Source organism: Candidatus Thiodiazotropha sp. AKAK3 (genome assembly GCF_058244645.1).
This window is the reverse complement of sequence record NZ_JBSYOQ010000042.1, coordinates 1-57,671: the sequence shown is the minus strand read 5'-3', so window position 1 is coordinate 57,671 and position 57,671 is coordinate 1. Positions and strand designations below refer to the sequence as shown.

Genomic DNA, 57,671 nt, shown 5'->3' with positions numbered 1-57,671 from the left:
TCATTGCTTTTGGATCCTGCATAAGCTGTTGCATCACACTCATCGCTTCCAAGTGAGCCTGATCCTTCAATTGAAACATCTCCATGCCGTGCTGTTTACTCATCTCTGCAATGTCCTCAAAGGAGTTTGCTATGAATTCTTTGTCACAAGCACCACCCAGTTGTCTGCAGCTCATGCTCTTCATATCTATCTCCTTCATCTAATCCAGATAATTTACTGCTTTACAAATGCCGATTTTCACCAGGATGTTTGTGAAGCAGGCAAAGTGCGGCGTGCCACACCAATAGGCGCTAGATAATCGCAAATTAGCAGACTACTCCCTCTAACACCCTGATTAACAGCATAGCTGGCTTTTGTGGATCTACAGGATGGATATTGTTCAATACTATTTGATAGGGCTTCATGCTGTTTCCCATATCATTGGCTCTGTCGAGCGCACAATACGCTCTACAGGCTATGTTCCAGCTTGGACTGGCTACTGGTCACAACTTCCCTCAACAAGCTGGAGAAGGCGTGTGCAGCAGGGGAAAGCGAAGTGCCTCGTCGGGCAATGACTGCCAGTTCTCGCTCGATCTTCAGGTCTTTAACCGCAATCTCTGCCACATCCTCCAAACTGTCCACGCCAAGTTGACTGACAAAGGCTAGATTGCCCGTGGTTGCCACCATGCGCAGAATGGCTGGGATCGATCGTAGCTCCATAACAACATTCATAGCCACACCGGCATCACGCAGGGTGGCATCAATGATCTGCCGAACCGCTGTATCTGCCTCAAAACCAACAAACGAAGTATCAGCCAGGTCCTTCGCGGTTATACGACCTTTGCGCACCAGGGGGTGACGTCGTGGACCCACCAGGACAATACGGTCAGTCAATAGCGGCCAGACAGTAAGATCTCTGTTCTTAACCGGCATGGTGACCAGTCCCAACTCCAAGCGACCGTTCAATACATCTTCTGCGACCTCATTACTGCCAGCCTCTTTCAGTTGAAACTTAACCGCAGGGTGTGGGCGCTGAAATGCTGCAATTGCCTTGGGCAGAAGGAAGGAGACTGCCGTGGCGCCGCCACCGATGCGTACCGTGCCACCTTCAAGTCCCTGATGAGCCCGCACCTGCTCACGCATATGGTCATAGCGGTCGATCAGGATGCGTGCCTCACTCTCAACCAGGCGACCAATTTCAGTCAACTGAGCGCCTTTGCGACTGCGTGACAACAGTTCTGCACCTAAGTGCTCTTCCAGCTGCTGAAGTCGACGGGAGAGGGCGGGTTGAGTGAGGCCGATATGGTCGGCAGCTTCGGTGATTGAGCCGGTGTCTGCCACTGCAATCAATGAGCGTAGGAGTTGTAGATCCATAATGGTTAGAGATATTAACATGCAAAAAAATTATATAATACATGCGAACAATCAATTATACGTATGTTAAATGGTCTGTTATCTTGCCTGACATATTTCGTACTACCTCAAATAAGCTCAGTACTAGTGTGGTGCGTCATACTAATTGATGATTCTAGAAGCCAGCTCAGGCCAGGAGAGAAGGCGCAATGCGCAGGGAATGGCACGCCCTTTTCAAGCATTGCAACGCACTATCCTGGCCTGAGCTGGCTTCCCTTCGGGCGAGACGCTAAGTGGTCATCCGCGTTGCACCCCAAGGGCACTTCCTTTGGGGCGTTGCGAGCCTTGGATAGGGCCTGCCATTCCCTGCGGCACGCGCCTAGCGGCTGACCACTTAGCGTCTCGCTAGAATCGTCGATTAGTATGACGCACCACACTAGAGTGAGTCGAGTTACTCGCTTATCATCGAACACAGGAGAGTCAGCATGCTCGAAACTTATCGTCACCACGTCGAAGAACGCGCTAAACAGGGTATTCCCCCACTGCCGCTGGATGCTCAGCAGGTCACCGATCTGGTGGAACTGCTCAAAAATCCACCAGCCGGTGAGGAGGAGACCTTACTCGACCTTCTGACCAATCGAGTACCCCCTGGTGTAGATGATGCTGCCTACGTAAAGGCAGGTTTCCTCGCCGCAGTAGCTAATGGCGAGGCTGATAGTCCATTGGTAGATAAGACCAAGGCAGTAGAACTGCTTGGCACCATGTTGGGTGGCTACAACATTCAACCCCTGATCGGTTTGATGGATGATAGTGAGTTGGGTGAGCTGGCTGCGGAACAGTTGAAGTTTACCCTGCTGATGTTTGATGCCTTCCATGATGTAAAGGAGAAGGCGGATGCAGGTAGCGCCACAGCAAAAGCGGTAATGCAATCCTGGGCAGATGCCGAATGGTTCAAACGTAAGCCCGCTGTAGCTGAAGAGATCAAGCTGACTGTTTTCAAAGTTACCGGCGAGACCAATACCGATGACCTCTCTCCAGCCCAGGATGCCTGGTCGCGACCTGATATTCCGTTGCATGCTCTGGCAATGCTTAAAAATGAGCGTGAAGGCATCCATGATGCTATTCCCCAGATCAACGAGCTGAAAGAGAAGGGCCATATGGTGGCCTATGTGGGTGATGTTGTAGGTACTGGCTCCTCACGTAAATCGGCGACCAACTCAGTTCTCTGGACCACCGGCGTTGATATCCCATTCGTACCTAACAAGCGACAGGGTGGCGTAGTACTGGGTGGTAAGATTGCCCCCATCTTCTTTAATACAGTGGAGGACTCTGGCGCACTCCCGATTGAGTGTCCGGTGGAACAGCTCAACATGGGTGACGTCATCGTACTCAAGCCCTATGAAGGTAAAATTGAGACAGAGTCAGGCGAACTGCTTTCAGAGTTCAGCCTCAAGACCGACGTCATACTGGACGAGGTGAAGGCTGGTGGACGTATTCCTCTGATTATCGGTCGCTCACTCACCGAGCGAGCGCGCGAGGCTCTGGGATTGGGCCCGACCGATATATTCCGCCGTCCTAAAGACCCGGAGAACTCCAGTAAAGGATTTACCCTTGCACAAAAGATTGTCGGCAAAGCCTGTGGTGTCGACGGTATCCGTCCTGGTACCTATTGCGAACCCCGCATGAGCACCGTAGGTTCACAGGACACCACCGGCCCCATGACCCGTGACGAGCTGAAAGAGCTGGCTTGCCTCGGTTTCAGTGCCGATCTGGTAATGCAGTCTTTCTGCCACACCGCAGCCTACCCCAAGCCAGTGGACATCAATACTCAACACACCCTACCTGATTTTATCCAGAACCGTGGCGGTGTCTCTCTACGTCCTGGTGACGGCATTATCCACTCCTGGCTTAACCGTATGTTGCTCCCAGACCAGGTGGGTACCGGCGGTGATTCCCACACCAGATTTCCACTGGGTATCTCTTTCCCGGCCGGTTCCGGTCTGGTCGCCTTTGGTGCCGCTTTGGGTGTGATTCCCCTCGATATGCCAGAGTCTGTACAGGTGAAATTTACCGGTGAGATGCAGCCAGGCATCACCTTGCGCGACCTGGTCAATGCCATCCCCTATGCCGCAATCCAGCGGGGTCTGCTGACAGTGGAGAAGCAGGGTAAGAAAAATGTCTATAACGGTCGTATTCTTGAGATTCAGGGGTTGCCTGAGCTGACAGTAGAACAGGCCTTCGAGCTCTCTGACGCTTCGGCTGAGCGTTCAGCCGGCGGCTGTACCATAGAACTCTCTGAAGAGTCTGTGGCTGAATATCTACGTTCAAACATCACTATGCTGCGCTGGATGATGGACAACGGATATGGTGACGCTCGCACTTTGGAACGACGCGCCCGTGCTATGGAAGCGTGGCTGGAGAATCCAACCCTGATGCGTGCTGACGCAGATGCTGAGTATGCTGAGGTCATCGAAATCGATATGTCTCAGATCAAAGAGCCATTGCTTGCCTGTCCGAATGATCCGGACGATGTGAAAACCCTCTCAGATGTCCAGGGCACTAAGATCGACGAGGTCTTCATCGGTTCCTGTATGACCAACATCGGCCACTTCAGGGCAACCGCCAAACTGCTTGAGGCCTCCGGAGAGAGCATTCCAACCCGTCTATGGCTGGCACCCCCCACCAAGATGGACGAAGCTCAACTGATGGAGGAGGGTATCTATAATGTCTACGCCGGGGCTGGTGCACGGACAGAGATGCCAGGCTGTTCACTCTGCATGGGTAACCAGGCAAGAATCGCAGCAGGCTCAACCGCAGTCTCCACCTCAACCAGAAACTTCCCGAACCGTCTTGGTAGTGGTGCAGATGTCTATCTCTCATCTGCCGAACTGGCAGCAGTTGCCGCGATCATGGGTAAGTTGCCAACAATGGAAGAGTACATGGCCTACGCCAGTAAGATCGATTCCATGGCGCCTGAAATCTATAAGTATCTCAGTTTCGATACGATGAGCGATTATGTGGAGTCGGCAAAAAGAGGTCAGGAGATAGCGGTTAAGCTGGCTGTTTGAGCGTAGTCTGTACCGGCACTCTTAGTTCAAGTTTGCCGGTATAAGATAGGCCTGCATTAACTCTATAACCACGGAAAACACTGAACACACGGAAAATAAAGAATAACTTATTCCGTGTGTTTCAGTGCTATCCGTGGTTGATTAGGGTTTTTATTGTCCATGTTTATTGTTTTAACCACAGAAAGCGTGGAATACATGGAAATTAAAGAATAACTTATTCCGTGTGTTTCAGTGTTATCCGTGTTTGATTATGATTTTTATTGTCCATGTTTATTGTTTTAACCACGGAAAACACTGAACACACGGAAAATAAAGAATAACTTATTTCGTGTGTTTCAGTGCTATCCGTGTTTGATTATGATTTTTATTGTCCATGTTTATTGTTTTAACCACGGAAAACACTGAATACACGGAAAATAAAGAAGAAATTATTCCGTGTGTTTCAGTGCTATCCGTGGTTGATTATGATTTTTATTGTCCATGTTTATTGTTTTAACCACGGAAAGCACTGAATACACGGAAAATAAAGAAGAAATTATTCCGTGTGTTTCAGTGTTTTCCGTGGTTCATAAAAAAACTCATTTCCGATTTAGATCGCCATTTTCAAACCAGATGGAACTATAGTTATCCCCGGTAGTAAAAGTGGCAAGATGTTTGACTCGTCCATTGTCGTATCTCAAGGTCAGGTTGTAACCATCGAATTCGTAGCTCCCCATTCGATGACTTGCAGATCCTTTGTTTTTTCTACTACTACCCCCTCCCACGTTCGAACCGATAACAGATGTCGCCGAACCTTCATCATTTGAGATGCTGGTAACCATTGGGCCTCCACCACCTGTTATCTCTCCACCGCCCTGCATCATGCTACTACGGTACTTTTTGAAGCGACCCTGCTTGTCCAGGGTGACGCCCCAAAACGAGGTGCTGGAAAAGTCGAGGCTCGTTGAAGATGAGGTACTTCCCCATGTGCCATCCAGTTTCGTACCCTTGGGAACAGGCTTTGCCACCATTTGAGTACCCCTGGGGAGTTTGAACTGATTCCTGTCAGCAGGCCAGGCAAAACGATACTTTTTACCATCATATTTCCACCAGCCCCAGCGGTCAGGCTCACGACTGCGGGACTGGCCAACATCCAGACTGTTGGGGGCAACAGGAATGCCGTCCATCACCCGTCCATCCTTTGTCAGTAGATAGGCCTCGTGGCGCTGTTGCATAGCGCCATAGCCATAATAGAGATCGAAGGTGTAGATAATGGCTTCTATATCATCTTGTGAAAGGCCATCACCAGGATTGGTAACATATTTGTATCGCTTGGCTTCTGCCTCAGCCGCATTTTCAGCTTCCTCCCGGGCGCTGGGTGAGAGTCGATCTGGCGGGTTTACCCAGGTCAGGCGATATTTGTCATCGTCACTGCGGGCGTAGATTGTCTCTTTTCCTGTACTTCTATGTACGCCATAAACACAGAAATCACTTTTCGGGTAGATAGTACTGTTATAAAAATCGCCGCGAATGTTTAACCTGCCTGTCAGCTGCGAGTAGACGTAGTGACCTTTTTTTTGCTTGCGTTTTTTCTTTTGATAGGCATCAAGAAATTCATATTCTCCGTTTTCATAGAGCATGATCTCATAGCGTGCCTTACTCTTGCCGTTCTTTGTCCTTGAGCCAATATAACGGCCAGGTTTTATTGGGCCACCTGCCTTGATGCTTTTGACCTTCGGCGGGGGGGATTCCATGTCAATGCCTCGCTCTTCTTTTATGGCCGCTGCTTTTTCGAGCTCTACGAGGTTACCCAGAATCTCTGTGGCCTGGTCCAGATAGGCATTATTTTTCTCATTCTGGGTAAGCAGCATGATTCCCAAGCGGACAAATTGACGATCGGCGCTAAACACATGTGCCATCACTAAACCTGTAGTGCCGTCTGGATTGGTGAATGTGCGATGTCCGTGAGCAAAATTGGCAGTATCACGAACCACATGCTCCTCACTCTTCCAGCTGCCTTTGGGTGCTCTGCTGGAGTAGAGTTTGTTACGAAGCCAACCATCCACGCCTTTATTGTTAAGTGGAACAGCTGGGTAGAACTTTATGAGTATATCGATTTCTGAATTTGATTGAGTCGGCCTGAAAATAACGGTTTTTTTCTCTGCATCAACGTTATAGCTCCAACCGGTAGGCGTCTCAGTAGCGAAGCTGAGGCAGGGATGCCAAATGGAAGTTAATACTATCAATAGCAAAGAGAGAGAGTTCGAATATCTCATATTTATCACTGTTTAGAATGGTTGGGTTATAACTGAATCATCACCATCTTCACTGGATTGAGAGAGGGCAATACTATTTTCATAGCCAGTGCATTGTTGCCAGTCAGAAGCAATTGAGTACGAGATATGAAATATATGCAGAATGATCTGTCTACACAGAAATGAAAGGTTTGAGCGATTCAGTGAGGGGAAAAGTAAAAAGTAGGGTGTGATCTCAAAAGAGATCTCTATTTTACTACACCAATGCATGACATCACTCCATGATATCCGGTGGTTTAAGGTGATTTGCCTCAAAGACTGCCAGATAAACAATTTTGTTGCAAGACGAGATAGATAATCTCAATAAAGAGTGTTATTTACATCGTAGTTATGGAAGGTTACCGAAAAGAGGAGGGTAAGAATTGTTGTTTATTTAGGCTTTGATAAAACAGCTGTGCTGGTTTAGAGTTAAGGGTGCCTCTATTAATTGCTTATGCCCTCTGTGTGACCTGAAGCCTGTAGCTGCAAGGCGAGAGCCGAAGCAAAATGGTTGCTCCATTCTCAAGCATCGCAACGCAGCAGATGCATGCTTCAGGCCGTACGCTACGGGTCGTAAATCCAGAGGGTACAAGCAATTAATCGAGGTGCTCTTAAATACAAATTATTTATGTCAATCACTAAGCTTCGGCGTGTATAAGGATGTAATGAATGGAAAGGATTCTGTTGGTACTGCATTTCCTGCAGTGTCCGCCCCTTTGGAAGCTGATTTGGGTGTTGAATTTGGGGCTCTTGCTATCGTTTACCTGCTCTTCAACAGAGTTGCCTGCGGGGTGGCAGCAGCGCTCCGATAATAAGAAGCATGCACAGATCTTCCAGCCGATCGACTCTGTTACCAAAATACTGATTAAACACTACCCAAAAGAACCACTGCATGGGCGTGGAATCGATAACTGGTTAAGTAACAAATTATCCAATAACAAAGCTCCCCAGGGAGAATGGCAAGACCAGGCAGAAATTGTCAGAGATAGCGCAAATTATGCACATGGTGCAAGATCGTTTCTGAGAAAGGATGGTAGTCTGGGTCTGCTGGATGCTGTAGCAGTAACTGTTGATCGAGAACATGCAAGGCTTGCGATCATGATTCGTGATATGAAGAGCGGTGATAATGATCTGCTACAGCAAGGTTACCAAATTCTGACCCGTATTTTTCAAATAGAAAAAGCTGATGCTGTAAACGAAGGCCGCAAAAAAGATATAGAAACCAGACCACCGAAAATTGAAGGCATGAAGATAGGTGGCGCGATCAAGCCAGGACGCTATGTCGGCTCTAAAACCAGGAATAATGAGGTGATATGGCATGTTGAAGTCATATTATATGAAAGTGGTGAATATGAATTTATAAGAGGATACAACAAATCAGGCAGATACCTTTACTCGCAGGCACTGGGTAGGCTCAATATGGTTGATGATTTTTACAACAGTTCATACAAGCCTAATAGAAACTTCTGCGTCTATGGTGTTCATAAACTGAGTAGCAAGCCTATGATCTATGCACGTGAAGATAGCAATCTCTATCGTCTCAGATGGGAAAAACCGGTTGACCGTCTCTCTCCCAGACAGAGAAAACACCTTCATGAGATGGAGAAAGTAGGCACCTATGGCTATAAATATTTGGCAGAGAAGGGTGAAGGCATTAGTAATGATCAGATTGAAACAATTTTATACACCTATGAAGATACCTACCAAATTGGTGGCATGGAAACAGATGAATCGATCTATCTTCTAATGAAAGATGGGCGGGTCAGGGATGGTTTGCCCATTGCACCCTCTAGGATGGACGTGGCGAAATCGCGCAGTCGAGAGCCTAATAGATGGGGCTGGTGGAAGTATGAAGATAATCGTTACAGTTTTTCGTGGAATATAGAACGCAGGAACTACAAAGTGCCTAAAGGTAAACAGATTAAAACTGTGCCTATACCAAAGGGTACCCGCTTAACAGGTGATTGGGGTGCTTCATCCTCTTTTGTAAGTATGGATTTCTCTGATATTTCATTTTGGGGAGTTATGTTAAACAGTGATGGACGCTTCAAAAGATACCGTAGAAATACAAAGCAGGCAGGCGGATCTGTTGGATCGCCATTTGGGTTTGGAGACTTGGTCACAGCATATAACTCAGATGAGTATTCTGCTGTAAATGTAATCGGTGAGAGAGTGGGTGGTGGTTCAAGTACAAGAAGAAAACCCAATAGTAATCGCATCGGTAGTTATGAATTTGATGGATACACGTTGACACTTAAATATGATAGCGGTGTTGTGAAATATCTGCCTACATTTGGTACCTCTGATGAGTTCAGAGGTATTTGGTTTGAAGGTGGTTATTTATATAAAACTGATTGATTGACAGAGGTCGATCAGTGTTGATCAGAGCATATAATCTATTCAGGGAAAGCATTTATGAAAAGGATGATGGTACTTCTGTTAGTGTTTCTGGCTAATTCGATCAGCATGGCAAGTGAGATTCCTGTAGGTTGGAATCGAACCGTCGACAATAAAAAAAACACGATAGTCTTCAAGCCGAAAGATCAAAATATCGATATCATGGTGAAATACTATCCCACCGAGTTACTAGAGGGGCGTAGTGTAGACGCCTGGGTACGCAACAAACTCTTTAACAGTAAGGCTCCCAGAGGAGAGTGGGTAGGAGAAGGAAAAAAAGTTAACAGAAGAAGTTACAATCGAGCATTTGGCTTTCGTGAATTCCGCAAGGCAGATGGTGATAGAGGTATGTTAGGTGTGATAGGTTTCAGTGCGGATTTGCTATATGTGCGACCAGCTATGGTTTTATATGCGAGTAATGTAGATAAAATATACTACGATCAGGCTTTTGAAATATTTCGGAATATAGATGATATTGAGATCGAAAATGCCAAGGCGGAGTGGCGAGGTCTCGATCTTGAAACAGGGACACCAAAGGTTAGGGGTATAAAAAAAGGAGGGCCCATCAAACCAGGTCGATATGTAGGAAAAGAGACGGTTCGTGGTGACGCGCGTTCAACATATAGCATCATGCTTTATGATAATGGTGAGTATGAGTTTCTCAATACCAAGAAGGAGCACATAGGTCACTACGTCTACTCCGAACGTTTTGCAAAACTGTATATCAAAGACCCCTGTTACAACAGTATACAAACTTATAAAAGTTACTGTGTCTATGGTGTCAATGAAAAAACAGGAAAGCCGGTTATTTATGCTTACGATGATCCCTCCGAGTATCGATTGAGCTGGATTGATCCTGTAGATCGGTTATCACCAAGTCAAAGAAAAAAAATTAAAAGTAAAAAAAAGAGGGGGTACCCTTATGTCACAAATCCAGGTGAAGGCCTCCCTGTTGCTCAGATTGAAACCATTCTCTATGTTTATGAAGAGTCTGCAGAGCCGGGAAATCGTCCACTAAATGAAGAGATCTACCTGCTCACAAAAGATGGGCGTGTAATGGATAACCTACCTGTCGCCCCAAATATACTGGACGTGTCGAAATCACGAAACCGGGAACCGGACAGATGGGGTTGGTGGAAGTTCGATGGTCAACGCTATAGTTTTGCCTGGAATGTTGATAAATCACATTATGTTGTGCCCAAAGGCAAACAGAAAAAAACAGAACCGATTCCATTCGGTACCCATTTACAAGGGGTGTGGCTTGCATCATCCACACACAGCGGTTCCGACTTTTCCAGTACTGAATTCAGGGGTGAACGCCTTACCAAGGCAGGGCGATTTGTAAACATCAATAGAAAAGAGGTGAAAGTAAATGGTAAGAAAATTAATAAAGATGATGGGAGAGGAAGTCTGCAACCCGATGATGATCAAAAGGGATTATATGAATTTGACGGTTATAGTTTAACTATAAGATATGATAATGGTGATGAGTGGCGCATTCCCACCTTTACCCTCGACGGTAGATTAAAATATATTTGGTTTCGTGGTGTACTATTAGATCAACAATCATAGGTATACGATGGGCATGACTGCAATATTTGCTGAGTGTCATGATACTCATGTTCTGGATAGTAGATTACCTTTGAATAAGTTTTTTGCTGTAGTAGTGTGACATACTTTAGGTGCATAAGATATTTAAGTATGCTCAGCCTTGCTGAGAGGATATGACTTCTTTTTTACGTGTGCAGAGTGCTGAAGTTTCACAATGTGTCAACCTCAAAATACAATCATCCATGCATCTGCTGCGTTGTTATCCTTAAGAATGGAACAACCATTCTGCTTCGTCTCACACCTGGCAGCTACACGCTTCAGGTCACGCAGAGGGTATAAGCAAAGAGTGAAGTGCCCATAATATATACATCAGTGCATTTCAAAAAACTGCATTCACTGACTAGTCAACTGTAGACCGATTCAGCGTTACGGATCTTCGCAATAGCTAGGTTATTGCGAAGATCCAAAACCATGAATTGACCCATATTGATCAACAACCTGTTCCGCTCAAACTTAACTCAGAGGTCACTTATAGGATAGTATCGTTCGGGTACCTTATCAGTTCGATAGGGCTGATTGTAATTAAACCATCATTTCCGTGGTTCACTCTATCCCTACCGCGGCCGCCATCCAGGTTGTCACAGCCTGGGCCACCTACCAGATAATCCCGGCCCTTATTACCGGAGATGTTATCGTTTCCGTAACCACCACGAAGGTGATCATTTCCCTTGCCACCGGAGATGTTGTCATCTCCAAAGCCGCCATCAACATAGTCATGACCCCTGCCAGCGTGGATATTATCATCACCCTGCATACCATAGATGCGGTCATTGCCTTTGCCACCGTAGATATTGTCATTACCATAGCTACCGAAGATGGTGTCATGACCTCTATCCCCATGGATAGTGTCGTTACCACAGCCGCCATGGATCATGTCGTTACCTTTACCGCCACGGATATTGTCATCACCCCGGCCACCATAGATACGGTCATTGCCTTTGCCGCCGATAATATTGTCGTTGCCGCAGCGACCGAAGATGGTGTCATTGCCTTTATCGCCACGGATGGTGTCATTACCGCAGCCGCCATCGATCATGTCACTACCCTTTCCGCCACGGATATTGTCATCACCGCGACCGCCATAGATTTTATCGTTTCCTTTACCGCCTCTGATTGTGTCATTGCCCGCACCGCCGTAGATGGTATCGTTGCCTTTGCCGCCGATCAGAGTGTCGTTGCCGCAACCACCATAGATTGTGTCGTTACCCTTGCCGCCATCTATAGTGATATTGTTCTTGGGGCCATACAGCTGATGACCTGTCATAGTAATGGTGTCATTGCCTCTACCACCTTTGATCACTAGATTTCGAGCCTCATCAGAGGAGAAATGGTGGCACTCATTATCATTGACTGTCACATCGACAGAGCCATCGATGTTGGTATGAACGTTGATTTTATCATTGCCGTTTCTAGCGTCTAGAACGACCTTTCCTGTGTTACCAAAACACCCCCTGTTACCTCGATCTACTGTGGTTGAGTTAGAGAGTTCTGACATTCTTGCACGGATTGATGAGAATATTCCCATTACTGTTCTCCCTGTTAGCTAGGTTCCAGAATGAATCGTTGAAAAGTTCTTTAAATCTATTAAACAGCTGAAATCAGTTCTGGAAAAGATGGGAATCACCCTAGCTAGGGTTAGCCCGGATAGGATATTCATTCGAATTTATATTTGTTGAATACAAATCTCATGAATTCAGAATTTTGGTGGGCGATAAGGATTACTATTCTGATGACAGGCCTGAGTGAATTAGATAAATCAAATTCTTACTCTACTGGCAAGCCATTGTGATCAAACAGTTTCGCTGACAGCAATAATTGCCTGGTAAGCGTATGCCAGAGAAAATGGAATAGACATAAAAAAACCCTGAAAACAGGGTCTCTATCACTTCAGGTAGTCTGTGATGGTCTTGGAATATGGTGCCGAGGAGAGGACTTGAACCTCCACGGGGTTGCCCCCACTAGCACCTGAAGCTAGCGTGTCTACCAATTTCACCACCTCGGCAGATGTGGTCTTCCGGCACCAGGCCGGTTGGAGACCGCGAACTCTACAACCAGTTTCCGCATCTGTCAATATTTGGTTAGCCTTGAATTTGTTGTAGTCTCATTGTTCCTCTTTGCCGAGTAATATGAAGATCTGTTCTGGTCTTGGATATGGGAGACAATGGTTGATCCGGAACTGCCTTTCTCTACCTATTGCCCTTTGACCTGAGGCCTAATATAGGTCTCTGAATTTTGCAATCAATATGAGAAACTACGCTTGATTACGTTCCTTGAATCTAAATGGACCTTATTTTTTATGATGATGTCACGCTACCTCAATATTGGTCTGACCTTGAAGCTGTTGCTTCTGTCTATGCTGATGACTGCGCAATCCGCAATGGGCCTCTCTCTGGACGGTAACTATATTCAGGGGGGCATGTTGATTGGCCAGGTAGTGCCTGGAGCGAGTGTCGAGTTCAATGGGAAACCGCTGAAGGTCTCTAAAAATGGTGAATTTTTGCTCGGTTTTGACCGGGATGCACCGTTAGAGCATAAGTTGGTGGTGCGTCGGGACGGTCAACCTCAACAGTCAAGGCTTTTCACTATCGAGAAACGTGAGTATCAGATTCAGAATATCACCGGACTGCCTCCCAGCAAGGTGACACCACCAAAACGTAACTGGGACAGGATCAAAAAGGAAGTTGCTCAGGTCAAGCAGGCGCGTAAGCTGAATGAGGATCGTGATGATTATCGCAGCGGTTTTATCTGGCCGTCGAAGGGGAGGATTTCCGGGGTATACGGTAGTCAGAGGGTTCTCAACGGTAAACCTAAAAGACCCCACTATGGTGTGGATGTCGCAGCTCCAGTGGGCACCTTGGTAGTCTCACCTGCTGATGGTGTGGTGACGATGACTCATTCTGATATGTTCTACTCAGGAGGAACTTTGATTATCGACCACGGCCTCCATCTTTCGTCCTCATTTTTACATCTCAGCAAAATCCTGGTAGAGGATGGGCAAGTGGTGAAGCAGGGGGATCCTATTGCGGAGATTGGTGCCACAGGGCGTGTAACCGGCCCCCATTTGGACTGGCGTATGAACTTGGGTGCTGCTCGGATCGACCCCCAGCTGCTGGTACCATCAATGCCTGAGTAGGATCTGAATTCAATGGGGTAGGGTAGGAGCCACTCTATGGCATATCTATGATAAAGTGCCCCTCAATCTGAAATTGTATTCTCTTCTCTCTAATTTAATGGAAAAATAATGAGACCGATGAAGCAACTGGCGACACTTTTTCTGATCTGTTGGATCCCTTCAATTCAGGCTGATGACTTGATGTCAGTCTATCGTCTTGCACTGGATAACGATCCTCAACTGCAAGCCGCAAAAGAGCAGCTGAACTCTGCCCGTGAGTCAAAGAGTTTAGCTCGTTCCCAGCTGTTACCCACTGTGGGGCTGGGTGGGACCTATGATGCGGTCCGTAGTGATGTCAAAACACTGCAAGGTACTTCTGTCGACGAGACAAGCAACTATCGAGAGAGTGGGTTGGGGCTGAATTTGACCCAACCTATCTACCGTCGTGACCGTTTGGTGCAGCTGGAACAGGCTGACAGTACAATAGCTCAGGCTGAAGCGGAATATGCTGCAGCTGAGATCGAATTGATGGTACGCAGCACCACCGCCTATTTTGATATCCTCTCCGCTGAGGATGATGTGAGAGTGGCCAATGCTGAACGTGAAGCCACAGGCCGGCAGCTGGAGCAGGCGCAGCAACGGTTCGATGTGGGATTGATCGCAATCACTGATGTGCATGAGGCCAAAGCGGCTTACGATGCAGCAAGAGCTGCCGAAATTGCTGCTGAAAACAGTCTGGATAATGCCTGGGAGGCACTCTACGAGATCATTGGTCCCCAGCCTAAAAGCGACTTGGGCAAGCTGGGAGATGGGCTGTTGTTGAACCCACCGGTGCCCAATAAACTGCAAGACTGGTCAGATACTGCTCAGCAGCAGAACTACAGTATTATTGCCGCCCGCTCCAACCTTAAAGTGCTTGAGCAGGAGATCGATGTCAGTAAATCGGGTCACTACCCAACCCTGGATCTGGTTGGTGGCTATTCGATAAATCGCAGTGACAGTGATAGGGCAACCGAAGCAGATACTGGCAGAATAGGTCTCTCCCTCGAGGTGCCTCTCTATACCGGTGGTGCAGTGAGTGCCTCCACCCGCCAATCCCAGGCCAACTTTCGCGCCGCCCAGCAGAGCCTGGATCTAACCCGTCGTTCAGTGAACCGACAGGTGAGGGATGCGTTTCGTGGTGTGCTCTCCGCCATCAGTCAGGTTGAAGCGCTTAAAGCGGCAACTGTCTCCGCTCAAAGTGCTTTGGAATCTACCCAGGCTGGATATGAGGTTGGTACCCGTACGATCGTTGATGTATTGAATGTGCAGCGCAATCTCTTCTCATCACAGCGGGACTATCTCAACTCCCGCTATGGCTATATTCTCAATGGTCTGGCTCTCAAATCCGCAGCAGGTACCCTGAGTGAGACGGACCTGGAAAATGTCAATGGTTGGCTGGAAAAGTGATTGATATCAAGGGGTAGATTCTGTGTCTGGTAATACCATTGGCAAACTCTTTACGGTGACCTCATTTGGAGAGTCCCATGGCCCGGCTATTGGTTGTATTGTCGATGGTTGTCCTCCAGGGATGCCTCTTTCCGCTGAGGATCTTCAGCACGATCTTGATCGTCGTAAGCCAGGCACATCACGCCATACTACTCAACGCCGGGAAGCGGATGAGGTGCAGATTCTCTCTGGGGTTTTTGAAGGTAAAACCACAGGTACTCCGATTGGTCTGATCATCAACAATACCGACCAACGCTCAAAAGACTACTCCGATATCATGGATCGCTTCCGTCCGGGACATGCGGACTACACCTACAACCAGAAATATGGTTTCCGTGACTATCGCGGGGGCGGTCGCTCTTCAGCCAGGGAGACGGCAATGCGGGTGGCTGCCGGAGGTATTGCCAAAAAGTATCTCTTCGAGCGGTATGGTATTCAGGTTCGGGGGTATCTTTCACAGCTCGGCCCGGTTCGTATTGAGCAGTTTGATTGGGACCAGGTCGATAAAAACCCCTTCTTCTCTCCAGACGCGGATAAGGTTTCAGAGATGGAGGCCTACATGGATGCACTGCGCAAAGAGGGTAATTCTGTCGGCGCTCGTATCAATGTTGTGGCCAGCGGTATGATGGCCGGCTTGGGTGAGCCAATCTTTGATCGTCTCGATGCAGACCTGGCCCATGCCCTGATGAGTATCAATGCGGTCAAAGGGGTGGAGATAGGAGATGGTTTTCTCGCTGTCGAGCAGAAAGGTACAGAACATCGGGATGAGATGACCCCGGATGGCTTTCTTACCAACCATGCGGGTGGCGTACTGGGGGGTATCTCCAGCGGCCAGGACCTGCTGGCCTCGATTGCACTCAAACCAACATCCAGTCTTCGTCTGCCTGGTCAGACGGTCAATCGTTCCGGTGAACCTGTGGAAGTGGTGACGCAAGGGCGTCATGATCCCTGTGTCGGTATTCGCGCCACCCCGATTGCTGAAGCGATGATGGCCATTGTTGTCTTGGATCATGTATTGCGTAATCGTGGGCAGAACATGGATGTCCAGTCAGGTCTCGCAGATCTTGGTAGCAACAGCTAACAGCTGCTCGTCACGCTGATATGCGCCATTTATACCTCACTCCACACTAGGGCCTGTTAACACTAATCGAATCGGCCCTGTTGCCCCTGAAAAAGCGCCAATCAAGGCGCGAGGAGAGAGGTTTGGTCACACCAAATGAACCACGAGCAACGCCGAGTGGCGTTTTTTCAGGGGTAACCCGAAGGGCTGAGACTATTTTTCCGCCCAGCGGCGTTATCATTCGCTCATGTAGAATGACTACACTTCGCTTATTCTGCCTTGCTGGACGAAAAAATAGTCTCAGCAGGGCCGATTCGATTAGCGTTAACAGGCCCTAGCAGGATGCCTTACTGGCGCCTTTCCGGATTCTATTTCTTCTACTTTGCGTCCCTGGGTGCACTGCTGCCTTTTTGGGGGCTCTATCTTCTGGATCGAGGTTTTTCACCAGCGCAGATTGGTGAGTTGATGGCGGTCATCATGGTGACCAAGTTGATTGCCCCGAACATATGGGGATGGATTAGCGACCATACCGGTCGGCGTATGCCGATTGTGCGATTGGCCTCTCTACTTTCAGTGATCTGCTTTCTGGGGGTCTTCTTTGTTGAGGGCTATTGGGCGCTTGCGCTGGTCATGATGTTATTCAGTTTCTTCTGGAATGCCTCATTGCCTCAGTTTGAGGCAGTGACCATGAGCTATCTGCGGGAGCGTATTCAAAACTACAGTCGTATCCGTCTCTGGGGTTCGGTTGGATTTATTCTCGCGGTATTGGCGCTGGGATTCCTGTTGGAGCGTTGGGGTGTGGGCGTGGTGCCACAAGTTGTGCTCTTCATCTACATAGGTATCTTCTTTAACAGTCTGCTGGTGCCTGAAAAAGAGGCTGGGCTCTCTCCTTTGGGACAGGGGTCGATACTTGAGGTACTGAAACGCAGGGATATCATCGCATTTTTATTGGTTTGCTTTCTGATGCAGGCAAGCCACAGCGCCTACTACGCCTTCTATTCGATCTATATGGAGGGGATTGGTTACAGCAGTGGTGTGATCGGCCAGTTGTGGGCCTTGGGTGTTGTTGCTGAAGTCCTGGTATTTCTGATTATGCATCGCCTGTTACATCGCTGGGGTGCGCGAACCGTTCTCATTGTCAGTCTGATGATCGCAGTGATTCGTTGGGTACTGGTTGCCTGGGGTTCAGACAATCTTCTGCTGGTGTTATTGGCGCAACTGATGCACGCCGCTACTTTCGGCACTTTCCATGCCGCCGCCATACACATGGTGCATCACTATTTTATTGGTCGTCACCAGGGGCGGGGGCAAGCGCTCTATAGCAGTATCAGTTTTGGTGCCGGAGGGGCGGTGGGCAGTCTTATGAGTGGCTATCTTTGGAGTGGTATCGGGCCTGAGATGGCTTATTGGGCTGCGGCTGTTTATGCCTTGATTGCTGTATTCATTGCCAGCCGATGGATTGATCGCCAGGAAGCACCGCTGGTTAGTTGATGCGGTGGATATTCAATTGGCACCCTTATCGACTTGACACTTCTGAGGGAGATGAGTAACTTTCGCACCTGCTGCGCTGCAACATAGCCGCCAATATTGGCGAAGCATCAGCATTTCTTTACAACTTGATACTCTCCGGAGCTCCCTAAATGGCCATCGAACGCACTTTTTCAATTGTTAAACCTGACGCGGTTGCAAAAAACCTGATCGGTAAAATCTACGCCCGTTTTGAAGACGCCGGTCTGAAGATTGTCGCGTCTCGTATGCTGCATCTCAGCCGTGAACAGGCCGGGGAGTTCTACGCTGTGCATAAGGAGCGACCTTTCTACAATGATCTGATCGATTTCATGACCTCTGGTCCGGTAATGGTGCAGGTTCTGGAAGGGGAAAATGCCATCAGTCGCAATCGGGAGATCATGGGCGCTACCAATCCTCAGGAAGCGGCCCCTGGCACTATTCGTGCGGATTTCGCCGAGACTGTTGATGAAAATGCGGTTCATGGCTCAGATGGACCGGACACTGCTAAAGAGGAGATCGGTTTTTTCTTCCCTGAAGGTGTCTGCGAGCGTACCCGTTAACTGACGCTAGGATCGCTATGGGCCAGCAGTTGTTGGCTCATGGCGTTTGCTGCATTTGATAGCGTCCGCTTACGGTGTGTCACTATGCCTAGAGAGCGGCTCAGTTGCAGTTCCGGGACTTCCAATTTCTGGATCTCTCCTCCGTCAAGAAATATCTCTGGTAGCAGACTCCAGCCCAGGCCGATACTGGTCATCATTTTGAGTGTCTCCAGATAGTCGGTTGCAAGGGTGCAGTTTACTTCGAGTTGCATTTCATTGACCGACTGTTCCAGCAGAGTTCGCGTATAGGTTCCCTTTGTCGGCAACACAGCTGGATAATCGACCAGTTGAGCTGCTGCAATCGATCCCTGCTGGGCCAGCTCGTGATCCGGGCCGATTGCTACACAAAGTGGATCGTGCCATATCTTTCGGGTTTCCAGGGTTTCGATGGGATTAAGGGGGAGGGTGACAACAGCCATTTCCAGTTCTCCATGTTCAACCGCCTGGCAGGCCTTTTCCGATTCCATAAAACGAATGTCCAGTGCTGCTTTTGGGTAGCAGTCTGTAAAGCCTCTTAGTACAGGCGGGAGTCGGTGCAGGCCGATATGGTGGCTGGTGCCCATGATCAGTTGACCCGAGATCTCCCCCGAGAGATTTGAGAGTCCCCGTTGTATGTCAGCCATCTCCTGTAGGATCTGTTCGGCTCTGGGTAGTAGCTGTTGTCCCGCTTCTGTGAGAAAGATCTGACGCCCAACACGATCGAAAAGACGTACTGAAAGCTCGTTCTCAAGAGCGGCCACCCGTTTGCTGACGGCGGGCTGGGTCAAGTAGAGGGTCTCCCCCGCAAGAGAGAATGAGCCCTCCCGGGCAACCTGAACAAAGGCACGAAGTGATGCAAAATCCATATCTATTCCTAATGGGAATGGAAAAAATGAAAAATATGAATTTGTATTATGTAGCACACTCCCCTATGTTTTGACTACCGCCGAATCAGGTTTTTCGGAAGATCAGCAAGAGGAGAGAGAGATGAGTGCAAAGACGCTATACGACAAATTATGGGAGTCCCATCTGGTGCGATCCGATGAGGATGGTACTGCACTGATCTATATCGATCGCCATCTGGTGCATGAAGTCACTTCCCCTCAGGCATTTGAAGGCCTGCGGATTGCGGGTCGAAAGCCCTGGCGTACCGAGGCCAATCTGGCAACGCCGGACCATAATGTTCCTACCACAGAGCGTTCTGGAGGGGTTAAAACCATCGTTGATCCGGTCTCCCGATTACAAGTAGAGACCCTGGATCAGAACTGTCAGGATTTTGCTATTACAGAGTTTAAAATGCTCGATCCAAGACAGGGCATAGTGCATGTGATCAGTCCTGAACAGGGAGCGACACTCCCCGGTATGACTGTGGTATGTGGTGACTCCCATACCTCGACGCATGGTGCAATGGGTGCTCTGGCTTTCGGTATCGGAACTTCTGAGGTTGAACATGTACTGGCCACTCAGTGCCTGATTCAGAAAAAGTCGAAATCGATGCAGGTTCGCGTCGAAGGGGAGGTCAGACCCGGAGTTACCGCGAAAGATATCGTTTTGGCGATTATCGGCAGGATCGGTACCGCTGGTGGGACAGGCTTTGCTATCGAATTTGCCGGGGATGCAATCGAGGCGCTGTCGATCGAAGGCCGCCTGACGCTATGTAACATGGCCATTGAGGCTGGCGCCAGAGCTGGCTTCGTCGCAGTTGACCAAAAGACCATCGACTATGTCAAAGGCAGACCTTATGCGCCGGAAGGCGATGAGTGGGAAAAGGCTGTTGCCAATTGGCAGACACTTCACAGCGATCCGGGTGCTGGCTTCGATCAGGTTATTGAACTTGATGCGGCTGACATCGCCCCTCAAGTGACCTGGGGCACTTCACCTGAAATGGTAGTGGGTGTTGATCAATTCGTACCTGATCCTGCAGATGAATCTGACCGGGTCAAGGCAGAGGGGATGAGTCGGGCTCTGCAATATATGGGGCTGGAGGCTGGAACTCCGATAAAGCAGATCACCGTCGACAAGGTTTTCATCGGTTCTTGTACCAACTCCCGTATCGAGGATCTGCGTGCCGCAGCCGAGGTAGCAAAGGGTAAGCGGATTGCAGGGAACGTCAAGTTGGCACTGGTTGTACCGGGTTCCGGTCTGGTCAAAGCGCAGGCTGAACAAGAGGGGTTGGACCAGATCTTTGTTGAGGCTGGCTTCGAATGGCGTGAACCTGGTTGTTCCATGTGTCTGGCTATGAATGCAGATCGGTTGGAACCTGGAGAGCGCTGTGCTTCAACCTCCAATCGTAATTTTGAAGGAAGACAAGGGCAGGGTGGCCGAACCCATTTGGTCAGTCCTGCAATGGCTGCAGCTGCAGCTGTTAATGGACATTTTGTCGATCTTTGAATGAAGAATTATTGTTAAGTATATTCATTAATTACATGAAAAATATTAAGAATATGCTGAATGAGAGGATAAGTTAATGGATAAATTCGAAATCTTTACCGGCATTGTCTGCCCGCTGGATCGATCCAATGTTGACACTGACGCCATTATTCCGAAACAGTTTCTAAAGTCGATTAAGCGATCTGGGTTCGGTCCCAATCTGTTTGATGAGTGGCGCTATCTGGATCAGGGTGAGCCGGGTATGGATAACAGCAATCGCCCTTTGAACCCTGATTTTGTACTCAATGATTCCCGTTACCAGGGTGCACAGCTATTGCTGGCTCGGGAGAACTTCGGTTGTGGTTCATCCAGGGAGCACGCCCCTTGGGCTTTGGAAGACTATGGGTTCAAGGTTATTATCGCCCCGAGTTATGCTGATATTTTCTTTAATAATTGTTTCAAGAATGGCATATTACCCGTTGTTCTTGATGAGAAAAAAGTTGATGATCTGTTTGCTCAGGCAACCCTTGAACAGGCACTTTCCCTGACTGTGGATCTGCAGGCTCAAGAGCTGCTCAAAGGGGATGGCGAACGGATCGCTTTTGAGGTGGACCCTTTTCGTAAGCATTGTTTGCTCAATGGGCTGGATGATATCGGCCTGACTCTGCAACATGTTGATTTGATCAAGGCCTATGAAGCGCGACGAAAGAGTGAAGCGCCTTGGCTGTTTTCTTGAGGTGAGGATAGATGAGCAAACAAATTTTAATTCTGCCAGGTGATGGTATAGGTCCGGAAATCGTAACTGAAGCGGTCAAGGTTTTAGCCGCCTTACGAGATGGTTACGGACTCGATATCGATATGGATGAGGCACTGATTGGTGGTGCAGCAATCGATGCCACCGGTGGCCCACTACCCGATGCCACTCTGGATCTGGCAAAAGAGGCGGATGCCATTCTGCTCGGTGCAGTTGGCGGACCGAAATGGGAGCAGCTTGATATCTCTATTCGTCCAGAGAAAGGTCTTTTGGGGCTCCGCGCCGAGTTGAATCTATTCGCTAACTTACGCCCGGCAATTCTCTATCCGCAGCTGGCCGAAGCTTCCAGCCTGAAAGCCGATATTGTGGCGGGGCTGGATATCATGATCGTGCGTGAGCTGACCGGAGGTATCTACTTCGGACAACCCAGAGGCATCCGGGAGCTGGAAGGTGGCGAACGTCAGGGATTCAATACGCTGGTATATAAGGAGTCTGAAGTCGAGCGCATCGCACAGGTTGCCTATGACATTGCCAAAAAACGTGACAATCGGGTCTGCTCTGTAGATAAGGCGAATGTTCTTGAATCAACAGAGCTATGGCGTGAAGTAGTGACACGGGTCGGCAGTGAGCATACCGAAGTCTCTCTAAGTCATATGTATGTAGACAATGCTGCCATGCAGCTGGTGAAATGGCCCAAACAGTTCGATGTGATTGTGACCACCAACATGTTTGGCGATATTCTTTCTGATTGTGCGGCGATGTTGACAGGTTCTATCGGTATGTTGCCCTCTGCATCACTGGATGAGCAGAGTAAGGGTATGTATGAGCCTATTCATGGCTCAGCTCCGGATATTGCCGGTAAGGGGGTTTCCAATCCGTTGGCGACGATACTCTCGGTTGCAATGATGTTGCGTTACAGTCTTGATGAGAGCGATATGGCAGATCGCGTGGAGCAGGCTGTAAACAGAGTACTGGATCAAGGATTGCGTACAGCGGATATCTTTGCTGATGGCATGACAGAAGTTAATTGTGAAGCAATGGGCGATGCAGTGGTTGCCGCGCTGGATTGAGTGTGATGGTATTGGCTGATTGCTTCTAAAAGTTTTTCTAACAGGTTATTGAAGATGAAAAGAGTCGGTTTTGTTGGTTGGCGTGGCATGGTGGGTTCAGTTCTTATGGGGCGCATGCTCGAAGAGAATGACTTTTCCCTGATTGATGAGCCGGTCTTCTTCACAACCTCCCAGGTTGGGCAGGCTGGCCCCGATATCGGTAAGTCGATTCCCGCCCTTAAAGATGCTGCATCGCTGGATGAGTTGATGGCTATGGAGGCCATCGTGACCTGTCAGGGAGGCAGTTATACGAATCAAGTTTACGATCAATTACGTGCAGCCGGCTGGCAAGGCTACTGGATTGATGCCGCTTCCAGTCTGCGTATGAAAGATCATACGTTGATAGTGCTTGATCCAGTCAATGAGTCGGTGATTCGTGATGGTCTGGTTGCTGGGAAACGTGACTTCATTGGCGGTAATTGTACAGTCAGCCTGATGCTGATGGCTTTGGGCGGGCTGTTTCGTGAAGATCTGGTGGAGTGGGCAACTTCAATGACCTACCAGGCAGCTTCAGGTGCTGGTGCACGTAATATGCGTGAATTGATCAGTCAGATGGGGGCCTTGGAGGTGGCGGTGCATGATCAGTTGATGGATCCCGCTTCTGCAATTCTTGATATCGACCGCAAAGTTGCTGATACCATGCGTAGCGACGCTTTTCCAACAGATAACTTCGGGGCTGCCCTTGCCGGAAGCCTGATCCCATGGATCGATGTGCCTCTTGAAAATGGCCAGAGCAAGGAGGAGTGGAAAGGTTATGTTGAGACCAATAAAATATTGGGCCGAAGTGATAACCCGATCCCAATAGATGGAACCTGTGTACGAATCGGGGCTATGCGCTGCCACAGTCAGGCGCTGACCATAAAGTTACGTAAGGATGTGCCGATAGACGAGGTGGAGTCGATACTGGGTGGCGCCAATGATTGGGTGCAAGTTGTTCCGAATCAGCGTGATGTCACAGTGAGTGATTTGAATCCAGCTCAGGTGACTGGAACCTTGAATGTTCCGGTCGGACGTCTGCGAAAGATGAACCTGGGTGAGGAGTATCTGAATGCCTTCACTGTTGGTGACCAGTTACTTTGGGGTGCTGCAGAACCATTGCGACGGATGTTGAGGATATTGCTGGAAGGATAATTCCAGCTCAAAACCTCAAGGCATCGGTTTTTGATGGGGCTGATTGGGTTGAGGATCGATAGATCTTCCTCATAACAAGCAGAAATGGAAGTGAAAAAATACGACCGATTTCTCACTTTTAGTTGTTGAGCCCAAATAGCTGTACAGTATTGCGATTTTTATTGTGATGATCCTTTTAGTTTTGGTAAAAAGATCATTCATAAGCTATAGTTAGCGACTAATTGTTAAGTTTATTCTAACCATTCGGGGCTGAACGGCGGGCCTCTGACCCACTGTGTCAAGGTGACTTTTTGGCCAGTGGTTATGTTTTCTGGCAAGGAGGAAGCATGATTCGTAAGCTGTCTTTGGCAGTGGCTGTTGCAACAGCTCTGTCACCATTGGGTGCTCTCGCTCTCGGACTAGGTGAAATTCACCCACAATCGGCACTTAATCAGACCTTCAAGGCCGATATCGATCTGCTTTCCGTTTCCCAGGAAGAGTTGCAGGATGTACGTGTCTCTCTGGCTTCTTTACAGGCCTTCAAAAAAGCGGGTATGGAGAGGCCTTTTCATCTGACTTCACTGAAATTTGCTACGCAGCTGACAGCTTCGGGCAAACCGGTAATCTCAATCAGCAGCAAGGATCCTATACGTGAGCCCTTTCTGAATTTTCTTGTTGAGGTCAATTGGCCGAAAGGCAGGTTGGTCAGAGAATTCACAGTATTGCTGGATCCGCCGGTAACCCTGAGTCGAAAGCCTACTCCGGTTGCTGCACCTGTTGTCAGAAACCAGCCAGTTACCAGAGTGATCCCAAGCCGTAGGGCAACAGCGCCTGCAGCCAGCATGTCTGAAGTAACGATGAGTTCTGGAGGGGGAAGGGAGTACGGACCTGTACAGCCCAATGAAAACCTCTGGAATATCGCCAAGCAGATGCGCGAAGGTGGTGAGTCGATCGAGCAGGTGATGATGTCACTGCTGGACAACAACCCTTCAGCATTTATCAACAACAACGTAAACAACCTCAAAGTCGGAAAGATCTTACGCTTACCAGAGGATGCGAATGTTACTGCCATGACGAAGCGTGAAGCACGCGAAGAGTTCATGGCACAGACCAGAGAGTGGCAGTCAGGTTCCCGACGTGCTGCAGCCCCCGAACAGAGCAAGCAACAAGCATCTACTCCGAGCTCTTCCCCAGCGCCTAAGGATCGACTGAAGCTGGTCTCTCCAAAACCTGGCGCAGGTGAATCTGCTGAACGGGAAGGTATGGCGGAATCTGCCGAGATTGATCGTCTGCAGCAAGAAATATTGTTGGTGAGGGAGTCCAATGAGGGTGCTCTGCAAGAGAACAGCGCGCTAAAATCCCGAGTACAGGAACTCGAAAATCAGATTCAAGACATACAAAGGCTACTGACACTCCGCAGTGATGAACTGGCTGAAGTACAGGCCGCACAATCAACTGCCTCTCAGAAGATGGAAGAGATGCAGCCTGCTGCAGAACCAGAGGTGCCTGTTGCTGAAGCTGAGGTAGCCGAAGAGATGACAGCTGCTGAACCTGCAATGGCAGAAGCAGAGAGCGCCCCAGCCTATGAGATAGAAGCGCCTGCTATGCCAGTGCCTGAAGGTACTGTTATAGAGGAAGTAGATATTGAATCCAAAATAGCTGCTGAGCAGGACAAGATGGCTATGGAGGAGGCGCCAGCAACTGAGGCTGAACCCGCCGCTGCGCCAACATCAGCACCTGTTGCAGATAAAGTGGAAGCCAAACCGGCACAGCCAGAACCGAAACTTGCCGAACCACCAGTTGCTAAATTGCCAGAAAAGAAGGTGAGCTATTTCGACGGTTTGAAAGAGAACAGCACCATGCTCGCAATTGTCGGTGGTGCGGGTGTCCTGCTGATTGGTCTGCTGACCATGATTATGCGGCGTCGTAAAGAAGCGGAGGCTGAGTTTGCAGAGAGTATTCTGGTCTCACCGGATAGCGATATCGTGCCAACCGGTGCTGATGATAGTAGTTCTCTGACTTCGCCTACCGATGAAACCTCTTTCATGAGTGATTTCTCACCCAGCGATATCGATGCATTGCAGGATGAGACTGGTGAGGTGGATCCTCTCTCTGAAGCAGACGTCTATATTGCATATGGTCGATACCAGCAGGCAGAAGAGCTCATCAATCAGGCCATCGAGAAGTATCCTGAGCGTGAAGAGCTTAAGCATAAACTGCTTGAGATCTATTTCTCCGCTAAAAAGTCTGATGAGTACTCAGCCCTTGCACAGAAACTGCATGATGATGGCTTGGCTGAACAACAGCCTGATGCCTGGAGCAAGATCACTGCTATGGGTAAGGAGCTGAATCCTGGACATGCCCTGTTTGCAGGTGCAGCTGGAATGGCTGCTGCCGATCTGTCAGACGGTCTTGATGATCTGGACCTGGATCTAGGTTCTGTCGCCGATATTGAAGAACCTGCTGCTGCTCCTGAAGCTGCCCAAGATGTCATTTCGGATGCCTCCGATGAATTGGACTCCATGGATCTGAGTGGCCTGGATAATCTTGATGAAATGGATTCCGAATCCCTTGAGGCTGATCTCTCTCTTGATTCCGAATTTCTGAACAAGATGGATGGGGTGGAAGAGGCGACTCCGATGGAGGATTCCGATGCATTGGACATCGATCTGAGTGATCTTGAGATCGATTCAGTACCCTCATCTGGAATTGAATCCAAACCAGTAGCAGAAGAGAGTTCAGAAGATCCGCTCCCCTTTGATCTTTCCGACATAGAAGATAGCCAGGTTCTGGATGATGTCGTTGAAGGCATCGAGGTAGAGGATTCCGAAGTCCTTGATGACCTGGATCTGGATAGTATCGAGCGAGAACTGGAAAACATCTCCACTGACCTGGACAATGAAACAGGCGATGTTGATGAGCTGAGTCTACTGCACAGCCATAGTGAAAACCTTGATCTTGACTCTACAGATGAGATTACCACTAAGCTTGACCTGGCCCGTGCCTATATAGACATGGGTGACAATGAGGGCGCCAAGAGCATCCTTGAAGAGGTTGTTGGTGAAGGTAGTGAACCCCAGCAGAAAGAGGCCCAGGATCTTCTGAGCAGTCTCAGCAGCTGAACTTAATCTGTTCCGAACAATTTTTTGTTCGGGTAAATAGAAGGGCGCACCGGGTGCGCCCTTTTTTTTCAGGAACTTTTTTAGGGCCTGTTAACACTAATCTAATTGGCCCTGTTGCCCCTGAAAAAAGCGCCAATCAAGGCGCGAGGAGAGAGGTTTGGTTACTCCAAATGAACGAGGTTTTTAATGAGGGTGGCCCTGGGTATAGAGTACGATGGAACCGCTTTCCACGGTTGGCAGTATCAGGGCGATGTTCGCAGTGTCCAGGAGTTGTTGCAAATAGCCCTCTCGAAAGTCGCTGATCATGAAGTAACTGTACACTGTGCTGGCAGAACCGATACCGGTGTGCATGCCACCGGGCAGGTGGTACATTTTGATACCCCTGCAGTCAGATCTGAAAGATCCTGGATCCTGGGTAGTAACGTGAATCTTCCTGCAGATGTCAGTGTGAGCTGGGCTAAGGAGATGTCCGAGACCTTCCATGCCCGTTTCAGTGCTATTGGACGGCACTATCGTTATCTTATTTTGAATCAACCCTATCGTTCGGCCTTATGGCGAAATCGAGCCGTGTGGATACACCAACCCTTGGATGAGATGGCCATGCATGGCGCTGCTCAGCATCTGCTGGGAACACACGATTTTTCATCCTATCGGGCTATTGGCTGCCAGGCAAAGCATCCGGTCAGAACCATTCACAGCCTGACGGTCTCCCGCCAGGGGGAGATGTTGAGCATAGATATTCACGCGAATGCTTTCCTACACCATATGGTTCGTAATATAGCTGGAGTATTGATCTCCATAGGCAAAGGTGAACAACCTGAATCCTGGGCAGCAGAGGTTTTAGAGTTGCGTGACCGCACACTGGGTGGCGTTACAGCGTCTCCCCAAGGATTGTGTCTGACAAAGGTGGATTATCCTGATGAGTTTAAACTGGATGATTGATGAAGGCGCATATGATAGAGGGATATTTGATTGCAAATGACCATAGCGTCGGCCCTGAGCTTACTGTATCTTTCAGCATCCTATGAGAACCAGAATTAAGATTTGTGGAATTACCAGGCCAGAAGATGGGCTTGCTGCTGCCCGTCTCGGGGCGGATGCAATTGGCTTGGTGTTTTATCCACCCAGCCCCAGGGCGGTGACTCCTGATCAGGCAGCAGAGATTGTGAAAAGCCTGCCGCCTTTTGTTACAGTTGTGGGTCTGTTCGTAGACGAAGATAGAACGGTTATCGAGCAGATCCTCAAAGAGGTACCCCTCGATCTGCTTCAGTTTCATGGAGATGAATCCCCAGAAGAGTGCAGTGGATTTGGCAGGCCATGGGTCAAAGCGATCAGAATGAAAGCGGATACTGACCTGGCATTTGAAGCGCAAGCCTATGCTTCAGGTTCGGGTTTGCTGCTTGATACCTATAAGGCAGGCGTGCCCGGAGGCACTGGCCAGACTTTTGACTGGAGTATGGTGCCCCTGTCCCTTGCTGGCAGGATCATACTGGCTGGTGGATTGGATAGCGAGAATGTGACTCAAGCGGTGCAGCAGCTGCGACCATTTGCAGTTGATGTCAGCGGCGGTGTGGAAGAATCGAAGGGAATCAAAGATGTGGCAAAGATAGAGGCCTTCATTACGGGAGTGATGCGTGGTGACAACGACTGAAAATATGATCGGGAACTATCCCGACGAACGGGGACATTTCGGTTCCTATGGCGGGGTATTCGTCTCTGAAACCCTGATGAAACCGCTCGATGAATTACGCGAGGCCTATCAGCACTATATGCAGGATGAGGCCTTCCTTAAGGAGCTGGATGAAGACCTTAAACACTATGTAGGTCGTCCTTCACCCATCTACCATGCCAAGCGCTGGAGTCAGGAACTGAATGGCGCACAGATCTACCTCAAACGGGAAGATCTCAATCACACTGGCGCACATAAGGTAAATAACACAGTAGGCCAGGCTTTGCTGGCGCGCCATATGGGTAAAACCCGCATTATTGCCGAGACAGGGGCAGGGCAACATGGTGTTGCTTCAGCGACGGTAGCCGCACGTCTGGGACTGGAGTGTGTGGTCTATATGGGGGCGGTGGATATTGCCCGTCAGGAAGCCAATGTCTATCGTATGCGTCTGTTAGGTGCAGAAGTCAGATCTGTTGAGTCAGGTTCTAAAACCCTCAAAGATGCGCTGAATGAAGCGATGCGCGACTGGGTAACGAATGTCGACGACACATTCTATATTATCGGCACTGTTGCCGGCCCTCATCCCTATCCTGCGATGGTAAGGGATTTTCAATCAGTGATCGGACGGGAAGCACGTCAGCAGATGCTGGATCAGACCGGTCGTCAACCCGATGCACTGGTTGCCTGTGTCGGAGGAGGATCGAATGCTATCGGTCTCTTCTACCCATATCTGGATGATAGAGAGGTGGCGATCTATGGGGTGGAGGCTGCAGGCAGTGGATTGGAGACAGGTAATCACGCAGCCCCCCTATGTGCCGGAAAGCCTGGTGTACTGCATGGCAACCGTACCTATTTAATGGAAGATAGTGATGGCCAGATCATTGAGACTCACTCTATCTCAGCTGGTCTGGATTATCCTGGTGTTGGCCCTGAACATGCCTGGCTTAAAGACAGCGGAAGAGCCAATTATGTTGCGGTCACTGATGATGAAGCACTGCGTGCATTTCATGATCTGACCTGTATCGAAGGTATAATCCCGGCACTTGAATCGAGTCATGCATTGGCCTATGCCGCAAAGCTGGCTCAGACCATGAGTCGTGATCAGATGGTGCTGGTCAACCTCTCCGGTCGAGGCGACAAAGACATGCATACGGTGGCGGCGCACGAGGGATTGAAGTTATGAGCATGCTCAAGAAGAAGTTTGATCAACTACAGCAACAGGGTAAAACTGCGCTTATCCCGTTTTTGACTGCGGGAGACCCTTTGCCAGAGATTACCGTTGATCTTATGCAGGATCTGGTTGCCGCTGGTGCCGACATCATTGAGCTGGGTGTACCATTCTCAGATCCTATGGCCGATGGTCCAGTCATCCAGCGGGCAAGTGAGCGGGCTCTGGAGTATCATGTCAGTCTGAGAGATGTATTGGAGATGGTTCGGCGCTTCAGGCAGATGGATAGTGAAACCCCTGTGATATTGATGGGGTATCTCAATCCAATAGAGATTATGGGCTATCAGCCATTTGCCAAGCAGGCCGCAGAGTCCGGGGTGGATGGTGTTTTGATTGTCGATGTGCCTCCTGAAGAGGGGCACGATCTTCAGCAGATACTGAAGCAGCAAGGGGTGGATCAAATCTATCTTGTTGCACCCACCAGCACTGAGGATCGTGTACGGCGTATCTGTGAACTCTCTAGTGGCTTCGTCTACTATGTTTCTGTAAAGGGTGTCACAGGCGCCAGTCATCTCGATTTAAAAACTTTGGATGATAAACTGAAACAAATTCGACAGAATACAGAACTACCTGTGGGGGTCGGATTCGGTATCAAGGATGCCGAGACTGCTGCTGCAGTTTCTCAACTGGCTGATGCAGTGGTTGTTGGGAGTGCTTTGGTTTCGCGGGTTGAGGCGCTGGCCGATCAACCTGAAAAGATAGGCGCAGCCCTACGGGGACTGCTTTCGTCGATGAGACAAGCGATGGATAGCGCTGAGCCTATGTCCTGAACCCGAGAATATAACGATAAAGGTTAACTAGATCTATGAGTTGGTTCGAAAAACTGATGCCAAGCCGCATCCGAACGGATGCAGGGCATAAACGTGCAGTACCAGAGGGGTTGTGGGCCAAGTGTCCGGGGTGCAGCGCGATTCTCTACCGGGCTGAGATGGAAAGAAATCTCGATGTCTGCCCAAAATGTCACTACCACAACCGAATCGGTGCCAGAAGGCGACTTGAAACCTTCCTTGATCCTGAGCCCAGGGAGGAACTCGGTGTAAATCTTGAGTCTGTTGACCCACTGAAATTCAAGGATAGCAAAAAGTATAAGGAGCGGTTGGCTCAAGCCCAGAAAAAATCCGGTGAAAAGGATGCTTTGGTGGCCATGCGTGGCCAGCTTAAAGGTATGGATATCGTGGTTACGGCATTCGAGTTCAGTTTCATGGGCGGTTCAATGGGATCCGTGGTGGGTGAACGCTTTGTACGTGCGGTCAATATGGCCCTGGAACGGCATATCCCACTGATCTGTTTTTCTGCCAGTGGTGGCGCTCGCATGCAGGAGTCTCTGTTTTCACTGATGCAGATGGCTAAGACCAGTGCTGCTCTGGAGCGGTTACAGAAGCGTGGTTTACCCTTTATCTCAGTGATGACTGACCCGACTATGGGCGGTGTTTCAGCCAGCCTGGCGATGCTCGGCGATATCAATATTGCTGAACCCAACGCCTTGATCGGATTTGCTGGCCCCAGGGTTATTGAGCAGACCGTGCGAGAGAAGTTACCGGAAGGGTTTCAGCGCAGTGAGTTTTTACTTGAACATGGCGCAATCGATATGATTATTGATCGGCGGGATTTGCGTGATCGAGTAGCCGACCTGATCAGTATCCTGATGAGTAAACCAAGAGCCTGAGTGGGCCTCTATTTGAGTGCGATACTCGTCAGTCTTTCACACAGATTGTGTGCTTTGGAAAAGGCGACCCTTTCAATGCAGCGCTCAGCGTATCAGCGCCGTTCACCATTGTCTCGCCCGAAATATAACTGTCTGTAGATACTGATGCGTTTCAATACCCTTGAGCAATGGCTCGGTTGGCAAACCACCCTGCATCCGAAGGAGATCGACCTGGGTCTGGAACGGGTATCCGATGTATGGCATCGGCTCAAACCGGAAGGGCTCCAATCCTTGGTCGTAACAGTCGCCGGCACCAATGGCAAAGGCTCCAGCGTGGCACTGCTGGAGAGTATCTATCGCCATGCAGGTTATCAGGTAGGCGCCTATACCTCGCCCCATTTGGTTAGATATAACGAGCGCATACGTATTAATGGCCAAGAGGTCTCCGATAGCGCCCTCTGTCAGGCCTTTGAGCGGGTCGATCAAGCGCGGGGGCAGACCATATTGACCTATTTCGAATTTGCCACCCTGGCCGCTTTGATTCTATTTGCAGAGCAGAACCTCGACCTGGTGATTCTCGAGGTAGGTTTAGGGGGGCGTCTGGATGCGGTCAACATCATCGATGCGGATGTGGCTTTGATTACCACAGTGGATCTGGATCATACCGACTGGCTTGGGGATAGCCGCCAGCAGATCGGCCTGGAAAAGGCCGGTATTATGCGTAGCAACAGGCCAGTGGTGGTTGGAGACAGCGCGATCCCAGAGAGTGTGCCTGAATATGCGCAGAAGATCGGTGCTGAACTCTATTTGGGCGGCAGCCATTTTAATCTGAGCCCTGGTGGTGATACCTGGCAATGGCAGACTAAGGGTGACGATTTGCTGACACTGCCGCAATTCAGGTTTAACGGCAAAGGGCAGGTCAGTAACACCAGTGCAGTGATAATGGTCTGTAGACTACTGCAATCCAGTCTGCCACTGAATCAAATGCAGATCATTGACGGATTGAATCAAGTTTCGTTGCGGGGACGTGCCCAGTTGATCGAGGGCGAGCCCAGTATACTGCTCGATGTGGCACATAACACTCAGTCTGTCTCATCGCTTAAGGAGCACCTGGATCGGCTTGGCTGGCCAGGCAGGATAATCGCACTATTCGGTCTGTTGAAGGATAAGGATGCCAAATCGATCGTGGAAATCATTAAACCTGCTGTCTCCGGCTGGTATCTGGTCGACCTTCCGGGAGATCGGGGACAAAGTGCTGAGCAATTGGCCAAGGCGGTACGACAGAGCGGGGTCGAGAGTTCTGTTCACTGCCACCACAATTTTGCGGATGCTTTAAAAGCAGCTCAAACAGAGGCAGAGCCACAAGATTTGCTTCTGATATTCGGTTCCTTTCTGATAGTCGGAGACGCGTTGCAACATTTGCACCCAGAATGAGGTCGCCGGTGGGAACTGATATACTCGCACTTTGAATATGAACAAACTATCAAAACGGTGGCAGAAATGAACAGGTTTGTCGCCGGATTAATGTTAAAGAAATCTTCGCTGCAAGACGGATGTGATTAATATGGCCCTGGAGGAGAGACTGAAACAGAGGATGCTGGGTGGGGCAGTGCTGGTTGCGCTGATCGTCATTTTTGTACCTATGTTAATCGAAGAACCGGTTGAGAAACGCGATCAGTCAGCTCACTCCATACCGATAAAACCTCAATCCCCGACGTCTCAGCCAGTTCGAACCCCTGAGCCTGTAAAGCCGCAAAAAAAGATTGCATCTGAGGCACCTCCACCAAAACCTGCGGTCGAACAGAAACCAAAGGCTCAACCCAAGCCGAAGCCGGTTGTTAAAACCAAGCCGAAGAAGGCTGCGACCAGTGACAAATCCCGCACATCACCAACGGCCTGGATAATACAAGTGGCGAGTCTGACGAATGAGAAGAATGCTGAAAAGTTGGTGGAAAAGTTACGTAAAGCGGATTTGCCGGCACAGATGGAACTTGTCAAATTGGATGGTAAGCGACACTATCGTATAAGAGTAGGGCCAGAGGTTGATCACAGACTTGCAGAGAAGATGCTTGCTAAGATAAAAAAAGATTTCAAAATGAACCCGAAACTGATGCGCTATCCTCAATGAGTGATGGATTAGTGTTAACAGGCCCAGTGGAAACCTGAGATGAATATCGCAACACGTGCACAATCCTATCTCAATGGATGGATGGATGATAAAAGCTCACCTAAATGGCTGGAGGGCTTTCTAAGCAGTCAGTTGCCGGTCATCGTTACCATTGTATTAATTCTGCTGATCAGTATGCGGGCTGCAGATCTTACCTGGGGTCTGATTCCTGCACCTCAGGTTCCGTTACACGTTCCGCCAACCACTGGGGCGCAAACATCGATTTCAAAAGTCTCACCAGCTGATAGCAACCAGTTATCAAAAATCGATAAACTGCATCTTTTTGGCGAAGCCGGAGTGAACAGAAAGCCCAAGAAGGTAGATAAAAAGGCGCCGGAGACTCGACTGAATCTCACCCTGCATGGTGTTTTTGTGGCTGAGCAGCCCGAAAATGGTGCAGCAATCATCGGCACCGGATCCACTCAGAAATACCATAAAGTAGGTGGTGCGGTGATGTCTGGAGTGACCCTGCAGGGTGTCTATACCGATAGGGTTGTACTTATGAGAAAGGGAAAGTCCGAGGTATTGAAGTTTCCTAAAATCAAAAACACCAGTGCCCCGAGCAAGGGAAAAAGCTCCAATAAAGGCAGACGTAGCGTCAAAGCCAGAGATAACTTCGGTCCCAATGTTAGCGCTTCATCGTCTCGCAAAGGTAATCTCAGTCAATACCGGGATATGTTGCGCGAAGAGCCGCTAAAGGTTTTCGAATATGTACGTTTTGTACCCGTCAAGTCGCGTGATGGGATGAAGGGATATCGAATTCTGCCCCAGAAAAACCGTGAGTTGTACAATCAACTGGGGGTCAGGCCTTCTGATCTGGTCACAGCAGTTAATGGCATTCCTCTGACCAATGACAAAGAGGCGATGAAACTGATGGATCAGCTCAAAGACTCACAGACGCTGCAGGTGGATATCATTCGCAATGGACAGACTAGGTCATTGAATTTCGACCTGAATTAAAAATTGCCCTTCCTTTAGCCTAAAAAGATCAGTTGGGCAGCGTGATTCACCCAACAGGTGGCCATGACCATCGAAGCTATTTTCTACACAATCAGGAACCTGCTACTAGAATGGAGCGATCAACTGATTTTTTAGGTTTAACAATCAGCATCTAGTGGCATAGCCCTAAAAGCCAATTCAGAGCTCAGGTGTTGCCGGGGGGGTTGGCTGATTAGGCACCAGGGCCACTTCGTCACCATTCTCCAATGGGGTAAACATCTCTGCAAATTGCTTGTTGATGGTTGGACGGAGTAGTGATTCGTCAAATACAGGTGCGATTTCCGGACGTCGCATTCTCATCAGCTTCAGCAGATCGGTAATTGTGGAGACTGACTGTGGAAGAACTATCTCCTCAGCCTCTTTACCTATCTTGTTCGCCAGCCAGGCGAAGTAGAATAGTTTGACCACCCGATCTTTCTGCACTTCGCTTTGTCGCTGATAACCCGCAGCTTCCAACTTTTCCAAGTATTTTTTCCAGTTATTCTCATACTTTGAGCCTAACTGATAGAGCGTTTCCCAAGAGTAGATACCGGTATCATGACCGTCATCGAATATCAGTCTAATGGCATATTGGCCCTGAGGCTCAATTTTTTCGATATTGACCGACTCTTTGCCCGTGACGGGTATTTTGCTAGCCTTGACTTCAGCGGCGGTGGAAAAAACACGCAGATATTCACAGGGGAGCTCAAAGTTGGCCCCATCTGAGAATCGAAGTGCCAGAAGACGGGACTTTCTGTGCAGGTTGATTTCAATGGGGGTAGGGGTCTCTGTAGTCATGGCTTTGGTCAGCAGTGTTTGATCAAGGGTGAAGGATCATGTCACAGAACAGGTTCCCGCTTCAACCTGGACATTTCAAGAGATTCCGTGAGTTGTGCAAGAGCTAACTGGAGGCTTAATTAAACGACATTTAGCGCTTGCCGCTGCCCGACACCTTAAGTAGCACTCGATCCATGCCGCGGCTGGTCAAAATGCGTCTCAACAGGCCAAAAAGGTAGGTTGGGAAGGTAACTGAGTATCTGACTTTGGCTGACCGGCTTTCCAGGGCATGAATAACCCTCTTTAAAACTGCTTCTGGAGGTAGTGTGAAGGGGGTGGCGGGGCCCTTTTTCTTCAATCTGGCCAACATCGCCTGGTAGTGTGCTTTGTGAGCTGACTCTTCCGGGTCGATATTTTTTTGCCACATAGCAAATGCATTGTCTCGGAATCGGCTCTCAATTGGCCCGGGTTCAATCAGAGAGACTTGTATGCCACTGTCAGCCAATTCCAGGCGTAGGGTATCTGTCAGGCCCTCCAGTGCATATTTGGTGGCAACATAGGCCCCTCGATAGGGGAGGGTCATGAAACCTAGGATTGAGCTGTTCTGAATGATGCGTCCCATACCCTGTTTGCGCATCGCGGGAATTACCTGGCAGGTCAAATCGTGCCAGCCGAAGAGGTTGGTCTCAAATTGTTCCCGCAACACTGCCACGCTGAGATCCTCCACTGCGCCAACCTGACCATAGGCACCGTTGTTGAATAGGGCATAGAGCGTCCCGCCAGTCTCATTAAAGACCTTCTCGACAGTAGCTTTGATGCTTTCACTATCGGTTAGATCCAGCCTGAATGCTCTCAAACCCTGCTGCTGTAAATCACTGACATCATTAGGGTTTCTGGCGGTTGCGAATACATCATAGCCACGTTCTTTCAGTGCCTTGGCGACGCATAGACCGATACCACTTGAACAGCCTGTGATGAGTATGCTTTTTGTATCGGTCATGGTGTTAACTTACCTCTGTGATAGTGGCTAAAAAAGACTGGAAATTCCTAAACCAGGAATTAAAGTTTGACTCATTGTGACCGCTAAACCAAACAGATTAATCGCATTAAGACAACGCTCTCTGACCCGGATAGAGAATTGCTCTGAAAGCGACTAAAACAGCAACGGAGTTTCGGAGAATATTTAGGTGGACATTGCGACACTGGTTGGTCTTTTAGGTGGATTCGGCATAATTATCGGTGCGATCGCCTCTGGCGGCGACGTGATGTTATTTGTCAATGTTCCTTCTCTGCTTATCGTTGTCGGTGGTACTTTCATGGTAACCCTGATGCAGGTCTCATTGGGTGATTTTCTCGGTTCCTTCAGTATGGGGATGAAGGCCTTCTTTTATAAAACCGATGATCCAAAGAAATTGATTGAGGAAGCGGTAGAGTTGGCTGATATCGCACGTAAAAATGGCTTGTTGGCCCTGGAAGGACAAGAGATATCCAACGGCTTTCTCAAGCAGGGCATTGGTCTGTGTGTTGACGGGCACGATCCGGTACTGGTGAATAAGTTGCTGACCAAGGATATCGATCTCACGATCGAGCGCCATGAGGTCGGCCAAACGATGTTTAAAAATATGGCTACCATGGCACCGGCAATGGGTATGATCGGAACACTGGTGGGACTTGTTCAAATGTTGGCTAATATGTCTGACCCTGCGAGTATCGGTCCTGCGATGGCTGTTGCACTGCTGACAACCCTGTATGGCGCGGTAATTGCAAATGCTTTCGCTCAGCCTATCGCTGATAAGCTGGCTCGAGCCAGTGGTATGGAAAAAACCAATAAATCATTGATTATAGAGACAATATCAGGAATTCAGGAGGGTATGAATCCAAGGGTCCTGGAACAGCTTCTTAGCACCTATTTGCCCACTGGCAAGCGTCCTGTACAGGAAGGCTGAGCATGGCTGACGAATGTCCCAAATGTCCCGATGGTCTGCCCCCATGGTTGGCTACCTTTGCGGATCTGATGTCGTTGCTGATGTGTTTCTTCGTACTACTGCTCTCTTTTGCCGAGGTTGATGCCCAGCGGTTTAAGAAGATGGCAGAGTCGATGAAAGATGCCTTCGGTGTGCAGCGGGAGATACCGGCAGTCGAAATCGTCAAAGGCACCAGTGTCATTATGCAGGAGTTCAGTCCGGGTAAACCAGAGCCTTCACCAATTGATGATATTCGGCAGACGACCAGTGATTTAGAGCAGGAGTTTCTTGATAGGGAAAAACAGCAGCAGGATAGTCTTGATATCGATCAAGCCAAGGCCGCGATGCAGGAGAAACTGGAACGAGAGGTTGAAGCTCAGGCAGTTGAGCTGCAGGAGATGCTGGAGGAAGAGATAAACGAAGGACTGATCGATGTGGATACAGAATCTACTAACATTATCATACGTATACAGGAAAAGGGCTCATTTCCTTCAGGGCGGGCAAATCTGAATCCCGATTTTTTCGAAGTCATTACCAAGATTACCGATGTGATTTCGACAACGCCGGGTAAGATCGTGGTAGCGGGCCATACGGACAATATACCGATCTCCACCAGACGATTCCGCTCCAACTGGGAGCTCTCCTCTGCCCGTGCAGTAACTGTGGTACATGCCATGCTGAGTAACGCAAGCATTGAAGAGGACAGGTTTCTGATACAGGGTTATGCCGATTCTCATCCCCTGGTTGATAATGATACTGCTGAAAACCGGGCACAAAACAGGCGTGTTGAGCTGGTCATACAGCGTGGTGAGGATCTTGGTGGCAGCCAAGAATCTGCTGCAATGCCTGAGGAAATAGACTGATTCAAATGATTTGTAACCTACTTTTAGTGTTAACCGGCCCGAATAGGAGTCAGACCGATGTCTATAGATGATCAGGAAAAAACCCAAGATGAGCGCAGGGAATTTTTCCGTATAGACGATTCTCTTCAAGTGAGTTATCGGGTAATTCCCGCATCTGAAATACCCTCCAGTATTGATGAGCAACTGAGGGCAGGTGATAGATTTACTGTGATGACACGTTTACAGGAGATCAGTCAACATCTGTCCGCCTCAATGCATCGAATTGAGCAGCGTGACACTGACATTGCCGACTACCTCAAAGCGCTCGACGAAAAGGTCAATCTGCTGGGTAAAAGCTTTCTGACAGAAGAGCGGGAACTGCTTGATCGACCCTCGCAAAAAGTCAATTTGAGTGCTGGTGGATTGGGTATGGATATCACCGAGCAGGTTGAAGTGGGCTCAATGGTGGAGATCAAGCTGCTGCTGCTACCCTCATACAGCGGTCTTCTGGCCTATGGGGAAGTGGTTGGTATTGTAGCTTCCGAGGGGGATCATCCAGATTATCCCTATCATGTCAGAATCAATTTTTCACTGATCCGCGGGGCAGATCAGGATGCCCTGATTCGACATATCACTCGGCGACAGGGAGAGATGTTGAGACAGCGCCGGGAGATGAAGGAGTCGCAAGAAAATTGATCCTCACTTTGTGGGTCTACCATCTTCATCAATTCTCAGTAAGGTAGCCTGGATTCCGTTGCACTCAATCCAGGCTACAGGCTATTGCGCGCCGTGCAGGAGCTGTACCACCACAAGTGCTCACTTCACGCCGTCCGACTGATCTTTTTAGGTTTAAAGAACCTTGAATAGTAGTCTACTCACCCCAATATGGTAGGATTCCAGAATTCTACGCTGCATAACAGAATGCGGCGACTAAATTCGATGTAATGAGGAGTGCCTGCAATGCCTATCTACGAATATCGCTGTGAGGCCTGTAACCATGAGTTTGAAGCCTTACAGAAGATGAGCGATGAACCGCTGAAGGCGTGTCCTGAATGTAAGCAGGATAGCCTCAAAAAACTGATTTCAGCTGCCGGGTTCCGACTGAAAGGGAGTGGTTGGTACGAGACCGATTTCAAAAGCGGTAGTAAAAAGAATGTTCATGATAGTGGTAAAACTGAAGGAAAATCAAAGGGGTGTGGTGGTGGATCCTGCGGTTGTGGCTAATATCCATTGGCTTTCTGAATGACCTATTTACGCCGTTATTTAGTAGCAGGCCTGCTGATCTGGCTACCCTTGGGCGCGAGTTATTTTGTTGTCAGTCTTCTGGTGGACTGGATGGATCGCAGCCTGTTATTGCTACCAGAGGCCTATCGTCCTGACAGTTTACTGGGTTTCCATATTCCGGGACTCGGTGTGGTGCTCTCTCTACTGATTCTGTTCTTTACAGGCCTGGTGGCAGCAAATCTGTTTGGTCGCCGTTTAGTAAAGCTTTGGGAAGCACTGCTTTCCCATATTCCACTGGTTCGTTCAGTCTACTCAGCTGTCAAACAGTTGGTCGAAACCATGTTTGCCGACAATGGCAAATCGTTTCGCAAAGTGGTGTTGGTAGAGTTTCCCCGCCGTGGACTCTGGACCTTGGCTTTCCTGACCAATGAAGATAGTGGGCCGGTACAAGAGGCCCTCGGGCGCGACATGGTCAGCGTCTATATTCCAACGACACCCAACCCCACAGGTGGATATTTCGTGCTTCTGCCGAAAGAGGAAGTACGGGAGTTGGAGATGAGTGTCGATGACGGATTGAAGATGTTGCTCTCCATGGGAGCAGTCAACTCGACACCTGGGCTTGCAGAGGCGCAACTCAAGCCGTAACATTCCCGCTTTTTAGCGTTTCCAGCGAAATCTCACAGGATAATACCCATGCGCAGTCATTATTGTGGCCAAATCAATAGCTCCCATATCGACCAGGAAGTTGAAATTTGTGGATGGGTGCACCGCCGGCGTGACCACGGAGGCGTGATTTTTATCGATCTGCGTGATCGTGAAGGTCTGGTTCAGGTGGTCTATGATCCCGACTTGCCAGAAGTTTTTTCCCTCGCAGAGCAGGTACGTAATGAGTTTGTGCTACGGGTAAAAGGGCGTGTCAGAGCGAGACCGGAAGGCACAGTCAATAAAGACCTGCCGACTGGGGAGATTGAAATTCTGGGTCTTGAGCTGGAAGTGTTGAATCGCTCAGAAACGCCACCATTCCAACTCGAAGAGCATGAGAATGTTTCCGAAGAGATACGTCTGCGCTACCGTTATATCGATCTGCGTCGTCCGGAGATGTTGGAGAAAATCCGCATTCGCTCCCAGGTGACCCGGGTATTACGCCGCTATCTGGATGATCAGGGCTTCATGGACATCGAAACCCCAATGCTGACAAAAGCTACCCCCGAAGGTGCCCGTGATTACCTGGTACCCAGTCGTACCCATCCGGGAGAGTTTTTCGCGCTGCCTCAGTCGCCACAGCTCTTCAAACAGCTGTTGATGATGTCAGGAATGGATCGTTACTATCAGATTGTCCGCTGTTTTCGAGATGAAGACTTACGTGCTGATCGCCAGCCAGAATTCACACAGCTCGATATCGAGACCTCTTTCATGGATGAGGATGAGATTCTGCAGATCAACGAAGAGATGATTCGTCAGCTCTACAAAGAAATTTTGGATGTGGATCTGCCCAACCCCTTTCCTCGCATGACCTACGATGAGGCGATGTCACGATTTGGTTCTGACCGTCCCGATATGCGTGTGCCTATAGAGTTAGTGGATCTGGGTGATCTGATGCAGGATGTGGAGTTCAAAGTGTTCTCCGGCCCGGCCAAAGATCCCAAGGGTCGAGTCGCGGCATTGATGGTGCCTGGTGGCAGTTCACTTAGCCGCAAGAAGATCGATGAGTACACAAAATATGTTGCTATCTACGGTGCCAAAGGTCTGGCCTACATCAAGGTCAACGAATTGGCCAAAGGCATCGAAGGGTTGCAGTCACCGATTCTTAAATTCCTTCCGGATGAGGTGGTGAATGCGATTCTTCAGCGTACCGGAGCAAAAGACGGCGATCTGATCTTCTTTGGCGCCGATTCGGCTCATGTGGTCAATGAAGCTTTGGGTGCGTTGCGTGTCAAAGTGGGTCAGGATATGGATCTGATGCAAGGGGACTGGAGACCGATCTGGGTTGTCGATTTTCCAATGTTCGAATGGGACGAACAGCACAAACGCTGGACTCCGCTGCACCATCCTTTCACCTCACCCAAGTTGGACCAACTCGATCTACTCGATAGTGACCCAGGTAACTGTAAATCACGTGCCTATGACATGGTGATGAATGGGGTTGAGCTGGGAGGTGGTTCCATCCGTATCCATCAGCAGGATGTACAACAGAAGATCTTCCAGCTCTTAGAGATCAGTGACGAGGAAGCCGAAGAGAAGTTCGGTTTTCTCTTGAATGCCCTGAAGTTTGGATGTCCTCCACATGGGGGCCTGGCATTTGGTCTGGATCGTCTGGTCATGCTGCTAACGGGTACAGCCTCCATTCGTGAGGTCATGGCTTTTCCAAAAACCCAGACGGCAGCGTGTATGCTGACTTCAGCACCATCAGAAGTGGCGCCAGAGCAGTTGCGTGAGCTCTCTATTCGTGTGCGTAAACCCACAACAGAAGAGAGCTCGTCTTAAGGGTAGACATCATCTTCGGACTCGTGACACATCACTGAACGATATGAGATCCAGAGCTAACAAACGGCCTGAGTCTGTACTGGTGGTGGTGCATACAGTCTGTGGTGAGGTATTGATGCTGAAGCGGGTTCTGCCGAAGCAGTTCTGGCAGTCTGTCACCGGTAGCTTGGAGTGGGGGGAGTCGGTGAAGCAGGCTGCGCGAAGAGAGTTGTATGAAGAGACAGGTATCATGGCGGGTGATGGCTTGATCGATCTGCAACAGCAGGTGACCTTCCCTATCTTGTCGGCCTGGCGGTCTCGCTATGCACCTTCAGCCCACACCAATACCGAACACTGGTTCTCTTTAATGCTACCTAATCGTCGTCTACCCAGACTACACTCCAGTGAACATAGTGCATACAGATGGGTTTCCTATGAACAGGCCTTGCGTCTGGCTACTTCCTGGACCAATCGCAAGGCCCTGCGATATTTGATGAACAATCGGCAGTGAAGATGTGTGGTGGCATTCTCTACTTGCAGAGAGTCCATTTACCTTCTGTCAGTTCGCGTTTAATTTTTCAATTACCCTCAGCAGCTTCTGTTTGGCCTCTGTCGCTACTTTTTTAGGTTCTTCTGTTGTGCAGTGACCGAGTACGGTTTCAGGATCCATGAAACTGACAACGACTTTACCATTTTCCTGCTCGCGCATTATGAAATTACAGGGTAACAGTGTCCCTGCGTTTGGTTCACTACTCAATACCCTGTCAGCCAATCCCGGATTGCATGCACCAAAAATGTGATAGGCGGGAATATCTTTATCCATTTTGTTTTTGAAGATAGCCTGAACATCCACGTCGCTGACTACTCCCAGATGTTCCTCCATCAAAACATCGCGAACACGCGCCACGGCTTTATCAAAAGAAAGATCTATCTCAGTGTTGAATTCGTACATAGTGCCTCCTGTTAAAAGTTGGCGCATTTCAACAGAGAGAGGGATATCAGGCATTGAATTTCGTCAAAACCACAAAACATTATGTGCAGACTGTGAAGTTCAAAACTTGAGTTATAATTATAAAATTGAAGCGACGTGATGGCAGAGAAGATATGTTCTATATCTTAAATTGTGACTCATTTATCGGGGCGGAATAAGATCTGTCGAGGCTGGGATATGAAGAATAAAGAAAAAAAGCTTAAAAAAACAGGCAAGGAAAAGCTCAAAAAGAAGAATAAAACCTCAGACAACAGCTCAGACAACAACTCAGGGAAGAAAGGTACTGTCATCCTGGAGCTCAAAGGTAAGATCAATACACTGGAAGCGCTACTCAAGAAACGTGATCAAGCCATAGAAAAGTTACAGCAGAAACTGGTTGAATCAAAAAGTAGTAGGGAGAAAAAGCAAAAGAAGCAGAAGTTTGGCAGTGGGGCAGCTAAGTTACTGCGTTCACAACGCTCGAATCGAGTCGGCTTATCACAGCGTGATGCCTGGCGGCGTCATGGTTATTTACGTGATCGTTATGAATACCATCTAGAACATAATGAAGACAAGGGGATTGCACGGCAACTTGCCGGTCAGGACTTGATAGAGAAGTTTGGGGAAGAAGCGGGGTATTCCGAACTGCAATTGGAACAGATTCTCTCCTGAATGGTGTAGTAGGTGGTAGCCAGTTGCAGTGTCGGGTCAATAGTTTACTCAGCAGTGGTTGGGTATGACTTCTCCAGCTGACGATAGACTTCATCGCTGAATTCCGTGCTGTTTGCATCGAGACCATCAAGGATTTCAGCCAGATATTCGTTATCCTCTCGTCCATTCCAGATCTTAATGTAGCTCCCTTCCTTGTAGCCATGATCCTGACGGAAGAAGTTCAACACGTTTTTACCGATATAGGTTTTGAAGAGTTCATCAAAGTTCAGCTCCGCTGCACGCATCATGGTGGCAAAGTGACCTATATCTGCAGATTCGGTCTTGATGCTGGCCATCGCAAGTTGTTCGATGGAGGTTCTGATGTCAACCGGTTCGGTGGTTTGTTCTAACCCCTTCATTGCCTGCTCAGCGGCTTCATCAAGGGTGGCATTGTGCAAGATGAGATCACTTAGAGCGAAGTGCCAGATGTCAACGATCTCCAGATGGACCTGTTGCATATCCGGTTTTTGATGCTTCCACCATTTCCAGCCGTAGTGGTCGAGCATCTCCGCGCACTCGGTCCAGATTGCCCGGTACCAGGGATAGCCGGCGTCTCGCCAATCATCGTTAACCTTACAGTTCATGGCATCCTGGAGTTTGAGCATGGTTAGGATCTTATCTTTCATCTTGGTCTTCACTATCTTCTAAAAATTGATCAAGCAGGGACACTACCGTTTCCACATAATTAGGGCAATGGGTTTTGAACAACCCCAGCTCTTTCGCCTGAAGGTACTCAGAACGATTGCTCAGGTCTTTTTGCAACAGTTCCTTGCAGATGTTGCTGCCGTGGCGCTCTATAAAGTGCTCCTGTAGTTGTCGGGTTGCGACATAAGTCTTCTCTTTGGCGTCAACATCTTCACTGGATTTGGGACCCAGCTCCAAACCCACTACCAGTGCAGCACCGGTGAGGGTACCACAAACCTCCCCCATGCGACCTACGCCACCACCAAGACCAGAAGCAAGACGCATCGCCAACCCTTCATCCAGATCATAACGACCTGCAAAGGCGGTCAATACAGCCTGAGAACAGTTGTAGCCGTTACAGAAGCACTGAGTAGCGGCTTTAGCTCTTGTTTCGCTGCTATCGGCCGGTTTTTTTACAGATCGATTGCTGGACATTGCTTCAACCATCTAGGGAAGTGGAAATTTAAACTGTATCAGATTAGACCATAGGTCATTTAACTTTTAGTGTCACAAGCACGACCAGAACATAGGTCATCTTTAGATCTTATTAAACCTCAACAAACATCACCACACCGTAGCCTGGATGAAGTGCAACGGAATCCGGGAAGATCAACGCACGAAACTACCCCGGATTCCGTTGCACTTCATCCAGGCTACCTTGCTGGCACGTAATAGCATATGCTAACCGCCCAGAATCACGAACTCCCCTGAGTAGGAAAAAGTCCTACCGAATAGTGGGTGTACGATTTCAAAATCGAGGTGCAGCAGCTTATCTGATATTGCCGTTTCCACAATTGTTGCACTACCCAGGATCAACCAGTTGGGTATAGGGAGCTTCAGTTTGCCGATTCTCAAAACATATCCCAGGCCTTTATAGACCAAGCTATGATCATCTTCGAACAGCGCCATGCGGATACCCATTCCATACTTCACATACTCGATAATCTCATTATCCACCAAATGCTCCATGCGTGATTGAAATATCACCTGAGGTCTATTTGGAAAGTGTAAGGTTCTATACCAGAACATCGCTTTGCTGTTTTTAGTGCTGGTCCAGTTCTTGACGGTTGTGGGTATTTTTTTACCTCGATAGGGGACCAGCGCACCGAATATGCGTCCCGGTAACAGGTAGAGTTTTGCAATAGTGGAGTGATAGACTTCACCCATCTCTCCTCGAAGGATAAGCGTACTATCTTCTCCCGGGGTAATATCGTAGTGCTGTTTGACAATTCCGGACAACGCTTCCCAGTTTGTTCCGAGTGCCTGTTTGATTACCGGTTCCAGTTTCTCTTGTTTCATTTAAAGTTCCCTCTATAGGTTGATGGCAGGTTTAAAAATCATCAAAAAGTAGATGGCAATCATCGCAATGAAGGCAGGAACACCCAACCAAAACCAGATTTGAGCATACTTCTGGTAGCTTTTCCCTAAAGGCAGATTCGCTCTATAAGCTTCAGAAGTCAGGTCTCGCATGCGAATTTGGAGCCAGACAACAGGTAACCAGCAGGCGCCAGCAATGATGTAGAGTAAAATGGTAATCAGCACCCATCCCTGGTTCAGTGGTATGCCTATCATCGACAACAACCAGATGCCCGTAACAGGCTGAATCACTATTGTAGGGGTGGTGAATATCCAGTCGGCGAGGACTACTAATCGATTGGTTTGAACCATTGCAGGCAGGTCTCCTGTTCGATCAGTCAACCACTTATAAAAGGCACTTCCAAGACCCGTTCCAAAAAGAAATGTTGCGCTGAGGATATGCGCCCATTTGATCAATAAATATTCATTCATCACTCTCTCTCCAATGTCATCATGATCAGGATGCTTACGATAAGCGGCAGGTTTTTGCTGATTGGCCCAAATGGGTGGAACCATTGGTCGGGTAAGTAGATTGAAATGATCAGGGTATAGAGCACAATCAGTGCTATCTGCAGAACTGCTGTGAGTCGGATTCGATATGTGAATGCTGTGGCAATACCCAAGGCTATATCTATACCGGCTGCACTATAGAGGAACAGCGGGGCGTAACGGTGCTCAATGCCAACCTGAGAAAGTAGGGCGTAACTCGATTCAATGGGAAAAACAAAAGCGGAAAGATAACCAGTGAACAGCCAGACAAATGCAATACTCAAACGTAAAGCTGGTTTCAGGAAATAGAGACCAGCATGCCATTTGTCTGCATCTTCGGCTGGAGATTCCAAGAGTACGCTCTTCATCTCCCTGGGTTGTTTTCCGCACTCGTCAATATAGGGTTTGCACTCTCCAATATTTCCCCGCTGCAACATGCTAATAACCTCCCCATTGAGTGGCGTGTTACCCCAAAAACCAGCCCATTGAGCAAGTGATACTGCATATTTGTAGGGTATGGAGAGATAGTGGGGGGGAGTCAATCCTAACCACAGCCTTAAATCCTCCAAGAGCTTTTTTATCGTGATTCTGGAGGGGCCAACCAATACCATTCTTTTCCTGAAACGCCTTTCAGGGTTAATTGATCTGCGTATCAAGTGGATCATGTCATCAATGTGGATCGGTTGTATCTGCTGCTCTCCCTGATCGATCAGGGGCACCAGGGGCAGAGAAGAAACTGCTTTGAAAAATGCCATACTTTTTGCGCCCGCCCCATAAACAATGGATGGCATGAGTATCAGCCAGTTGAGATCCAGGGAGGCAAGGTAGTCGTCAGCTGCTTTTTTACTTAAATGGTATTCGCTGAAGGCGCTACGATCAGCGCCCAGGGCTGAGATTTGGATAACCTGCTTCACACCCATTTGAGTGCATGCCCGGAATAGGGCTATTGGTGCCTTGTGGTGCAGTGATGAAAATGTCTGACGCCCACGTTGGCGGATAATGCCAACAGTGTTGATAACCACATCAATGCCTTTTACACGGGGCCGCCATACCCTGGCACTGTGATCAGTGGTGAAGTCGGCCTCTATCAACTCTATTCCGGGGCCTCTTTGTCTGGCAGATTTGATGGATCGTACACAAGCGACGATTTGATGCCCATCTTGATGCAGAGCCTGAACAATATGAGTGCCGATGAACCCATTGGCTCCGGTGATCATGATTCGCATTGGACTCTCCTTGTTAAATGACCGGTTGTTGCCATTGCTACCTAATGGGGTAGAACTGGTGACTTTGTTAATCTCTCTGTCTGGGATACTGATCTGTTGTGGCGTGAGTGGAGTTAAGAAATGACAAAATGTTTGCAGTGTCATGAGAGTTGGATGCATCGCTATACTCATATATCAGAAATTTCTGTATAAACAGAAAGTAGTGAAATTATCTGCCTCTGTCAAGAAAGATTGCATCCAGCTGGCGAAGTGCTTGGGAAAATGTCCAGGTTTAAGTTAAATTGCAGCAGGAGTGTTTAGCAGCTTTACCGGACCGGACTTTAAAATGGGGCAGTGCTATTAGAGATTTCAGAGGTCATGATCGCTGTCGCCAGATTGAATCAGACAGATTGAGGCCCCATATAAGATTAGCGAACCCGTTATTTCGGATTAAAGGTAGCTTCCAAATAGAATAGAAAAATGATGAAAATAGAAGGATTTCAACGGCATATCGATAAGCTTAATCTATGGAATCGTGACAATTTCAAAGCTTTCTACTACACATCAGATCTCATCGGTTATCTGAAAGAACCTGTCTGGTCGCAACTGATGAAATGGCCAGACAGCTTTTCAGTGGATGAAGTTGGGCTTCATCTCAATCCTCAATTCAATACTTTCGAATCGAGAACTGAACTACTTGATGAAGTGACCACTGAATTGGTGGATCTGAAGGTAATGACTCACAGGCATGGTGAACGGTATCCCGTCACTTCCAGTGGAAGGGATTCTGCAATTGCTACAATTGATCGTGCGGCAGCTGCTTTTTTCGGTTTGCGGGCCTATGGTCAACATTTAAATGGTTTCATTCGCAGTGCGGATGGCTTGAAACTGTGGATAGCCAGACGGGCTTCAGACCGGAGAATATTCCCTGATCATCTGGATAACATGGTAGCGGGAGGATTACCCCACAACCTGACTATGAGTGAGAATTTGTACAAAGAGTGTAAGGAAGAGGCGGGTGTGCCTTCCTCTATAGTTGATAGAGCGATACCGGTCGGTGCATTGACCTATTGTATAGAAACCGAGGTAGGTCTAAAGCCGGATACACTCTATTGTTATGATCTTGAGTTGCCGGAGGACTTTATTCCTCACAATACAGATGGGGAAGTGGCAGAGTTCACATTGATGTCAGTGGAAGAGGTAGCAGAAAGGGTTGCTGAAACCGATGATTTCAAGCCGAACTGTAATCTTGTTGTGATTGACTTTCTGATTCGTCATGGGATTATAAATCCTGAAACACAGGGATATCTCGAGTTAGTCCACGGATTGCACAAGAAATTATGAGTAAAGGTGGTAAATTCAAGGTGTCCCGTGCTCTTTTGTAGGTGCTACGGAACCCGGTGACTGGAAATTTAGTCCAAAGCATACTCAAAATATAAAAATTGAGTTTGTATAGGTGTTTTCCCTGGGCCTGTGAACACCAACCTAGGTAGGTCCGATCCCGAAATGACCAGGTAGGATGAATGATATATCTTAAAATGAAGCGGTTCTGGTGGTTGATTCTGATTTTTGTGTCAGCACCATTGTGGGCCAATCGACAACCAGTTCCCGTGCAGGAGCTACGTCCTACTGCGGAACAGCAACAGACTGCCAGCGTCATCGTCAAGGTTATTGAAAAGTATCATTACAAAGATACTGCATTGGACGACGCGATGTCTGAAATGATTCTGAAGCGCTTCTACGGTGCTCTTGATCCCAACCGTTCTTTCTTTCTGGCAGCAGATATCGTCCACTTTTCGAGCTATCGGGACAAACTGGATGACTACCTGAAAAACGCCCGGATAGAGCCTGCATTCGAGATTTTTCGTCTCTATCGTCAGCGAGTGAGTGAGGCGATAGGGCACGCATTGAAACTGCTTGAAGATGATTTCGATTTTACCATTGACGAGATCTATGTCTTCGAAAGGGAAGAGCTGCCATGGGCCCAGACCCGTACAGAGTTGAATGATATCTGGCGTCGTAGGGTAAAAAACGATTTTCTTAATCTGCGCTTGATGGATAAACAGGACAAAGAGATCAAAAAGACACTCAAAGCACGCTATGAGCGTCTGCTCTCGAGAGTGGAGCAGTTTGATAATAATGATGTTTTTCAGACATTTATCAATGCCTATACATTGAGCCTGGAACCCCATACCAGCTATATGTCACCCAGTACATCCGAGAATTTTGATATCAGTATGAGGCTCTCTCTGGAAGGTATTGGAGCTGTCCTGAAAGACGAGGATGGCTATACCGTGGTGCAGAAAACCATTGTAGGTGGGCCTGCGGAGCAGAGTGATCTGCTCCATGCCGGTGACAAAATTGTCGGCGTTGGACAGGGCCTCGAGGGTGAGATAATGGATATTATCGGCTGGCGTCTACAGGATGTTGTCGAACAGATTCGTGGTCCCAAGGGTTCAGTTGTGCAGCTTGATGTGTTGGAGAAGGGAGAGGGCTCGAATCGAAAAACCATCACCCTGGTGCGAAACAAAATCAAATTGGAGGAGCAAGCCGCTAAGAGTTATGTCATCGATAAACTGGATGGCATGGAAAAATACCGCATTGGGGTTGTTGAAGTACCCACTTTTTATCGGGATTTTGCAGCTGAGTCACGGGGTGAAGCTGATTTTCGCAGCACTACTCGTGATGTGAGGAATCTGCTGGTCAACCTGAAAAAAGAGCATGTCGACGGTATCGTGATCGATCTACGGGAGAATGGAGGGGGGTCACTTTCCGAGGCGACAGAACTAACAGGTCTGTTCATAGATTCCGGTCCTGTAGTGCAGATCAAAGATGCCTTCGGAAAGATCGAAGTTGAGCAGGATCCGGATCAATCCATTGCTTACGAAGGTCCCCTGGCTGTATTGGTGGATCGCAACAGCGCTTCAGCATCAGAAATCTTCGCCGGGGCAATCCAGGATTATAAACGAGGTATTGTCATTGGTGAGCCAACCTTCGGCAAAGGTACTGTGCAGACTCTGGTGGATCTGGGGCGATTTGTACCTGGACGTAAAAAGGATCTTGGGCGACTTCGTCTGACCATGGCTCAATTTTTCAGAATAAATGGAGGCAGCACGCAGCATCGTGGTGTGGTTCCCGATATTCAGTTCCCTACAGCAAAATATTCAGATGAATATGGTGAGAGGTCACTGGAAAATGCCTTACCCTGGGCTCAGATAAGGCCTGCCAACTTTATAACCAAGGGTCAATACACTGTCTCTGAACTGATGGGCACTCATCTGACACGTGTTAAGACGGATGCGGGTTTTGAAATGTTAGTGGATCAGGAAAAACGATTTCTCGAACTTGATAAACGTACAGAAGTCAGTTTGCTTGAAAAACAGCGTCGTAATGAATGGCAGGAGAGGGAGCATGAACGGCTGCTGCACAAAAACCGTTTTCGTGCTTCACAAGGTTTGACTGCAATCAAGGATGCAGACCAGAAAGATTTAGATGATGACCCAGATGAAAAGGAGACTGAGGCTACCAGCCGTATCGAATTGAATGAAGCAGCACGCATTCTTATGGACTCGATACGTGTCGCAGAACCAATGGCAGTGATGCGATAAGCCCTAGTGTGGTGTAACGTATAAACTGTACCAATCAAGAGCCATATCCCAGATCGATTAGCAGATGGGATATGGCTGTGTCTTATTGGCCTAATTTTTTTAGACATGGTTATACCGATCTATCGCCAAGCTACTATACGTCTCCATGGCAAGGTATAATCTCCGCCTTTTATGTCCAATGCTCAATATCATCCATGCCCCTTTAGGGATTGACCCGGTTTGTACTCAACACTTGAAAATCGTTTAAAACGTCTACACCAAGCGAATCAACTCGAGCTTATGAGAGGGGGATTGATTGGTCTGGAAAAAGAGGGACTGCGTGTTTCACCCCAAGGTTCTATTTCAAACCTGCCTCATCCTGAGGCATTGGGCTCCCCTCTTACCAATCGTTACATCACCACTGATTACTCAGAAGCCTTGACCGAGATTATTACGCCGCCCTCTGCAGATCGTAATGAACCACTGAAATTTCTCTTCGAAGCACACCGCTTTCTCTACCAACATCTGGATGAAGAGATTCTCTGGTCAACCAGTATGCCTTGTGTTGTCGAGGATGATGAGCGCATTCCCATCGCTAACTACGGGTCTTCAAATGCAGGGATGATGAAGACTGTATATCGACGTGGTTTAGGGCATAGATATGGTCGGGTTATGCAGGTGATTGCCGGGGTGCATTTCAACTACTCACTACCCCAGGATTTTTGGTGGGTATATCAGCAGCTTGAAGGTGATAAAGGGGATACCCAGGCCTTTATTTCAGATTCCTATTTCGCAATGCTCAGAAACTTACAGCGTCTGGGCTGGTTGATACCCTATCTGTTCGGCGCATCCCCCGCAGTGTGCAAGTCCTTTCTGGGTGGTCGTCCAACGACACTGGAATCCTTTGATGAATATACCTACTTTTCACCCTATGCCACCTCTTTGCGTATGGGGGATATCGGTTATCAGAACAGTAAGGAGCAGGGTACAGGCATCAAAGCTTGTTACGACTGTTTAGATGCCTATATAGAGACGCTTTCCCGTGCCATTGAGACACCTTGTCCAATCTACAAAGCAATGGGGGTGAAAGTTGATGGACGTTACGAACAACTTAATGCCAACATCCTTCAGATAGAGAATGAGTACTACAGTACAGTGCGGCCGAAGCAGATCCCTGAATTGATGGAAAAACCGATACATGCTCTGCAGCGACGCGGTGTGCGCTATGTTGAACTGAGATCCCTGGATGTGAATGCATTCCATCCACTGGGAATTGCCGAGGAGCAGGTTTATTTTATTGAGGCTTTGATGCTGTTTTGTCTGCTCAGTGAAAGCCCCTCGATAAATGTTTCTGAACAGAAAACAATAGACTGGAATGAGCTGGCGGCAGCGCACCAGGGTAGGAAGCCAGGACTGGAACTGCAAAGGAGAGGGAAAAAGATATCGTTACGTGATTGGGGACTGGAGATCTGTGAAGCCATGTTACCCATTTGCGAGACTCTCGAGACGGGTATGCCCGGACAACCCTATACCCGGAGTCTTCTTCTACAGAAGAGTCGACTAGAAGATCCGGAGATGACCCCCTCAGCTCGAATGCTGAGTGAAATGAGAGAAAGAGGAGAGGGCTTTTATCATTTCGCCAAGCGTATGTCGCAACAACATCGTCACGACTTCAGTCAGCAGGCTGGTTCTAATGAAGATCAGAGCCTGTTAAGTCAGGAAGCTATAGATTCCTGGCGGCGGCAGAAAGAGTTAGAAGCCTCTGATACACTCAGTTTTGACGAGTTTCTGGAGCGCTATTTTGCACAGCAGATAGATAGACCTTCTGTTGAAGCAGTTTACGACAAGAACATCTCCATGAGCTGACTATATTCTCTGAATAAGAGAGAAGTACAATTTACACAAATTCCTGTGCTGTGATTTGTTGAAATGAGCCAGGTAAAAAAGCATGAGGATAAAAAAATGGAGGATCAACAAGAGCCTGGATGGGGGTTCTCTACGCTAGCTATTCGTAGCGGACATCATAGGACGCCTGAAGGTGAACATGGTGAACCAATATTTCCTACCTCCAGTTTTGTTTTCGGAAGTGCTGCTGAAGCTGCAGCCCGCTTCAGTGGTGATGAGCCAGGGAACATCTATGCCAGATTCACCAATCCTACAGTCAGGAATTTTGAGGAGCGGCTTGCGGCACTAGAGGGTGGAGAGCGCTGTGTTGCCACCGCATCTGGTATGTCAGCTATTTTCGCCATCTGTATGGGATTACTCCAGGCGGGTGATCATCTCATATCATCACGCAGTATTTTCGGAACAACGTCCATACTGTTTGAGAAATATCTAACCCGCTTCGGAATCGAGACCTCCTTTGTCGAACTAAATGACCTCGCTGCCTGGGAAGCGGAAATTCGTCCGACAACCAAGCTTCTGTTTTTGGAAACCCCTTCGAATCCACTTACCGAAGTGGCAGATATCAGAAAAATTAGTGAGCTGGCTCATGCACATGAGGCGTTACTGGTGGTGGATAACTGTTTTTGCACCCCTGCGCTACAGCGACCTCTGAGTCTGGGCGCTGATATTGTTGTCCATTCCGCCACAAAGTATCTTGATGGGCAGGGGCGCTGTGTGGGTGGCGCTGTGGTTGGTAGTCATGAAGTTGTAGGGGAGGCGGTATTCGGAGTGTTGAGAACTGCAGGCCCAACATTGAGCCCTTTCAACGCCTGGGTGTTTCTCAAGGGATTGGAAACCCTTGAAATACGCATGCAGGCTCATTCCAGAAACGCTCAGCAGTTGGCTGAATGGCTACAGCAGCACGCCAGTATTGAACGGGTCTATTTTCCAGGTTTGCCCAGCCATCCACAATATAACCTGGCGAAACAGCAGCAGAGCGCACCTGGCAGTATTGTGGCCTTTGATGTTAAAGGAGGGCAAACCGCAGCCTGGACATTGATTGATTCAACCCGCTTGATATCAATTACCGCCAACCTGGGTGATACAAAAACCACGATTACCCATCCCGCCACTACTACCCATGGTCGTTTGAGTCCGGAAGAGCGAACCAAAGTCGGTATAGGCAATGGCTTGGTGCGTGTTGCTGTTGGTCTGGAAAATATCGAAGATATCAAGCGCGATCTGGCCCGTGGCCTGGATAGGCTTTGAGCGATCAGAGCAACGAAGAAAATGAGCAGCTTCGTGCTATGTGGGATGAGCGCTATAGCGATCAGGAGAAAATAGCCCGACCAGCCGAGGTAGTGCTAAGCAATTCGCACCTGTTGCCATCAAATGGAACTGCGCTCGATCTTGCATGTGGTTTAGGCGGCAATGCAGTGCATTTAGCTGCATTGGGGCTGGATGTGGTTGCTTGGGATCTTTCTCCAGTTGCCATACAGCGTCTGCAGCAACTTGCAAATGAGAAAAACCTGCCAAACCTGAAAGCCGAAGTGCGAGATGTTGAACACAATCCCCCATCAGGGAATCAGTTTGATGTGATCGTAGTCAGCTACTTCCTCGAACGCAGCTTGATCGCATCACTGATCAACGCCTTGAAACCAGGCGGCCTGATCTATTATCAAACCTTCATTCGTGATGCCGTATCAGCGGAAGGGCCTAAAAACAGCAGTTTTCGCTTGGCTGACCAGGAACTGCTGAGACTGTTCAATAAGCTAAAAATACGCTTCTATAGAGAAGAGGGAAGGCTGGGTGATCTCTCCAGGGGAACCCGTGATGTTGCGATGTTGGTAGCTGAAAAATGACAGGCAGTGATCTCCCGTCAGCTAAAAACTAACCTATTATCAAGCTTTTTAGTTTTACCAGATGTCAGTTGTTTGGCTAGTAGTGGGCCGGTTGAGGGTTACCGAACTTACCACGCGGCCCATTAGAGCAAGGATTCATGCTTCAAAGCCTCACAGAGTTTTTTATAATGCAGAGTGCTGGCACTGCCGATTGAGAGAGTCAGTGTGGATTGGCATTGTTATGGCTTTTTTTCATATATAGCAGCTCAAAGCCTTGATCCGTGATTTCATTTCTAATAATTTGGTATCCCAGTTTTTTATATAGATGAATATTCCTATCACTTTTATTACCAGTGAATAATTGAAAAGCTACTGCATTTGGTGATCTCAATTCAATTTCTCTAAGTAGTGTCATTCCGATGCCTTTATTTTGATACTTAGGCTCCACAAATATGCGATCAATGTTGACATAACCTTGATTTCCATCAAATCTCACCGATGCGATAATTTTTCCCTTTAACAAGACTTTAAGAAAGGTTTTTTTTTAGAACTCATTTCTGATTGACTCCAAGCTTTGGGTTAAAGGTGGTAGTTGGTAATTATTGTAAATCTTTGCTTGGTCAAGAAAAGCGGTCTTTTGTATATTGAGAATAGTATCTGCATCTTCAATTGATGCCGTCTCGATTTTTATGTTATCTACAATCATTCTTTAATGCCATAATCTACGCTTCAAGAATAGGTATATAACCTATTCTTACATTGAGATTTTAAAACAATATACAGGATATCCCTAGCTAGTATAGGTTGCATTTCTCGTGTCTAATGAAAGTGCAAATGGATTTGATGTATATGGAATATGTATCAATAACTTCGTACTTAATTAAGGAAATTACAAACATGGATGCTATGAATGGAACTCAATTATCAAGCTGCTCTCAGGCTTCAAACTCAAACTTCTCCTGCGGATGCGTTAACCCAAGTGTACAGAATAATGCTGATGGATCATCAATCGAAAGGTCAAACGGACAAACGACCTTTAATGGAAGTGATGGGGATGATTGCATAAATGCACATGTTAATTGTGACGGATCAACGGATGTTACCTTCAATGGAAATACGTATCACTTCACGGCTGAAGAGTCACAAAATCTTGTAATCAATGGTGGTTGTGGGGACGATAATATTTCGGTTACCGGTCATCAACTACACGGCCCTGAAAACAATCTTACTCTTAAAGGTGGGAATGGAGACGACAACATTCAAGGTGGATCAGGTAGCGAAAAGATCTTTGGTGGCAGTGGTGATGATGTTATCTCAGCAGGTGCAGGGAACGATGAGGTTCATGCAGGATCTGGCGATGACGTTGTCGATGGTGGCGCTGGTAATGACTGGCTCGGTGGGAATAGTGGTAATGACAGGATGAGCGGTGGTAGCGGTAACGATAAGGTAAGTGGTGGTACTGGCAATGATTGCCTCGAAGGAAACTCAGGAGATGACCACTTACATGGCGGCGCAGGTTCTGACTACCTTGATGGTGGAAGCGGTGACGATCTTATCGGTGGAGGAGGTGGCGATTACACTGATGTACTTATCGGTGGCTCCGGCGATGATAGTTTGGTGGGCCAAGGTGGCGACGATATCGTCAGAGGTGGCTCAGGCGATGACTATATTGATGCCAGGGAGGGATCGGATGATGTCGATGGCGGCACGGGTTGTGACAGAATAATTCGTGAGCCAAACTGTAACGAACTTGATGCTGGGAATGGCAATGATGCACAACAGGATTCAGGTAGTTCCATACCGTCATTCTTAGATCCGCTGGGATTGCTCGGTGGAGGCGGCCCTAATCTGTCAGGAGGCGGTGGTTTTCCTCTCAATTTGATATCTTTTAAGTAAAACCTGCTAGGGCAGGTCACAGTAGTGGCCTTGCCCATTCAGTTAGAGACTAATTAAAAATCTGTCTGGCAGGTAAAACAGCTCACTATTTTATAGTAAGTCTTTAACAACTGATATCACTGAAGAATCGTAATATATATCCGTGTCTTCAGTGTTTTCCGTGGTTTATCATCTAAGTTTTCTTCCATTCGTAGTAAGTACTAATTTTGAACTCACAAAACGTGAGGTATAGGAGAACGAGTCGTACATCCAGATCCTTTTCTTTTTTATCCGGACACCCATTCTTGATTTAAAAAATCCACACAGAATAGCAATCTTCATTTACCATCTGTTATCAAGGAGCGATACGATGCCCAAACCAAGGAAAGTCCAGATTCTGCTGGAAGAAACCCCCTACTACCACTGTGTCTCCCGCTGCGTACGCCGTGCCTTTCTCTGTGGCGTGGATTCGCTTACCGGAAAAAGCTATGAACATCGGCGACAATGGATCGTCGATCGCATAATGCTTTTGACGGATATCTTCGCCATCGACACCTGTGCATACACCGTGATGCACAATCACTACCACGTCATACTCCATGTGGACTCCGAGCGAGCTGCAGCGTGGAGTGAACGGGAGGTCATCGAGCGCTGGGAACGCCTCTTTTCCCTCCCTGTGATCGTCCAACGCTATCTTGCCAAAGAGACACTCACTCAGGCAGAGCGGGACTCGGTATCAGAGCTGATCACGAAATGGCGACGACGCCTGCACAGCATAAGTTGGTTCATGCGCTGTCTCAATGAACCGATTGCCAGAAAGGCCAACCAAGAGGATGAGTGTACTGGTCGCTATTGGGAAGGTCGCTATAAATCCCAGGCCCTGTTGGATGAAAAGGCTCTGGCAACCTGTATGGCCTATGTGGATCTCAATCCGGTGAGAGCAGGAGTAGCGGATACACCCGAACAGTCCGAGCATACATCCATCAAAGAGCGAGCCCTGAAATTGAAACAACATCCCGATGATTCAGGCGAACCTGAAACACCAAGCGGGCTATTTCCATTTATCGGCAACCCACGTCAGGATATGCCCAAGGGATTACCGTTTCGCCTAAAAGACTATCTCGAACTGGTCGACTGGACGGGCCGCGCCATTCTCGAAAACAAACGTTGCTTTATTCCTGAAAATCAACCACCGATTCTCGAAAGATTACAGATCGAC

General features: G+C 48.4%; 50 protein-coding genes, 1 tRNA gene and 1 pseudogene (1 of these 52 running past the window's edge). 36 read left to right on the top strand and 16 right to left on the bottom strand.

Going from position 1 to position 57,671, the window contains the following annotated elements:
• Positions 1–184: the 5' portion of a hypothetical protein gene (locus AC4IE7_RS08010; RefSeq protein ID WP_490776296.1), read on the bottom strand. The gene continues 53 nt to the left of window position 1, outside the view; the window shows 184 of its 237 coding nt (coding positions 1–184); it begins with the start codon at positions 182–184; its stop codon lies off the left edge, out of view.
• A gap of 263 nt (positions 185–447) precedes the next feature.
• Positions 448–1,353: a LysR substrate-binding domain-containing protein gene (locus AC4IE7_RS08005; protein ID WP_490776295.1), complete on the bottom strand. Its 906-nt coding sequence runs from the start codon at positions 1,351–1,353 to the stop codon at positions 448–450.
• Positions 1,354–1,817: 464 nt separating this feature from the next.
• On the opposite strand from AC4IE7_RS08005, the gene acnB reads away from it, so the two are divergent.
• Entirely contained in the window at positions 1,818–4,400 is a 2,583-nt protein-coding gene (acnB, locus tag AC4IE7_RS08000; protein ID WP_490776294.1) for a bifunctional aconitate hydratase 2/2-methylisocitrate dehydratase, read from the top strand.
• Between the two features lie 578 nt (positions 4,401–4,978).
• On the opposite strand, the gene AC4IE7_RS07995 is transcribed toward acnB, so the two are convergent.
• Positions 4,979–6,655 carry a hypothetical protein gene (locus AC4IE7_RS07995; RefSeq protein ID WP_490776293.1) on the bottom strand — a complete coding sequence of 559 codons (1,677 nt, stop codon included), beginning with the start codon at positions 6,653–6,655 and terminating at the stop codon, positions 4,979–4,981.
• A 1,116-nt stretch (positions 6,656–7,771) separates the two neighbouring features.
• Between AC4IE7_RS07995 and AC4IE7_RS07990 the strand changes: the two genes are divergently transcribed.
• Together AC4IE7_RS07990 and AC4IE7_RS07985 are read left to right on the top strand one after the other, a co-directional pair.
• Positions 7,772–9,031: a hypothetical protein gene (locus AC4IE7_RS07990; protein WP_490776292.1), complete on the top strand. Its 1,260-nt coding sequence runs from the start codon at positions 7,772–7,774 to the stop codon at positions 9,029–9,031.
• 57 nt (positions 9,032–9,088) lie between these two features.
• The gene (locus AC4IE7_RS07985) at positions 9,089–10,642 is read left to right on the top strand and encodes a hypothetical protein (protein ID WP_490776291.1); all 1,554 of its coding nucleotides are present in this window, start codon (positions 9,089–9,091) and stop codon (positions 10,640–10,642) included.
• Between the two features lie 508 nt (positions 10,643–11,150).
• Here AC4IE7_RS07985 and AC4IE7_RS07980 read toward each other — a convergent pair.
• Both AC4IE7_RS07980 and AC4IE7_RS07975 read right to left on the bottom strand, forming a co-directional pair.
• Positions 11,151–12,206: a calcium-binding protein gene (locus tag AC4IE7_RS07980; RefSeq protein ID WP_490776290.1), complete on the bottom strand. Its 1,056-nt coding sequence runs from the start codon at positions 12,204–12,206 to the stop codon at positions 11,151–11,153.
• Positions 12,207–12,596: 390 nt separating this feature from the next.
• A tRNA-Leu gene (locus AC4IE7_RS07975) sits at positions 12,597–12,683 on the bottom strand.
• A 294-nt stretch (positions 12,684–12,977) separates the two neighbouring features.
• Here AC4IE7_RS07975 and AC4IE7_RS07970 point away from each other — a divergent pair.
• The 5 genes from AC4IE7_RS07970 (at position 12,978) to ndk (ending at position 18,410) form a co-directional block, all read left to right on the top strand.
• On the top strand, positions 12,978–13,814 hold the full coding sequence (locus AC4IE7_RS07970; protein WP_490776289.1) for a M23 family metallopeptidase: 837 nt from the start codon (positions 12,978–12,980) through the stop codon (positions 13,812–13,814).
• A 108-nt stretch (positions 13,815–13,922) separates the two neighbouring features.
• Entirely contained in the window at positions 13,923–15,242 is a 1,320-nt protein-coding gene (locus AC4IE7_RS07965) for a TolC family outer membrane protein (protein WP_490776288.1), read from the top strand.
• Positions 15,243–15,264: 22 nt separating this feature from the next.
• Positions 15,265–16,362 carry a chorismate synthase gene (gene aroC / locus AC4IE7_RS07960; protein ID WP_490776287.1) on the top strand — a complete coding sequence of 366 codons (1,098 nt, stop codon included), beginning with the start codon at positions 15,265–15,267 and terminating at the stop codon, positions 16,360–16,362.
• A 321-nt stretch (positions 16,363–16,683) separates the two neighbouring features.
• Entirely contained in the window at positions 16,684–17,832 is a 1,149-nt protein-coding gene (locus tag AC4IE7_RS07955; protein WP_490776286.1) for an MFS transporter, read from the top strand.
• A 149-nt stretch (positions 17,833–17,981) separates the two neighbouring features.
• A complete protein-coding gene (ndk, locus tag AC4IE7_RS07950) occupies positions 17,982–18,410 on the top strand; it encodes a nucleoside-diphosphate kinase (protein ID WP_490776285.1) in 429 nt (142 codons plus the stop codon).
• On the opposite strand, the gene AC4IE7_RS07945 is transcribed toward ndk, so the two are convergent.
• The gene (locus tag AC4IE7_RS07945) at positions 18,407–19,294 is read right to left on the bottom strand and encodes a LysR family transcriptional regulator (RefSeq protein ID WP_490776284.1); all 888 of its coding nucleotides are present in this window, start codon (positions 19,292–19,294) and stop codon (positions 18,407–18,409) included. The two genes, ndk and AC4IE7_RS07945, sit on opposite strands and share 4 nt — an antisense overlap.
• A gap of 121 nt (positions 19,295–19,415) precedes the next feature.
• On the opposite strand from AC4IE7_RS07945, the gene leuC reads away from it, so the two are divergent.
• The 13 genes from leuC to gspC all read left to right on the top strand — a co-directional run bounded on the left by leuC (position 19,416) and on the right by gspC (position 34,562).
• Positions 19,416–20,819, top strand: a complete 1,404-nt coding sequence (leuC, locus tag AC4IE7_RS07940) for a 3-isopropylmalate dehydratase large subunit (RefSeq protein WP_490776283.1) — start codon at positions 19,416–19,418, stop codon at positions 20,817–20,819.
• Positions 20,820–20,895: 76 nt separating this feature from the next.
• Positions 20,896–21,534, top strand: coding sequence for a 3-isopropylmalate dehydratase small subunit (gene leuD, locus AC4IE7_RS07935; RefSeq protein ID WP_490776282.1), 639 nt, complete (start codon positions 20,896–20,898; stop codon positions 21,532–21,534).
• Positions 21,535–21,545: 11 nt separating this feature from the next.
• Positions 21,546–22,622: a 3-isopropylmalate dehydrogenase gene (gene leuB / locus AC4IE7_RS07930; RefSeq protein ID WP_490776281.1), complete on the top strand. Its 1,077-nt coding sequence runs from the start codon at positions 21,546–21,548 to the stop codon at positions 22,620–22,622.
• A gap of 54 nt (positions 22,623–22,676) precedes the next feature.
• The gene (gene asd / locus AC4IE7_RS07925; RefSeq protein WP_490776280.1) at positions 22,677–23,792 is read left to right on the top strand and encodes an aspartate-semialdehyde dehydrogenase; all 1,116 of its coding nucleotides are present in this window, start codon (positions 22,677–22,679) and stop codon (positions 23,790–23,792) included.
• A 326-nt stretch (positions 23,793–24,118) separates the two neighbouring features.
• Positions 24,119–26,893 carry a motility hub landmark protein FimV gene (locus AC4IE7_RS07920; RefSeq protein ID WP_490776279.1) on the top strand — a complete coding sequence of 925 codons (2,775 nt, stop codon included), beginning with the start codon at positions 24,119–24,121 and terminating at the stop codon, positions 26,891–26,893.
• Between the two features lie 186 nt (positions 26,894–27,079).
• Entirely contained in the window at positions 27,080–27,835 is a 756-nt protein-coding gene (gene truA / locus AC4IE7_RS07915; protein ID WP_490776278.1) for a tRNA pseudouridine(38-40) synthase TruA, read from the top strand.
• Between the two features lie 82 nt (positions 27,836–27,917).
• Positions 27,918–28,544 (top strand): phosphoribosylanthranilate isomerase, encoded by a 627-nt coding sequence (locus AC4IE7_RS07910; protein WP_490776277.1) that lies wholly within the window; start codon positions 27,918–27,920, stop codon positions 28,542–28,544.
• Between the two features lie 4 nt (positions 28,545–28,548).
• Complete coding sequence (trpB, locus tag AC4IE7_RS07905; protein WP_490776363.1) at positions 28,549–29,745, top strand: tryptophan synthase subunit beta; 1,197 nt, start codon at positions 28,549–28,551, stop codon at positions 29,743–29,745.
• Entirely contained in the window at positions 29,742–30,560 is an 819-nt protein-coding gene (gene trpA, locus AC4IE7_RS07900) for a tryptophan synthase subunit alpha (RefSeq protein ID WP_490776276.1), read from the top strand. The genes trpB and trpA overlap by 4 nt, the downstream gene beginning before the upstream one ends.
• 35 nt (positions 30,561–30,595) lie before the next feature.
• A complete protein-coding gene (gene accD / locus AC4IE7_RS07895) occupies positions 30,596–31,456 on the top strand; it encodes an acetyl-CoA carboxylase, carboxyltransferase subunit beta (protein ID WP_490776275.1) in 861 nt (286 codons plus the stop codon).
• Positions 31,457–31,600: 144 nt separating this feature from the next.
• Positions 31,601–32,869, top strand: a complete 1,269-nt coding sequence (folC, locus tag AC4IE7_RS07890) for a bifunctional tetrahydrofolate synthase/dihydrofolate synthase (protein WP_490776274.1) — start codon at positions 31,601–31,603, stop codon at positions 32,867–32,869.
• A 130-nt stretch (positions 32,870–32,999) separates the two neighbouring features.
• Complete coding sequence (locus AC4IE7_RS07885; RefSeq protein WP_490776362.1) at positions 33,000–33,563, top strand: SPOR domain-containing protein; 564 nt, start codon at positions 33,000–33,002, stop codon at positions 33,561–33,563.
• A gap of 39 nt (positions 33,564–33,602) precedes the next feature.
• A complete protein-coding gene (gspC, locus tag AC4IE7_RS07880) occupies positions 33,603–34,562 on the top strand; it encodes a type II secretion system protein GspC (protein WP_490776273.1) in 960 nt (319 codons plus the stop codon).
• 177 nt (positions 34,563–34,739) lie between these two features.
• Here the strand turns inward: gspC and AC4IE7_RS07875 are convergent, their stop codons facing one another.
• From AC4IE7_RS07875 to AC4IE7_RS07865, 3 genes and pseudogenes are all read right to left on the bottom strand, one after another.
• A complete protein-coding gene (locus AC4IE7_RS07875; protein ID WP_490776361.1) occupies positions 34,740–35,009 on the bottom strand; it encodes a MoaD/ThiS family protein in 270 nt (89 codons plus the stop codon).
• Between the two features lie 18 nt (positions 35,010–35,027).
• Positions 35,028–35,378, bottom strand: a pseudogene (locus tag AC4IE7_RS07870) (gamma-butyrobetaine hydroxylase family protein); the annotation flags it as partial.
• 130 nt (positions 35,379–35,508) lie between these two features.
• Positions 35,509–36,357, bottom strand: coding sequence for an SDR family oxidoreductase (locus AC4IE7_RS07865; RefSeq protein ID WP_490776272.1), 849 nt, complete (start codon positions 36,355–36,357; stop codon positions 35,509–35,511).
• A 187-nt stretch (positions 36,358–36,544) separates the two neighbouring features.
• Between AC4IE7_RS07865 and pomA the strand changes: the two genes are divergently transcribed.
• From pomA to nudB, 7 genes are all read left to right on the top strand, one after another.
• The gene (pomA, locus tag AC4IE7_RS07860) at positions 36,545–37,303 is read left to right on the top strand and encodes a flagellar motor protein PomA (protein WP_490776271.1); all 759 of its coding nucleotides are present in this window, start codon (positions 36,545–36,547) and stop codon (positions 37,301–37,303) included.
• Between the two features lie 2 nt (positions 37,304–37,305).
• A complete protein-coding gene (gene tssL, locus AC4IE7_RS07855; RefSeq protein ID WP_490776270.1) occupies positions 37,306–38,184 on the top strand; it encodes a type VI secretion system protein TssL, long form in 879 nt (292 codons plus the stop codon).
• Positions 38,185–38,241: 57 nt separating this feature from the next.
• Positions 38,242–38,859, top strand: a complete 618-nt coding sequence (locus AC4IE7_RS07850) for a PilZ domain-containing protein (RefSeq protein WP_490776269.1) — start codon at positions 38,242–38,244, stop codon at positions 38,857–38,859.
• Between the two features lie 264 nt (positions 38,860–39,123).
• Positions 39,124–39,387 (top strand): FmdB family zinc ribbon protein, encoded by a 264-nt coding sequence (locus AC4IE7_RS07845; protein ID WP_490776268.1) that lies wholly within the window; start codon positions 39,124–39,126, stop codon positions 39,385–39,387.
• An 18-nt stretch (positions 39,388–39,405) separates the two neighbouring features.
• On the top strand, positions 39,406–40,032 hold the full coding sequence (locus tag AC4IE7_RS07840; protein WP_490776267.1) for a DUF502 domain-containing protein: 627 nt from the start codon (positions 39,406–39,408) through the stop codon (positions 40,030–40,032).
• Between the two features lie 48 nt (positions 40,033–40,080).
• Entirely contained in the window at positions 40,081–41,871 is a 1,791-nt protein-coding gene (gene aspS / locus AC4IE7_RS07835; RefSeq protein ID WP_490776266.1) for an aspartate--tRNA ligase, read from the top strand.
• 43 nt (positions 41,872–41,914) lie between these two features.
• A complete protein-coding gene (gene nudB, locus AC4IE7_RS07830) occupies positions 41,915–42,361 on the top strand; it encodes a dihydroneopterin triphosphate diphosphatase (protein WP_490776265.1) in 447 nt (148 codons plus the stop codon).
• Between the two features lie 48 nt (positions 42,362–42,409).
• Here nudB and AC4IE7_RS07825 read toward each other — a convergent pair whose 3' ends face one another.
• The gene (locus tag AC4IE7_RS07825; RefSeq protein ID WP_490776264.1) at positions 42,410–42,802 is read right to left on the bottom strand and encodes a DUF302 domain-containing protein; all 393 of its coding nucleotides are present in this window, start codon (positions 42,800–42,802) and stop codon (positions 42,410–42,412) included.
• 216 nt (positions 42,803–43,018) lie between these two features.
• Between AC4IE7_RS07825 and AC4IE7_RS07820 the strand changes: the two genes are divergently transcribed.
• On the top strand, positions 43,019–43,492 hold the full coding sequence (locus AC4IE7_RS07820) for a hypothetical protein (protein WP_490776263.1): 474 nt from the start codon (positions 43,019–43,021) through the stop codon (positions 43,490–43,492).
• 44 nt (positions 43,493–43,536) lie between these two features.
• Here the strand turns inward: AC4IE7_RS07820 and AC4IE7_RS07815 are convergent, their stop codons facing one another.
• From AC4IE7_RS07815 to AC4IE7_RS07795, 5 genes are all read right to left on the bottom strand, one after another.
• A complete protein-coding gene (locus AC4IE7_RS07815; RefSeq protein WP_490776262.1) occupies positions 43,537–44,157 on the bottom strand; it encodes a dUTP diphosphatase in 621 nt (206 codons plus the stop codon).
• Positions 44,147–44,650 (bottom strand): C-GCAxxG-C-C family protein, encoded by a 504-nt coding sequence (locus AC4IE7_RS07810; protein ID WP_490776261.1) that lies wholly within the window; start codon positions 44,648–44,650, stop codon positions 44,147–44,149. The genes AC4IE7_RS07815 and AC4IE7_RS07810 overlap by 11 nt, the downstream gene beginning before the upstream one ends.
• A 246-nt stretch (positions 44,651–44,896) precedes the next feature.
• Positions 44,897–45,514: a DUF4166 domain-containing protein gene (locus tag AC4IE7_RS07805; RefSeq protein ID WP_490776260.1), complete on the bottom strand. Its 618-nt coding sequence runs from the start codon at positions 45,512–45,514 to the stop codon at positions 44,897–44,899.
• 12 nt (positions 45,515–45,526) lie between these two features.
• Positions 45,527–46,003 carry a DUF2269 family protein gene (locus AC4IE7_RS07800; protein WP_490776259.1) on the bottom strand — a complete coding sequence of 159 codons (477 nt, stop codon included), beginning with the start codon at positions 46,001–46,003 and terminating at the stop codon, positions 45,527–45,529.
• A complete protein-coding gene (locus AC4IE7_RS07795) occupies positions 46,003–47,286 on the bottom strand; it encodes an SDR family oxidoreductase (RefSeq protein ID WP_490776258.1) in 1,284 nt (427 codons plus the stop codon). Before AC4IE7_RS07795 ends, AC4IE7_RS07800 begins: the two co-directional genes overlap by 1 nt.
• A 459-nt stretch (positions 47,287–47,745) precedes the next feature.
• Between AC4IE7_RS07795 and AC4IE7_RS07790 the strand changes: the two genes are divergently transcribed.
• The 5 genes from AC4IE7_RS07790 to AC4IE7_RS07770 all read left to right on the top strand — a co-directional run bounded on the left by AC4IE7_RS07790 (position 47,746) and on the right by AC4IE7_RS07770 (position 54,598).
• The gene (locus AC4IE7_RS07790; RefSeq protein ID WP_490776257.1) at positions 47,746–48,609 is read left to right on the top strand and encodes an NUDIX hydrolase; all 864 of its coding nucleotides are present in this window, start codon (positions 47,746–47,748) and stop codon (positions 48,607–48,609) included.
• A gap of 179 nt (positions 48,610–48,788) precedes the next feature.
• Entirely contained in the window at positions 48,789–50,873 is a 2,085-nt protein-coding gene (locus tag AC4IE7_RS07785) for a carboxy terminal-processing peptidase (RefSeq protein WP_490776256.1), read from the top strand.
• A 219-nt stretch (positions 50,874–51,092) separates the two neighbouring features.
• Complete coding sequence (gene gshA / locus AC4IE7_RS07780) at positions 51,093–52,718, top strand: glutamate--cysteine ligase (RefSeq protein ID WP_490776255.1); 1,626 nt, start codon at positions 51,093–51,095, stop codon at positions 52,716–52,718.
• Between the two features lie 63 nt (positions 52,719–52,781).
• Positions 52,782–54,005, top strand: coding sequence for an O-succinylhomoserine sulfhydrylase (locus tag AC4IE7_RS07775; RefSeq protein WP_490776254.1), 1,224 nt, complete (start codon positions 52,782–52,784; stop codon positions 54,003–54,005).
• The gene (locus AC4IE7_RS07770; RefSeq protein WP_490776253.1) at positions 54,002–54,598 is read left to right on the top strand and encodes a class I SAM-dependent methyltransferase; all 597 of its coding nucleotides are present in this window, start codon (positions 54,002–54,004) and stop codon (positions 54,596–54,598) included. Before AC4IE7_RS07775 ends, AC4IE7_RS07770 begins: the two co-directional genes overlap by 4 nt.
• A 199-nt stretch (positions 54,599–54,797) precedes the next feature.
• Here AC4IE7_RS07770 and AC4IE7_RS07765 read toward each other — a convergent pair whose 3' ends face one another.
• Positions 54,798–55,100, bottom strand: a complete 303-nt coding sequence (locus AC4IE7_RS07765; protein WP_490776252.1) for a GNAT family N-acetyltransferase — start codon at positions 55,098–55,100, stop codon at positions 54,798–54,800.
• A 374-nt stretch (positions 55,101–55,474) separates the two neighbouring features.
• Between AC4IE7_RS07765 and AC4IE7_RS07760 the strand changes: the two genes are divergently transcribed.
• Both AC4IE7_RS07760 and AC4IE7_RS07755 read left to right on the top strand, forming a co-directional pair.
• Positions 55,475–56,473: a calcium-binding protein gene (locus AC4IE7_RS07760; protein WP_490776251.1), complete on the top strand. Its 999-nt coding sequence runs from the start codon at positions 55,475–55,477 to the stop codon at positions 56,471–56,473.
• Between the two features lie 349 nt (positions 56,474–56,822).
• A partial coding sequence (locus AC4IE7_RS07755; protein WP_490776250.1) for a transposase occupies positions 56,823–57,671 on the top strand: 849 nt, incomplete at its 3' end.

Bases quoted from the DNA above. Each gene is read 5' to 3' on its own strand.
- AC4IE7_RS07800 (WP_490776259.1), bottom strand. From the start codon at position 46,003: ATGAATGAATATTTATTGATCAAATGGGCGCATATCCTCAGCGCAACA.
- AC4IE7_RS07970 (WP_490776289.1), top strand. From the start codon at position 12,978: ATGATGATGTCACGCTACCTCAATATTGGTCTGACCTTGAAGCTGTTG.
- leuD (WP_490776282.1), top strand. From the start codon at position 20,896: ATGGATAAATTCGAAATCTTTACCGGCATTGTCTGCCCGCTGGATCGA.
- AC4IE7_RS07990 (WP_490776292.1), top strand. From the start codon at position 7,772: ATGATTCGTGATATGAAGAGCGGTGATAATGATCTGCTACAGCAAGGT.
- folC (WP_490776274.1), top strand. From the start codon at position 31,601: ATGCGTTTCAATACCCTTGAGCAATGGCTCGGTTGGCAAACCACCCTG.
- leuB (WP_490776281.1), top strand. From the start codon at position 21,546: ATGAGCAAACAAATTTTAATTCTGCCAGGTGATGGTATAGGTCCGGAA.
- trpA (WP_490776276.1), top strand. From the start codon at position 29,742: ATGAGCATGCTCAAGAAGAAGTTTGATCAACTACAGCAACAGGGTAAA.
- AC4IE7_RS07910 (WP_490776277.1), top strand. From the start codon at position 27,918: ATGAGAACCAGAATTAAGATTTGTGGAATTACCAGGCCAGAAGATGGG.
- AC4IE7_RS07790 (WP_490776257.1), top strand. From the start codon at position 47,746: ATGATGAAAATAGAAGGATTTCAACGGCATATCGATAAGCTTAATCTA.
- AC4IE7_RS07945 (WP_490776284.1), bottom strand. From the start codon at position 19,294: ATGGATTTTGCATCACTTCGTGCCTTTGTTCAGGTTGCCCGGGAGGGC.
- AC4IE7_RS07815 (WP_490776262.1), bottom strand. From the start codon at position 44,157: ATGAAAGATAAGATCCTAACCATGCTCAAACTCCAGGATGCCATGAAC.
- gspC (WP_490776273.1), top strand. From the start codon at position 33,603: ATGAATATCGCAACACGTGCACAATCCTATCTCAATGGATGGATGGAT.
- AC4IE7_RS07920 (WP_490776279.1), top strand. From the start codon at position 24,119: ATGATTCGTAAGCTGTCTTTGGCAGTGGCTGTTGCAACAGCTCTGTCA.
- tssL (WP_490776270.1), top strand. From the start codon at position 37,306: ATGGCTGACGAATGTCCCAAATGTCCCGATGGTCTGCCCCCATGGTTG.
- nudB (WP_490776265.1), top strand. From the start codon at position 41,915: ATGAGATCCAGAGCTAACAAACGGCCTGAGTCTGTACTGGTGGTGGTG.
- AC4IE7_RS07775 (WP_490776254.1), top strand. From the start codon at position 52,782: ATGAGCCAGGTAAAAAAGCATGAGGATAAAAAAATGGAGGATCAACAA.
- AC4IE7_RS08005 (WP_490776295.1), bottom strand. From the start codon at position 1,353: ATGGATCTACAACTCCTACGCTCATTGATTGCAGTGGCAGACACCGGC.
- aspS (WP_490776266.1), top strand. From the start codon at position 40,081: ATGCGCAGTCATTATTGTGGCCAAATCAATAGCTCCCATATCGACCAG.
- AC4IE7_RS07850 (WP_490776269.1), top strand. From the start codon at position 38,242: ATGTCTATAGATGATCAGGAAAAAACCCAAGATGAGCGCAGGGAATTT.
- AC4IE7_RS07805 (WP_490776260.1), bottom strand. From the start codon at position 45,514: ATGAAACAAGAGAAACTGGAACCGGTAATCAAACAGGCACTCGGAACA.
- AC4IE7_RS07760 (WP_490776251.1), top strand. From the start codon at position 55,475: ATGGATGCTATGAATGGAACTCAATTATCAAGCTGCTCTCAGGCTTCA.
- AC4IE7_RS07995 (WP_490776293.1), bottom strand. From the start codon at position 6,655: ATGAGATATTCGAACTCTCTCTCTTTGCTATTGATAGTATTAACTTCC.
- asd (WP_490776280.1), top strand. From the start codon at position 22,677: ATGAAAAGAGTCGGTTTTGTTGGTTGGCGTGGCATGGTGGGTTCAGTT.
- AC4IE7_RS07820 (WP_490776263.1), top strand. From the start codon at position 43,019: ATGAAGAATAAAGAAAAAAAGCTTAAAAAAACAGGCAAGGAAAAGCTC.
- AC4IE7_RS07845 (WP_490776268.1), top strand. From the start codon at position 39,124: ATGCCTATCTACGAATATCGCTGTGAGGCCTGTAACCATGAGTTTGAA.
- AC4IE7_RS07985 (WP_490776291.1), top strand. From the start codon at position 9,089: ATGAAAAGGATGATGGTACTTCTGTTAGTGTTTCTGGCTAATTCGATC.
- leuC (WP_490776283.1), top strand. From the start codon at position 19,416: ATGAGTGCAAAGACGCTATACGACAAATTATGGGAGTCCCATCTGGTG.
- acnB (WP_490776294.1), top strand. From the start codon at position 1,818: ATGCTCGAAACTTATCGTCACCACGTCGAAGAACGCGCTAAACAGGGT.
- AC4IE7_RS07865 (WP_490776272.1), bottom strand. From the start codon at position 36,357: ATGACCGATACAAAAAGCATACTCATCACAGGCTGTTCAAGTGGTATC.
- trpB (WP_490776363.1), top strand. From the start codon at position 28,549: ATGATCGGGAACTATCCCGACGAACGGGGACATTTCGGTTCCTATGGC.
- AC4IE7_RS07965 (WP_490776288.1), top strand. From the start codon at position 13,923: ATGAGACCGATGAAGCAACTGGCGACACTTTTTCTGATCTGTTGGATC.
- AC4IE7_RS07955 (WP_490776286.1), top strand. From the start codon at position 16,684: ATGCCTTACTGGCGCCTTTCCGGATTCTATTTCTTCTACTTTGCGTCC.
- AC4IE7_RS07810 (WP_490776261.1), bottom strand. From the start codon at position 44,650: ATGTCCAGCAATCGATCTGTAAAAAAACCGGCCGATAGCAGCGAAACA.
- AC4IE7_RS07795 (WP_490776258.1), bottom strand. From the start codon at position 47,286: ATGCGAATCATGATCACCGGAGCCAATGGGTTCATCGGCACTCATATT.
- accD (WP_490776275.1), top strand. From the start codon at position 30,596: ATGAGTTGGTTCGAAAAACTGATGCCAAGCCGCATCCGAACGGATGCA.
- AC4IE7_RS07785 (WP_490776256.1), top strand. From the start codon at position 48,789: ATGATATATCTTAAAATGAAGCGGTTCTGGTGGTTGATTCTGATTTTT.
- AC4IE7_RS07825 (WP_490776264.1), bottom strand. From the start codon at position 42,802: ATGTACGAATTCAACACTGAGATAGATCTTTCTTTTGATAAAGCCGTG.
- AC4IE7_RS07885 (WP_490776362.1), top strand. From the start codon at position 33,000: ATGGCCCTGGAGGAGAGACTGAAACAGAGGATGCTGGGTGGGGCAGTG.
- AC4IE7_RS07980 (WP_490776290.1), bottom strand. From the start codon at position 12,206: ATGGGAATATTCTCATCAATCCGTGCAAGAATGTCAGAACTCTCTAAC.
- AC4IE7_RS07840 (WP_490776267.1), top strand. From the start codon at position 39,406: ATGACCTATTTACGCCGTTATTTAGTAGCAGGCCTGCTGATCTGGCTA.
- truA (WP_490776278.1), top strand. From the start codon at position 27,080: ATGAGGGTGGCCCTGGGTATAGAGTACGATGGAACCGCTTTCCACGGT.
- ndk (WP_490776285.1), top strand. From the start codon at position 17,982: ATGGCCATCGAACGCACTTTTTCAATTGTTAAACCTGACGCGGTTGCA.